Below are 54,252 nucleotides of genomic sequence, written 5' to 3'. Positions count from 1 at the left end.
CCGCCGCCGAACTTCACGCCCTGGCCGCCAAGGTGTGGCGCCAGGCCTTTCGCCAGGTCATGCGCGAGGCCCAGGCCCGCTTCGACCACGACCAAGCCCATGCCGACCCCGCACAGCGCACACAGCGCGTGCGTTTCGGCAGCTACTTCCATGCCGCTGACGACCATGAAACGACCCGCTGAGCTGTTGACAAGCCTTTGGATCGCTTGCCTGTTGGTGGCCTGTGGCCCCGGCACCGGCGGCACGGGCACGGGCCCGAACGTGGGTGCCACCCTGGCCGAAGGTACCTACACCGCCACGCTGGACCCGACCCTCGCGCCGATGCAGCCCTTGCCCTGTGGCGACCGGTGCGCGGGGCCCGTGGTCCTGTCGGTCAGCGACGTGCGCGTGGAGCTGAACCTGCCGTGCCAGCGCTTCGTGCACGAAGGCAGCTGGGAGTTCGATGCCGATGGGCGGGCCGAGTTGCCTGGCCGCTGGACCACGCTGGCGGTGTCGGGTGACAAGACCGTGCTGCAGGAGCAGAGCGTGTTGCTCACCGTCTTGGCCAACCTGCCCGACGGACAGGGGCTGCGGTTGGAGTTGAGCTTGCGCGGGCTGGATGGCGCGCCGCTGCTCGGACCTGTTTTGTTGACGCAACAGCCGCAGCAGGCCCCCGCAGTCTCCTGTCTATCTTTCAATTGATTCAATAGTGGTAGTAGTAGAAGGGGGCCGGTTGGTGTGGACAACCCGCTTTTTGCAAACGCGATCAAGGGCTTGGCCGAATCACAGCCATGTGGTGTGAGGCTCCACAACCCGAACCGGTGCCGACAACAACTTGGCCTTCGCCGCCGCCGCTGTGGACAACTACCAACTTGTGCCGGAACTTTCCACAGGCTTGTTCCAAGCATCGGCAGCTTCCTACAAGGCCGTCTGTGACAGCTACGTAGCATGTGCAACAAACCAAACAATGGGAGTTGCATGAAGTACACGACGACGAAGACAGCCCTTGGCGCCCTGTGCCTGGTGATTGGCTTCTCAGCCCAGGCGCAGCAAGGCCAGAGCCATGGCCTGTACCTGGAAGCCGGTCAGGCCCGGCACCATGGCGCCACCACCGACGCGCTGACCTTGGGCGTGCGCGTGCCGACCGATGTGCGCTTTTTCAGCGGCAGGCTGGCCTTGTCGGTGGATGGGTACGCGAGCCGCTGGCACGCTGATGCCCTTCCCGGCGCGCGCGACGCGTTCACCCAATTGGGCCTGGTGCCCATGCTGCGCTGGCGCTTCGGTGAAGGGCGATCGCCCTGGTTCGTCGAGGGCGGTGTCGGCGTGTCCTACCTCGTGGACGGCTACCGCACGCGCACCAAGGCGTTCGGCTCGCGCTGGAACTTCAGCGACCACCTGGGCCTGGGCTACAGCGTCGGGCGGCACGAGATCGGCGTGTACGTGAAGCACGTGTCCAACGGTGGCCTGGACAAGCCCAACCCGGGCGAGACCTTCTACCAGCTGCGCTACGGCTACGCGCTCTGACTGGCAGGGCCGCGAGGCCCTTGCCGTGCGCGGCTACAGGTCGATCACGGCCGCCAGCGGCGCGTGGTCGGACAGCTTGTTCCACGGCGCGCCCGGCAGCACGATGGGCGAGTGCGCGCCGGCATTGCGCACGTAGATGCGGTCCAGCGACAGCACCGGGAACTTGGCCGGAAAGGTCTTGGCCGAATGGCCCGTGGCGTGCACGAAGACCTCACGCAGACCGGCCAGCTCTTCCAGGATGTCGTGCGCGCGGCGGCGCCAGTCGTTGAAGTCGCCGGCCACCACCACGGGCGCGCCGGTGGGCACTTCCTTGTTGATCATCTCGGACAGCAGGCGCAGCTGCTCGCGCCGGTGCGATTCGCGCAGGCCCAGGTGCACGCAGAACACATGCAGCTGGTGCTTCTGGCCCGGGATCGCCAGCGCACAGTGCAGCAGGCCCCGCCGCTCGGGGCCGGGCAGCGAGACGTCGCGGTTCTCCTGGTGCACGATGGGGAACTTGGACAGCACGGCGTTGCCGTGGTGCCCGTGCGGATAGGCCGCGTTCTTGCCGTAGGCGAACTGCGGCCAGATCGAATCGGCCAGGAACTCGTAGTGCGGCGCCTCGGGGTAGTCGGCATGGCGGGCCGCGTGGCGCGCATGCGTTCCCAGCACTTCCTGCAGAAACACCACGTCGGCGTGCACATGGCGCACGGCCTCGCGCAGTTCGTGGAGCATGAAGCGCCGGTTGAAGGTGGTGAAACCCTTGTGGATGTTGACCGTCAGGACCTTGATCTTGGTGACGGTGCCGTCGGCGATGGTGTTCGGCATGCTGCTGGGATGACGCGGGTACGGATACCGGTTGTACCGCAGCCGGCCAGGCCGGCGCTGTAGGACGCCTGCCGGACACCGGGTCTGCGAGACCCGATAGAGCCGGCCGGCGCCCGCAGGTTCCTCAACCCCTGGGTTCGGGCTTGGACGGCATGCCGTGGTGGTGCGGCCCGTGGCGCGGGCCCATGGCCATGCGCTGGTCGAACACCCGCTGCTGCTCGGGTGTGAGCGCGCTGTACAGCCGCAGTGTGGCTTCGGCGCGGCGCTCCATCTCGGCCGAGCGCTTGGCGTGCATGGCGCGCATGTGTTCGATGCGCTGCGGCGTGGTCATCTTGCGGATGGCCTCGCGGTCGAGCCGTTCGGGGGGCGGGCCGGGCGGCAGCATGCTGGCCGTGAACTGGTTCCAGGCCGGCTCCTGCTCGGCCGTGAGCTTGAGCTCCTGCTTGAGGCGGGCCTCGCGGCGCTCCATGCGCTGGGCGGGATCGGTGCGGGCGTGTTCGCGGGCATGGCGCGCCGGCGTATCCACGGGTGGCGGCGAGGCCGGCGGGGTCTGCGCCATGGCGGCAGCGCCCAGTGCGGCCAGGCTACTGGCCAGCACCATGCGTTGGAGGGAGAAGAGAGAGCGGGTCATCAAGACTTCCTTTCTGTCGGAGAACCACAGCGGCGTGTTGCTCTGCTGTGCGGTCAGTGTCCGGCGCGCTTGTATCGGCCCGGTGCTGTTTGTCCGGCTGTTTGTAAAGTTCTCGCAAGGAAGTTTGCCGTGCCGTGCGGTGGCGGCGTGCAACGACAATACGCGGCTTTCCGTGCAACGAGAGCGAACAGTGTTCAAGAACGTGATGGTTTACAAGCTCGGTGGCGACTGGACGGCCACCTGGGAGCAGATCGAAGAGGCGCTCGGCACGCAGCGCTTCGAAGAGTGCGGTGCGACGCAGGAACGCTCGGCCGGCTGGGTGCCGCCGCGCGGCGAGGAGCACGGTCCGCTGGTCGAGTCCATCGGCGGCCAGTACCTGCTGCGCCTGATGGTCGAGAGCAAGGCCGTGCCGGCCTCGGTGGTCAAGCGCAAGGCCGACGAGCGCGCCCAGCAGATCGAGGCCACGACCGGCCGCAAACCCGGCAAGAAGGAAATCCGCGACCTGCGCGAGGAAGCCAAGCAGGCCTTGCTGCCCGTGGCCTTCACCAAGCGCGGCGCCACCTGGGTCTGGATCGACCTGCAGGCGCGCCGCTTCGTGGTGGATGCCGGCAGCCAGAACCGCGTCGACGAGATCCTCAGCCTGCTGGTCAAGGTGCTGGACGGCTTCTCGGTGCAGGAAGTGCACACCGCCACCTCGGCCACGGCCGCGATGTCCGAATGGCTCAGCAGCCAGGAGCCGCCGGCCGGCTTCTCGATCGACCGCGAGTGCGAACTCAAGGCCACCGACGCCTCCAAGGCCGCGATCCGCTACGCCCACCACCCGCTGGACATCGAGGAGATCCGCCAGCACATCGCCGAAGGCAAGCTGCCGACCAAGCTGGCCATGACCTGGGACGAGCGCGTCTCCTTCGTGCTGACCGAGAGCATGCAGCTGCGCAAGCTGCAGTTCCAGGACGGCGTCTTCGAGAAGACCTCGCAGGAGAAGGAAGACAGCTTCGACGCCGATGCCGCCATCTCCACGGGCGAGATCAGCCGCCTGCTGCCGGGCTTGCTGGAAGCGCTGGGCGGCGAGATCGAACTGGTGGCTGCGGTGGAGACGCCGCTGCCAGCCTCGGCCGCGCCGGCTGCGCAGCCGGACACCGAAGACGCGCCCTTCTAAATCATCGCCAGCGGCGGCTTGCGCGCTGGCCTGGGGTAGAGGCGGGCCAGTTCGGCCTGCACGTCGGCCTGGAGCACAAGGTCGGCCGCGGCGAGGTTCTCGCGCAGATGCGCCTCGCCCACCGCTTTGGGCAGCGCATTGACGCCGGGTTGTGCCAGGAGCCAGGCCAAGGCGAGTTGCGCCGTGCTGCAACCTTGCCGTTCGGCGAGTGCCTGCAGCGGCGCGTCGTATGCCAGCGCGCCCTGGTCCAGCGGGCTGTAGGCCATCAGCGCGACGCCGTGTTCGCGCAACCAGGGCAGCAGGCTGTGGGCCGGGCCGCGCTCGGTGATCGAGTAGTAGACCTGGTTGGCGGCGCAGGCATCGCCCCCATCGACGGACCACAGTTCCTGCATGTCGTCCACGTCGAAGTTGCTGACGCCCCAGCGCGCGATGCGGCCGGCCGCGACCAGCGCCTGCATGGCCTGGACCGTCTCGGCCAGCGGCACGCTGCCGCGCCAGTGCAGCAGGTACAGGTCGAGCCGGTCCACGCCCAGGCGGCGCAGGCTGCGTTCGCAGGCGGCCACCGTGCCCTGGCGGCTGGCGTTGTGCGGATAGACCTTGCTGACGAGGAACAGCTCCTCGCGCCGCAGGCCGCCGCGCTGGGCCTCGGCCAGGGCCTGGCCGATGGCTTCCTCCGAGCCGCCTTCGCCGTACATCTCTGCCGTGTCGACCAGGCGCCAACCCATCTCGAGTGCGCTGCGCAAGGCCTTCACTTCGGTGGCGCGGCGCGCCTTGGATTCACCGATGCGCCAGGTGCCCAGGCCCAGGGCGGGCAGGGCCGGGCCGGTGCCGGGCAGGGGAATGCTGTGCATGGGAACGCTCCTTTCGCCCGCATTGTGCGGGCGCCGGCTTCACTGGCCGAGGGCCCGGAGTTCGGCCGCCACGTGCTGCCAGGCCACATCGAAGCCGGGCTGCGGGCGTGCATCGGCGCTGGGCGGCAGCCGCAGCGCCATGCGCGTGCCGGCGCCCACGCTGTCGACCAGTGGCACGCCCACCTGGTGCTGGAGGGCCGCGGCCACACCCGCCAGGCCGGCGCCACCGACGATCACGGCCTGGGCGTCCCAGCGCTCGGCGGCTTCCTGGCAGGCGCGGGCCAACATGGCGCGCGCGCCTTCCGGGTCGGCCATCAGTTGCACGCCTGTGGGCGCCACGGTGTGGATGCCGACCAGCGCCTGGTGGCCGAGTGCCAGGGCCAGCCGCTCCAACATGGGCACCCAGCGTGCACCGCCGGTGACGATGGCGAAGCGACCGTGCTGCGCGGCCTCGGCGAAGGCGGCTTCGGCCAGGCCCGTGACGGGCACGGGGCTGGCCTCGCGCAGCGCGAACAGGCCGGGGTCGCCGAAGCAGCCGATCAGCACGGCATCGGGTGCGGCGCTGCCGGGCTCGGCCAGTGCGGCGGCCCAGGCGTCGAGCGCGGCGTGTGCGGCGACTGCGTAACTGGCCTCGCAGGCGATGTAGGACGCGCCCAGCCGTGCGGTGCTGCTGCGCACCTGCACGCCGGCACCGGCCTCGCGCTGCACATGCTGCTGCAGCAGCGCCGTGACGCTGGCCGAGGTGTTGGGGTTGATGACGAGCAGCTGGCGCATCGTGCTCAGGCAGCGGCCAGCACGGCCGCGAGGTCGATGGGTTCCTCCGCCGGCGGCGTGAACTCCAGCCGCGCTTCCAACAGGTCCAGGTGCTTGCGCATGCAGCGGCTGGCCTCGCGCGCATCGCGCAGGCGGATCGCGTCCAGCAGCACACCATGTTCGCGGCAACCGCAGGCCGTGGCCTCCTCGCGTTCCATCGCATGGTGGCTGCTGAAGGTCATCAGCACGAGGGAGGTGCGCGAGACCAGTTCGCGCAGCACGCGGCCCAGCGTCTGGTGGCCGGCCGCCTGCGCGATGTGCAGGTGGAAGTCGCCGGCCTGGCGGATCGCACGGCGCATGTCGCCGGCCTCGCGTGCGGTTTCCTCGGCGGCGATGCAGTCGGCCAGGCGCTGGATGTCGGCCGGCTGCGCGACCGCGATGAAGCGCTGCACCAGCGTGGGCTCGATGAGGCGGCGCACCTCGAACACCTCGCGCGCTTCCTGCTCGGTGGGCTGCGCCACCGAGGCACCGCGGTTGGGCGTGAGCGTGACGATCTGCTCGCTGGCCAGGCGCACCAGCACGGGCCGCACGCGTGTGCGCGAGACGCCGAAGGCGCTGGCGATCTTGTCCTCCACGAGCTTGGTGCCGGGCAGCAGCTTGTGGTCCAGGATGGCGGAAACCATGCGCTCGTAGATCTCGCTGTCGGAGACCGTGGGCGCGGCATCGGGGGCAGGCACGGCGCGCACCTTATGCCTTGCGCCGGCGCGCCAGCAGCAGGGCCAGGCCGATGGCCAGGCCCATCACGCCGAAGGACACCACCGTGGTCACCGTGCCCAGCGCGTAGATGGACGGCGTGGTGACGGTGGAGGTCAGGCCCTGCAGTTCCAGCGGCAGCGTGTTGACGTCGCCGATGGCCTGCGAGGTGCGCGCGATCTCGTCCCACGACAGCGTGAAGCCGAACATGCCGATGCCGACCACCGAAGGGGCCACCAGCGGCAGCACCACCTGGCTGAAGCTCTGCCAGGGCGTGGCGCCGAGGTCGCGCGCAGCCTCTTCGTAGCTGGGGTTGAAGCGGTTGAACACGGCGAACATGATGAGCAGGCCGAAGGGCAGCGTCCACGTGAGGTGCGCGCCCAGGGCCGAGGTGTACAGGCCCAACGCCGTGCCGTAGTTCTCCAGGGCGCTCTCCATGCCGAGCGCGCCCAGCAGCCACTTGATGCCGGTGTCCAGCAACCGGAACTCCAGGCCGATGCCCAGCGACACGATGATGGACGGCATGATGAGGCTGGCCACGACGATGTAGAACAGCGCGTTGCCACCCTTGAGCTTCTTGCGGAAGGCCAGGCCGGCCAGCACCGACAGCACCACGGTCAGCACCATCACGGCAGCGCCCACGCCCAGCGAGCGGCGCAGTGCGGCACCGATGTCGACCACGCCCAGACCCTCGGCCAGCTGGCGGAACCAGTGCAGCGAGAAGCCGCGCATCGGGAAGGTCAGGCCCCCCTCGGGGCCCTGGAAGCTCAGCACCACGATGACGAGCATGGGGCCGTACATGAAGGCCACGAACAGTGCGAAAACCGCGGCCAGCAGCCAGAAGCCGGCGGGGCGTGCGTCGGAAATCCTTGCCTGCATCAGAGTTCTTTCCGAATGTCGACCATGCGGGTCAATGCCCAGATGATCATGAGCACCACGGAGAGCAGGATCATCGCGTTGGCGGCTGCCAGCGGGAACTGCAGGTAGGAGGTCTGCACCTGGATGATCTTGCCGATGGAGGCGATCTGCTGGCCCCCCATGACGCCGATGGTCACGAAGTCGCCCATCACGATGGTGATCACGAAGATCGAGCCGATGATGATGCCGGTCTTGCACAGCGGCACGATCACGTTCCACAGCGTCTGCCAGGCGCTCGCGCCGCTGTCGCTGGCGGCCTCCAGCAGGCTGCGGTCGATGCGCATCATGCTGTTGAAGATGGGCACGATCATGAACATCGTGTAGAGGTGCACGAAGGCCAGCGTGACCGAGAAGTCGGAGAACAGCAGCCACTCCACGGGCGCGTCGACCAGGCCGATGCCTTGCAGGCTCTGGTTGACCAAGCCGTTGCGGCCCAGCAGCGGCACCCACGAGATCATGCGGATCACGTTGCTGGTCCAGAACGGGATGGTGCACAGCACGAACAGCGCGGTCTGCATGCCCGCGCTGCGCACGTGGAAGGCCAGAAAGTACGAGACCGCGAAGCCCAGCACCAGCGTGATGGCCCAGACCAGGAAGGAGAATTTGAGCGTGGAGAGGTAGGTCTTCAGCGTCACGCACAGGTCATCGGGACCGACGAAGCCGGCCGAGCAGCCCTCGAAGATCGACACATAGTTCTTGAACGTGAAGCCGGGCAGCAGCTCGTATTCGTTGAAGTCCCAGAAGCTGACCATCAGGATCAGCGCCAGGGGAATCAGGAAGAACAGCGCGAAGACCAGCGTGAACGGCGCAGCCTGCCACCAGGCCGCGATGCTGCGGCCCGGCGCCGCGGACGGGGCACCGTGGGAGGTGGTGGCAGGAGCGCTCATGGCTTGCTTACCGCGTCAGGCCGCCACAAATTGGTTCCACTTCTGGACCATGTAGTTGTTCTCGTCCATCAGCGCGTTCCAGCAGGCGATGCCGCCCATGCGCTGCTCGTACGAGCCACCGTCACGCACGGCACCGGCCTTGGCCAGCACGTCGCCGTTCGGGCTCTTGATGTCCTGCGCGGCGGGCTTGCCTTCCATCCAGTAGGCCCACTCGTAGGCTTCCATCTTGGCCTTGGCGGTGTCGAGCACGGCGCTGTAGTAGCCCTGGCGGTTCAGGTAGGCGCCGGCCCAGCCGTCGAGGAACCAGTTGATGAACTCGTAGGCGCCGTCGAGCTTGCGGCCCGACAGCGTGGATGGCAGGCCGAAGCCGGCGGCCCAGGCGCGGTAGCCCTCTTTCAACGGCTGGAAGTTGCAGGCGATGCCCTTGGTGCGCACGGCCGTGACGGCGGGGCTCCACATGGACTGGATCACCACCTCGCCGGACGACATCAGGTTGACCGACTCGTTGAAGTCTTTCCACAGCGCGCGGAACTGGCCGGCCTTCTTGGCCTCGATCAGGGTCTTGATCGTGAGGTCGATCTCGGCCTTGGTCATGTTGCCCTTGTCAGGGTACTTGTACAGGCCCTTGGCCTCGACCACCATGGCGGCATCCATGATGCCGATCGAGGGGATGTTCAGGATCGCGGCCTTGCCCTTGAACTCGGGGTTCAGCAGCTCGGCCCAGGACTCGATCGGGCGCTTGATCAGGTCGGGGCGGATGCCCAGCGTGTCGGCGTTGTAGACCGTGGGGATCAGGCTCATGAACTGCGTGGGGCTCTTGGCGAACACCTTGCTCTTCTCGCCTTCCAGGAAGATCACCTTCTTGGGTGCCGTGCCCTGGTCGCCCACGGCCTTGCCCGCTACCTGGCCGGTGGTGAACAGCGTGGTGATCTTGTCGGCGTTCTTGATCTTCTTGGTGTCGATGCCCTTGAGGTTGCCGGTGGGCACGATCTTCTTGAGCGAGAAGTACTCGGTGTCGATCAGGTCGAAGCTGTTGGGAGCGGTGACGGCGCGCTTGGTCACGTCGTCGGTGGTCACGGCCACGTACTGGATCGTGATGCCGGTGTCGGCCTTGAACTTCTCGGCGATGGCCTTGTCCTGGTTCACCGCCGTGCCCAGGTAGCGCAGCACGATGGGCTCCTGCGCGTGTACGAAGGGCGCGATGCCGGTGGCCAGGATGCCGGCCGTGCCCTTGAGCAGGGTGCGGCGCTGCAGTGCGCTAGTGTTGGTGGTGTCGGACATGGGGTGTCTCTCCAATCGGTGGCAGGGGGTGGAAGAAAGAGTCAGGCGGCGAGCGCGTGCGCGTGCGGCGCGGCCCAGGACAGGCGCACGTTCTCGCCCAGGGTGTAGGGCCGGTCGGTGAAAGCGGCCTCGGGCAGCATCAGCGACACGCCGGTGCGGCCGGCGCCATTGGCCGCGTCCAGGCCCAGCAGCACGTAGGTCCCCTGGTACTCGACGTCGGTGACGGTGGCGGCGATGCCCTCGCCTTCGGTGGCGATGCGCATGTGGTCGTTGCGCACGGCGATCTTGCCGGTGGGCGTGTCCAGCACGTTGTGCCCGCCCATGAAGCGCGCGATGAACTCGGTGGCGGGCCGGTTGTAGACCTCGTGCGGCGACCCGACCTGCTCGATCAGGCCGTGGTTCATGACGACCATGGTGTCGGCCAGCGCCATCGCCTCTTCCTGCGAGTGCGTGACGTGGATGAAGGTCAGGCCCAGCTCCTTCTGCCAGCGGCGCAGCTCGGCACGCATCTGGATGCGCAGGAAGGGGTCGAGCGCGGACAGCGGCTCATCGAGCAGCAGCACCTTGGGCTGGGTGATCAGTGCACGCGCCAGCGCCACGCGCTGCTGCTGGCCGCCCGAGAGTTCGCCGGGCTTGCGCTGCGCGAGGTGGCCCATGGCCACGCGCTCGAGCAGGTCCTGCGCCTTGGCCCGGCGCTCGGCCGTGGCCACGCCCTTCATCTTGAGGCTGAAGGCCACGTTGTCCAGCGCCGAGAGATGCGGGAACAGCGCGAAGCTCTGGAACATCATGGCCGTGCCGCGCGCGGCCGCGGGCAGGTCGGTGATGTTGCGGTCCTCCAGCAGCACGTCGCCGCTGCTGACGGTCTCATGGCCCGCGATCATGCGCAGCGTGGTGCTCTTGCCGCAGCCCGAGGGTCCCAGCAGGCAGCAGTAGCTGCCGCTTGCGATGCGCAGGTTGATGCTGTCCACGGCTGCTTGCCCTTGCGCATAGCGCTTGGTCAGGGCCACGAGTTCCACGGCCACGGGCCGGGGCACGCTGGGAGAGGGTTCGGCGGAGGGCATGCGGACCGTCGTACGCAAAGCCCATGCCATGTTTGTACGCAGGCTTTTCCCCGGAATGCGTACAAAAAGCACCAAGGAAGTGCGTACATCGGGGCGCGGGCGCCGGCCCCTGGTGCGCGCGGTGCCGCGCTGGTGCCACTTTCTTAGGGTTACAGAAGTTGCATGCGTCTTCAGCGCATTTGCGTGCAGATTCCCCTAGCATGGAGTTTTGATCGGAGAACGCCCAGTGGCCCTGCAATCCCCCTTTTTCGGCAAGCGTGAGAACGAGCCCCTGAACACCCGACCGAGCACGTTCAACAACAGTTCGGCGTTGCAGCCCTCGTCCTCTTCCCCCACTTCTTCCAGCAGCAACATGGCCACTTCCGCGACTTCTCCGTCGGTGCCCGGCAGCAGTGCGAGCGCACCGGTCAGCGCCGCCATGCAGGAGCCCGGCAGCAAGCTCATCGTCGGCCCCAACATCAAGCTCAAGGGCGTGGAGATCACCGACTGCGACACGCTGGTGGTCGAGGGCACGGTCGAGGCGACGATGGACTCGCGCATGATGCAGATCGCCGAGCAGGGCGCGTTCAAGGGCTCGGCCGAGGTCGACCTGGCCGAGATCCGCGGCGCCTTCGACGGCGACCTCGTGGTGCGCGAGAAGCTCGTGATCTACGCCACCGGCAAGGTGAGCGGCAAGATCCGCTATGGCAAGGTGGTGATCGAAGAGGGCGGCCAGATCTCGGGCGAGATCAGCTTCGGCGCGGGCGCCGCCAAGAGCAGCAAGCCGGCGCTGGCAGCGGCCTGATCGTTTCGGCTTTCTCCAATGCAAAACGCCGACCCTCGGGTCGGCGTTTTGCATGGCGCGTGGGGCGGATCAGGCCGGCAGCGCGGGATAGTCGGTGTAGCCCTCGGCACCGCCGCCATACATGGTGGCGCGGTCCGGCACCTGCAGCGGGGCGCGCTCGCGCAGGCGGCGCACCAGATCGGGGTTGGCGATGAACGGGCGGCCGAAGGCCACGAGGTCGGCACCGTCGGCCAGGGCCTCATCGGCCAGCGCACGGTCGTAGCCGTTGTTGACCATCCAGGCGCCCTTGCCGCCGGCGGCGCGGTAGGCGGCCTTGAGCCTGCGGTAGTCGAACGGCCGGTCCTCGATCTCGCGCGGGCCACCCGTGGCGCCTTCGATCACGTGGATGTAGGCCAGGCCCAGCGGCGCCAATTCGGCCAGCAGCGTGTCGAACAGCGGCTGCGGATCGGGGTCGGAGATGCCATTGGCCGGCGTGACGGGCGAGATGCGCAGGCCCACGCGGCCGGCACCGATCTCGGCCGCCACGGCCCGCACCACCTCGAGCGTGAAGCGGATCCGGTTGGCGATGCTGCCGCCGTAGTGGTCGGTGCGGTGGTTGGCGCCGAGCTTGAGGAACTGGTCAAGCAGGTAGCCGTTGGCGCCGTGGATCTCCACGCCGTCGAAGCCGCTGTCCAGCGCGGCGCGGGCGGCCTTGCGGAAGTCGTCGACGATGCCGGCGATCTCCTCGGCAGCGAGTGCGCGCGGCGTGGAGGTCTGGTCGAAGCCGCCCTTGCCGTCGCGGATCAGGTAGGTCTTGGTGGTGGCGGGAATGGCCGATGGCGCCACCGGCGCCTGGCCGCCGGCCTGCAGCTCGGTGTGCGAGACGCGGCCCACGTGCCACAGCTGGGTGACGATCTTGCCTCCGGCCGCATGCACGGCCGCCGTGACCTTGCGCCAGCCTTCCAGCTGCTCGGGTGCGTAGAGGCCCGGCACGTCGGCGTAGCCCTGGCCCTGCTGGCTGATGGCCGTGCCTTCGGTGACGATCAGGCCGGCGCTGGCGCGCTGGCGGTAGTACTCCACGGCCAGGGGGCCGGGAACGGCGCGCGGCGAACGGTTGCGCGTGAGCGGGGCCATGACGACGCGGTTGGCCAGTGCCAGGCTGCCCGCATGGGTGGGCTCGAACAAGGAAGACATGCACTCTCCGTTGGATTTATTTCTTGGCCGCCCCAGAGTGCCGGAGCGGACGAAGCGTGCATGTGCGGGCAAGACGCTCATCTGCAAGACAGCGGCCGCCTTGTTACATCGACTTACTTGGTCAGGCCTTCGGCCTTGAGCGCTTCCTGTACGGCAGGGCGCGCCGCCACGCGGGCCATGAAGGCGGCCACGTTGGCGTAGGCCGACAGGTCCACGCCTGTGGGCTTGGCCCAGTTGGTGACGGTGAACAGGTAGGCATCGGCCACGGTGAAATTCTCGCCTGTCAGGTAGTCCTTGCCGGCCAGCTGTTCGTCGACCCACTTGTAGCGCGACACCAGCTTCTCCCGCACGCCGGTCTTGTAGTCCTCGGGCGTTGCAGGGTTGAACAGCGGGCTGTAGCCCTTGTGCAGTTCGGTGCCGATGAAGGTCAGCAGCGACTGCAGGCGGTAGCGCGCCAGCGTGCCGTTGGCCGGGGCCAGGTTCTTGAGCGGGGCCTGGTCGGCGATGTATTGCACGATGGCCGGGCCTTCGGCGAGGCGCGTGCCGTCGTCCAGCTCCAGCAGCGGCACATAGCCCAGCGGGTTGATGGTGTAGTAGTCGGTGCCGTCGTCGAGCTTGTGCGTCTTGGTCGGGGCCTTCAGGGCCTCGAACGCGAGGCCAGCCTCGCGCAGCACGATGTGCGGGGAAAGCGAGCAGGCACCAGGGGAGTAATACAGCTTCATGGCGTGTTTCCGAAGGGGGTTGGGATCGTTGTGCCGCCAGCATCTGCGCACCCGCTCGGCGGCGCCCAAAAGGGCCGCGCGATTGTCCTACACCCCTCTGTGCCGGCGGCTGATGCCTGGGCAAAGCCCCTCTCCCTAAATTGCGTGCAAGCGCGGCGCCGCCGCAGTACCACAAGGAGAGTCGACATGTTGAAGTGGGCCATCATCTTTGCATTGATCGCATTGGTTGCCGGGGGCTTGGGTTTCGGTGGTGTGGCTGCGGGCGCGGCCGGCATTGCCAAGGTGCTGTTCGGCCTGTTCCTGATCCTGGCCGTGGTGTTCGTGGTGCTGGCCGCATTGGGCGTCGGCGCGGCGAAGAAGATCCTGGACTGAGCCGTGCAGTCTGTTCCCGAGGGCCTGGGTCCCCAGCACTACGCGCAGCTGCAGCAATGGCTGCAGAGCCCGCTGCAGCGCGTGCAGCGCATCCTGCAGGTGACGGCCGCCGACTGGTGGCCCGATGGCCAGGTGCCGCAGACGCGCAAGGCCGCCGGCCGCGTGGTCCGTGCGCACCGCGATCACGCGCACGCGCATGGCGTGCGTGGTCGCCGCCACGCCTGAGGGCTCGCCATGCTGTCCTCCATCGACGTCAAGCTCGTCTACGACGTGACCGAGCCCACGCACTTCTGCCTGCACCTGCAGGTGGCGGACCATGCCGACCAGCACCTGCGCGAAGAGCGTCTGCAGGTGCAGCCCGCGCTGCCGCTGCACGACTACCGCGATCCGGTGAAGGGCAACCGCTTCGTGCGCTTCGACGCGCCTAAGGGGCAGCTGCATGTGCATTACAAGGCGGAGGTCGAGGTGCACTACGAAGTGCCGGCGCCGGAGCTGGGCGAGGCACCCGTGAACCAGATTCCCGACGAGGTGCTGCACTTCCTCTCGCCCACGCGTTACTGCGAATCCGACCTGCTCGGCAATGCCGCGCAGCAGCTGTTCTGCAAGGTGCCGGCTGGCCTGGCGCGCGTGCAGGCCGTCAGCGACTGGATCCACGACAACATCGCCTACACACCGGGTTCCAGCGATGCGACGACCACGGCCCAGCAGATCTTCGTGCAGCGCCAGGGCGTGTGCCGCGACTTCGCGCACCTGGGCGTGACCTTCTGCCGCGCTCTGAACATCCCGGCGCGGCTGGTGGCGGGCTATGTGTTCTTCGACGAGCCGCCGCAGGACTTCCACGCCATCTTCGAGGCCTGGCTGGACGGCCGCTGGGTGCTGTTCGACCCGACCCGCATGGCCGCCGTGGAACGGCTGGTGCGCGTGGGCACGGGCCGCGACGCCAAGGACGTGGCCTTCGCCACGCTGTTCGGCAAGGCCCAACTGCTCAGCAAGGACATCGCGGTGCGCGAGAGCGGGGCACCGCCCGCCGCCACTTCGGGCCAGCCGCTGCTGCGCGCCGTCGCCTGATCAGCCGCCGCCCGCGCGCGCGGCCTGGCGGAACTCGCTCGGGCTCAAGCCCGTGTGCTCGCGGAACACGCGCGCGAAGTGCGACATGTTCGAGAAGCCCCAGCCCAGCGCGATGTCGGTGATCGAGCGGCCAGCCGCGGGCGCCTGCCGCAGCTCCTGGATGCAGGCCTGCAGCCGCTGCTGCTGGATGTAGCTGGCGAGGGTCTGGTCGCCTTGCGCGAAGGCGTTGTGCAGGTGGCGCTTGCTGCAGTTCAGCGCGGCCGCGATCTGCTCGATGGACAGCAGCGGGTCGCGCAGGTGGCGCGCCACGTGGTCGCAGATGCGGTCGCGCAGCGCTTGCTTGAGCGTGACCTCCGTGCCCTGGCCCGCGAGCTCCAGCAGCGAGAGCTGCACCAGCTGCATGATGAGTTCGCCGGCGCCGCGCGCGGCCGTCTCGCTCATCGCGGGCAGCTCCAGGTAGGTGGTGCGCATGGTCTCCAGCGCCAGGCGCGAGATGCCGTTGGCGCCGCCCACGTGGCGCGCCATGAGCGGGTCGAGCCGCACGCCGCGCTCGGCCATCTGCTGCTTGGGCAGCATCACGATCAGGTGCTCGGTGGGCGCGGGGTTGTCGATCGCGTAGTCGTGCGTGGTGTCGTAGATGATCCAGCCGCCGGCCTGCGCGCGCGCCTTGCGGCCCCGCTGCTCGACTTCGGCGCTGCCCTGCCAGGGTGCGACGATCTTGAGGTAGCCGGCGTCGTCGCGGCGCGCCATCTGCGGCGTGCGCAGCACGCGGTGGCGGCCGGCCTCCAGCCGCGTCAGCACCACGTCGCCCGCGCGCGAGGCAGACAGCCGGCCGTTGAAGTCGCTGTCGCCGTAGAGGTCGGAGTCCAGGCCGCCGAAGTGGCTCCAGATCCATTCGCGCCATTGCGGGGCCCGGTCGCGCGCGGCGACCGCGTCGGTGCTCAGCAGCAGGGACGGGGTCATCGGCTTCTCCGGGGTGGGGGACGGGCCGCGATCATAGGCCGCGCTGCGCGGCGCGCGGGTGCTGTGCCGGGTTAACCCGGGGGGCCGTGCACGCTGGTGCCAGCATTCCGTGCACGCTGCGCACAGCGCGCGCAGCGGCGTCTTCCTACGATCCGGGACACCGATTTCGAGGAGACAACACCATGAGCATCCACTCCCGCCGCCGCGTGCTGCAAGGCGCGGCCGCCGCGCTCGGCAGCGCGGCCTTCGCCCCCGCGCTGCAGGCCCAGAACGCCCCCGTGCGCATCGGCTACGCCATGGCGCGCACCGGCCCCTGGGCGCCCGGCGCCCAGGTCAGCCAGGAGCCCAACTACATCCTGTGGGCCGAGCAGGTGAACGCCGCGGGCGGGCTGGACGTGAAGGGCAGCAAGCGCCCGATCGAACTCGTGGGCGTGGACGACCGCAGCGACATCGAGACCTGCGTGCGCAGCTACCAGAAGCTCATGGGCAGCGACAAGGTCGACCTGGTCCTGCCGCCCTGGGGCAGCAACGCCAACTTCGCGATCGCGCCGCTCGCGCAGCGCTTCGGCTACCCGATGCTGGCGCCCACGGCGCTGTCGCGCAAGCTGATCGACATGAACCTGTCGTTCTTCTTCTCCATCCTGCAGCAGCCCGACCGCATGATGGGCGCGCTGGTCGACATGCTGGTGGCCAGCGGCGTGAAGACCATCGCCATCGTCTACATGGACGACCTGTTCGGGCTGGAGAACTTCGCGGCGCTCAACAACGCGCTCAAGAAGACCTCGATCCAGGTGCTGGAGCGCAAGAGCTACCCGCTGGGCGTGAAGGACCTCTCGCCCGTGCTGCGCGGCATCAAGGAGCAGAACCCCGACGCCTTCATCGGCATCACCTACCCGCCCGACACCATCCTCGCGAGCAAGCAGGCCAAGGAGGTGGGCTTCAACCCGAAGTTCTTCTACGCCTCGGTGGGCACGGCCTTCCAGCTCTACCGCAACGTGATCACGGCGCCGGGCGCCGAAGGCGTGCTGGGCATGGGCTCGTGGAACAGCAAGACCAGCGCGGGCGCCAAGGCCTACTTCGACGCGCACACCAGGCGCTTCGAGGGCAAGGAGCCGGACCGCTGGGCCAGCGGCCATTGCTGGGCGGCGCTGGAGATCCTGCAGGCGGCTGTGGCGAAGGCCGGGCTGGACCGCAAGGCCATCCGCGACTACGTGGCCACGACCGCGCACAAGACCATCATCGGCGACGTGAAGTTCACGGGCAGCGAGAACACCGCCACGCCGGGCAGCGTGGGCCAGTGGCAGAACGGTGAGTTCGAGGTGGTGTGGCCTGCGGCCATGGCCACGGCCAAGCTGAACCCGGCCAAGCCGGCGTGGAAGTGACGTGTCGTTGACCGGCTGGTTCGAACTGTTGGCCAGCGGCCTCATCACGGGCGGCATCTACGCGCTCGTGGGCCTGGGGCTGAACCTGCAGTACGGCCTCATGCGCATCCTGAACATCGCGCATGGCGAGTTCCTGATGCTGGGCGCCTATGCCACCTGGATGGTGCACACGCTGCTGGGTTGGTCGCCGCTGGCCGTGCTGCCGCTGGCCTTCGCAGGGCTCATGCTGGTCGGCCTGGTGGTGCATGCGCTGACCTTCCGCAAGCTGGCGGCGCAGGCGCCCAACGTGGACGTGTTCGAGGCACGCGGGCTCATGGTGGCCTTCGGCCTGATGTTCCTGGTGCAGAACTTCGCAAGCTGGGCCTGGGGCGGCGACCTGCGCGGCTACGACTATCTGACCACGCCCGTGGCCATCGGGGGTGCGCAGTTCGCGGCCAACAAGCTCGTGGTGTTCGGCCTGGCGCTGGTGTTCGCGCTGGCGCTGATGGCGCTGCTGCGCTTCACCATGCTGGGCAAGGGCGTGCGCGCGTTGATGCAGTCGCCCACGGGCGCGCAGCTGGTGGGCATCGACACCAGGCGGCTGCACCCGCTGATGTTCGGCGTGGGGCTGGGCCTGTCGGGCGTGGCGGGTTGCCTGCTGTCGATGGCCTACACGATCACGCCTTCGATGGGCGAGCCCTACACGGTGACGGCGCTGATCGTCATCACGCTGGGCGGCTTCGGCAGCATGGGCGGTGCGCTGGCGGGCGGGCTGCTGCTGGGCGTGATCGAGGCGCTGGGCATGCACTTCACCAACCCCTCGCTCAAGTCGCTGCTCTCGTACGGCGTGTTCATCGCCGTGCTGCTCTGGAAACCCAACGGACTGTTTGCCAAACGATGAAGCGCGACTGGATTCTTCTGGCGGGTCTCACGCTGGCCGCGGCACTGCTGCCCGGCATCGCGAGCGAGTTCCTGCTCTCGCTGGCACTGACCTGCCTCATGTACGTGGCGCTGGCTTCCAGCTGGAGCCTGTTCTGCGGCAGCACGCGCTACCTGTCACTGGCCACCGCGGCCTTCTTCGGCATCGGTGCGTACACGAGTGCGCTGGTGCTGGAGAGCCTGCCGTGGCTCGCGGCCGTGGGCCTGGGGGCGCTGGTGGCCGCGGCCATCGCGCTCGTGATGGGCCTGGCCGTGCTGCACCTGCGCGGCACCTACTTCGCGGTGCTGACCTTCGGCATGACCGAGTTGATCCGCCATGCCGTGACCTACTTCGAGAAGCAGGTCACGGGCACGGTGGGCCGCGTGCTCGTTGTGGTGCCTGAGGAGGCCACGGTCTACTGGACGGTGCTGGGCATCGCCGCCATCGCCGTGGCCACGGCCATCGTGGTGCGGCGGCGCCGCTTCGGGCTGGCGCTGGTGGGCATCGGCTTCGACGAGCAGCGCGCGCAGACCCTGGGCGTGAACACGCGCCTGGTGAAGACGCTGGGCTTCGCGCTGACCGCCGCCTTCGCGGGTGCCATCGGCGCGGCGATGGCGGTGCGCTGGACCTACATCGACCCGGTCACGGTGTTCAACCCCTTCATCGGTTTTCAGACCGTGCTGATCGCGCTGATCGGCGGCGCCGCCACGCTGTGGGGCCCGCTGGTCGCGGCCGTGGTGTTCAGCGTGCTGGCCGAGACGCTGCGGCTGCAGCTGCCGCAGGCCTACATGGTGGCGCTGGGGGTGCTGCTGATCCTGTCGGTCATGTACCTGCCCGATGGCCTCGCAAGCCTGCGCTGGGCGCAGGTGCGTGGCTGGTTCCAACGGGAGCGGCTGCATGGCTGAACGTCTGCTCGAGGCCCGCGCGGTCACGGTGCGCTTCGGCGGCCTCACGGCCGTGGACGCGGTGGACGCGGCATTCGATGCCGGTGAACTGGTCGGCATCATCGGCCCGAACGGCGCGGGCAAGACCACCTTCTTCAACGCGATCTCGGGTGTGCAGCCGCCCACCAGCGGTGCGCTGGTGCTGGGTGGGCACGACCTGGCAGGGCAGGGGCCGCACCGCTTTGCGGCCCGGGGCGTGGCGCGCACCTTCCAGACACCGCGCGTGTTCGGCGGTCTGCGCGTGCGCGAGAACGTGGACTTCGGGCTGCAGTTCGCGGGCCGGGGTCGCACGGCCGGTCCGGCACTGGCGGACGCACAGACCATCCTGGCGCTGATCGGCCTGTCTGCGCAGGCGGACTTGCCGGCATCTGCTGTCACACCGGCCCAACAGCGCTTGCTGGAGATCGGCATGGCCCTGGCCACACGGCCGCGCCTGCTGCTGCTCGACGAGGTGGCCGCCGGGCTGACCGAGGCCGAGGTCGAGGCCATGGCCCGGCTGATCGGCCGGCTGCGCGGCGAGCTGGGCCTGGCCGTGGTCTGGATCGAGCATGCCGTGACCACCCTGCTGCGCCACGTCGAGCGCGTGCTGGTGCTGCACCAGGGCCGCAAGATCGCGGATGGCACGCCGGCCGAGATCACGCGCAATGCGGAGGTCATCGAGGCCTATCTGGGCGACGAGGTGGCGGCATGACGGCGTATCTGAAGATCCAGGACCTGGGCGCAGGCTATGGTGGCTTCAACGTGATCCGCTCCGTCGACCTCGCCGTCGGCCCCGGCCTCACGGTGATCCTCGGCCCCAACGGTGCCGGCAAGACCACGCTTCTCAAGACCCTGGCCGGCCTGATCCCGCGCACGGGCACCGTGCTGCTGGATGACGCGCTGCTGCCGGTGCGCCAGAGCGGCGTGGCCGTGCGGCGCGGCATGGCGCTGGTGGCCGAGGGCCGCCAGCTGTTCCCGCAGATGACCGTCGCCGAGAACCTCGAACTGGGTGGCTGGCTCAGCACGAAGGCCCAACGCACCGAGCGCCTGCGCCAGGCCTTCGCCGACTTTCCGCGCCTGGCCGAACGCGCCCAGCAGCTGGCCGGCACCATGAGCGGCGGCGAGCAGCAGATGGTGGCCGTGGCGCGCGCCATGATGAGCGCGCCGCGGCTGCTGATGCTGGACGAGCCTTCGCTGGGCCTGGCGCCGCGCATGGTCGACGAGTTGCTGGCCATCGCCCGCCGCATCGCCGACGCCGGCACCACCGTGCTGCTGGTCGAGCAGAACGTGAAGAAGGCCCTGGCCGTGGCCGACCGCGCCCATGTGCTGGAGCGCGGCGCGCTCGTGGCCAGCGGCCCGGCGGCAGAGATCGCCCGATCCGACATCGTCCGCCATGCCTATCTGGGCGTGGCAACCACTTGAGAAAAGGAGCAACCCTCTTGTCCGACCTGTCCATGCTCATCAACGGCCAAGCCGTGGCCGCCGAGAACGGCGCCAGCTTCGAGCGCCGCAACCCGCTCGACGAGAGCCTGGCGACGCGCGCGCCGGCGGCCTCCCCGGCCGACGCCATCCGCGCCGTCGAGGCCGCGGCCGCGGCCTTCCCGGCCTGGAGCCAGACCGGCCCCAACGCGCGCCGCGCCTTGTTGCTCAAGGCCGCCGACGCGCTGGAGGCCAAGGCGCCCGAGTTCATCGCCACGCTGCCGCGCGAGACCGGCGCCACGGCCATGTGGACGGGCTTCAACGTGATGCTCGCGGCCGGCATGCTGCGGGAGGCGGCAGCGCTGACCACGCAGGTCGCAGGCGAGGTGATCCCGTCCGACGTGCCGGGCAGCCTGGCCCTGGCCGTGCGCCAGCCGGCCGGCGTGGTGCTGGGCATCGCGCCCTGGAACGCGCCCGTGATCCTGGGCGTGCGCGCCATCGCCACGCCGCTGGCCTGCGGCAACACGGTGGTGTTCAAGGGCTCGGAGCTGTGCCCGCACACGCACCAGCTGATCGCCCAGGCCTTCATCGACGCGGGCTTTCCGCCCGGCGTGGTGAACTACATCACCAACGCACCGGCCGATGCCGCGGCCGTGGTGGACGCCATGATCGCCCACCCGGCCGTGCGCCGCGTGAACTTCACGGGTTCCACGCGCGTGGGCAAGCTCATCGCCGTGCAATGTGCGCAGCACTTGAAGCCCGTGGTGCTGGAGCTGGGCGGCAAGGCCCCCTTCGTGGTGCTGGACGATGCCGACCTCGATGCGGCCGTGGACGGCGCGGCCTTCGGCAGCTTCGCCAACTCGGGCCAGATCTGCATGAGCACCGAGCGCATCGTGGTCGATGCGGCCATTGCCGACGCCTTCGTCGCCCGCTTCGCGGCCAAGGCGAGCGCGCTGCCGCTGGGCGACCCGCGCGGCCCGAACCCGGTGGTGCTGGGCAGCGTGGTCGGCATGAACACGGTCACGCACTGCAACGCCTTGATCGACGATGCGCTGGCCAAGGGCGCCAAGCTCTTGTGCGGCGGCAAGGCCGAGAACACGCTGATGCCGGCCACGCTGCTGGACCATGTGACGCCCGCCATGCGCCTGTACAACGAGGAGACCTTCGGCCCGGTGAAGGCCATCGTGCGCGTGAACGGCGTGGAGGAGGCGATCCGCGTGGCCAACGACAACGCCTACGGCCTGTCGTCCGCCGTGTTCGGCCGCGACACGGCGCGCGCCATCGCAGTGGCGCAGCGCATCGAGTCGGGCATCTGCCATGTGAATGGCCCCACCGTGCACGACGAGGCGCAAATGCCCTTCGGCGGTGTCAAGGGCAGCGGCTGGGGGCGCTTCGGCGGCAAGGCCGGCATCGCCGAGTTCACGGACCTGCGCTGGGTGACGGTGCAGACCGGGGAGCGGCACTACCCGTTCTGACTTCGCCTACACCGATCCCGGAAAACATGCCTTGCAGTCGCGGCGCATGCAGGCGATGCTCGGCGCCCGGAACATGGCGGAGAAGGGCGGGCGATGCCGGCTGGGTCCGACGGTGCAGGTGTGCTCATGGCCACGGTGGCGGTGCTCGTCGCCGTGCTGGGGCTCGGCTGCGCGCTGGCCCTGCTGTGGCTGTACCGGCGCCTGGGACTGCAGCGCGGGCAACTGCGCAAGGCGCTGAGCCAGCTCGCGCACTCCGAGCAACAGACGCGCGACGCCAACGAGCTGCTGCTGGCCAAGCAGGGCGTGGAGCAGGCCTTCGCGGAACTCTCCACCTACATGCAGGGCATCGACCAGCATGCGCTGGTCTCGGTGACGGATGCCGCCGGCCGTATCCTGCGGGTCAACGACAAGTTCGTGCAGACCAGCGGCCATGGCCGCGAGGAACTGGTGGGCCAGGACCACAGCATGCTCAATTCGGGCTACCACAACCACGCCTTTTTCGAGCGCATGTGGACCACGATCCAGCGCGGTGAGATCTGGCGCGATGTTGTGTGCAATCGTAATGAGGCGGATGGACTGTATTGGGTCGACATGGCCATCGTGCCGCAGAAGGACGCGGCGGGCCAGATGGCGCGCTACATCGCCGTTTGCGTGGACATCACTGAGCAGCGGCGCCAGGAGGACGCACTGCACTACCGCGCCACCCACGATGCGCTGACCGAGCTGCCCAACCGCACCCTGCTGCTGGAGCGCATGGCGCGGACCATCGCGCGGGCCCGCAGCCGCCAGCGGCCGGTGGCGGTGTACTTCGTCAACCTCAACCGCTTCAAGCAGATCAACGACGGCCTGGGCCGCGGCGCGGGGGACCAGGTGCTTTCCGAGATGGCGCGGCGCCTGCAGGACCAAGCACGCGGCGGCGACACGGTGGCGCGGTTGGCGGGGGACGAGTTCGTCGTGGTCAGCGAGGGGCTGTCGCGCAGCATGGTCGAGCCCTTCGGCGCGCGCCTGCAGACCGTGTTGCAGGCGCCGGTGCTGTTGTCCGGCGAGCCGCATGTGCTGGGCGGCAGCGTGGGGGTGGCGTTGTTCCCCGACCATGGGGACGACCCGGAAACGCTGGTCAAGCGGGCCGACCTGGCCATGGTGCAGTCCAAGAGCCGCAGCGATGGGGGGGTGTGCATCTTCTCCAGCGAGATGCAGGACGCCATCGACGTGCGTGTGCAGAAGGAGGCGCGCCTGCGCGAGGCCATCGTGCGGCGCGAGCTGGTGCTGCACTACCAGCCCCAGGTGGACTTCGAGACCGGCGCGCTCGTGAGCCTGGAAGCGCTGGTGCGCTGGGATTCGCCCGACTACGGCTTCCTGATGCCGGGCAAGTTCATCGGCCTGGCCGAGGAGTCGGGCCTGATCGGCGCGATCGACACCTACGTGGTGGACGCCGCCTGCCGCCAGATGCGGCAATGGCACCAGCAGGGCCATGGCTGGATCCGCACAGCCGTGAACCTGGCGGCCACGAAGTTCTCCGACCCGCAGTTCAAGACCGAACTGCACGAGGCCATGGCGCGCTACGGCATCCCGCCTGGCGTGCTGGAGCTGGAGGTGACCGAGAGCTTGGCCATGCGCGACCCGGATGCGGCGCTGGTGCTCATGCACGAGCTCAAGGAGCTCGGCATCCTGCTCTCGGTGGACGACTTCGGCACGGGCTATTCCAACCTGGGCTACCTCAAGCGCTTTCCGGCGGACCGGCTCAAGGTCGACCAGTCCTTCGTGCGCGGCCTGCTCAAGAGCCCGCAGGACAGGGCCATCGTCGCGGCCGTGGTGCGGCTCGCGCACAACCTGAACATGCGGGCCATCGCCGAGGGCGTGGAGAGCGAGGACGAGGCCATCCTGCTCTATGCGCTGGAAGTGGACGAGATCCAGGGTTACTGGATGGCGCGCCCGCAGCCGGCCGAGGCGGTGGAGAAGCTGTTCGACCAGCCGATGCTGCTGGACCCTGCGACCTTCCTGCAACGCGAGGCGCTGCCGGTGGTGCTGTTGGTGGAGGATGAGACGATCACGCGCGAGCTGCTGGAACACGTGCTGCAATCCTTCGGTGTGCGCGTGGCCAGCGCGGCGAGTGCCGAGCAGGCCATGGAAATGTTCCACCAGCACGACTACGCCATCGCCGTCGTGGACCACTGGCTGCCGGGCAGCAGCGGCATCGAGCTGCTGCGCGAGATCCGCAAGCGCATGCCGCACACCGCGCGTGTGCTGATGACCGCCAGCAACGATCCGCAGGTGCTGCGCGACGCCATCAACATCGGCGGCGTTGCGCACTTCCTGGCCAAGCCCATCGACCCCGCCGTGCTGCGCAACGTGGTGCACGACGCCTGCTGGAACACGGCGGCGCAACGCCGGCGCACGCCGCCACCGCCGGCGGGCTGATCCCCGCGTCAGAGGAACATGCCACCCGAGGCTTCCACGCGCTGGGCATTGATCCAGCCTGTGCCGGGGGCCAGCAGCGCGGCGATGACGGGACCGATGTCGTCGGGCTGGCCGACACGGCCGAGCGCGGTCTGCGCTGCGACGAAGGTGTTGAGCGCAGCGTTGTCGCGCACCGCGCCGCCGCCGAAGTCGGTGGCGATGGCGCCCGGTGCGACCACGTTGACGCGGATGCCGCGCGGGCCCAGTTCCTTGGCCAGGTAGCGTGTGAGCGTTTCCACGCCCCCCTTCATCGTCGCGTAGGCCGCGTACCCCGGCAGTGCGAAGCGGGCCAGGCCCGACGACACGTTGACGATGCGCCCGCCATCGGCGATCAGTGGCAGCAGCGCCTGGGTCAGGAAGAACACGCCCTTGAGGTGGATGTTGACCATCTGGTCGAACTGTTCTTCCGTGGTGTCGGTGAACGGGGTGTGCACGCCGGTGCCAGCGTTGTTGACGAGGAAGTCGAAGCGGTCACGGCCCCAGGCCTGGCTGAGCGCGGTGCGCAGTGCGGCCGCGAAGCCAGCGAAGTGGCGCACGTCGGCCACGTCCAACTGCAGCGCCACGGCGCGGCGGCCCAGCGCCTGGATCTCGGCCACGGCGGCGGCGGCCTCGGTGGCGTTGCGCTGGTAGGTCAGCACCACGTCCGTGCCCTGGCGGGCCAGGGCCAGCGCGGCGTTGCGGCCCAGGCCGCGGCTGGCGCCGGTGATGAGGGCGATGGGGGTGTCGATGCGGGAGGTGGTCATGGGGGACTCCAGTGGGGTTGCGATGGGCATGACTTTATTGATGTGCTGGTGGAAGAAAAAGACGCGCCAAGTGATAGATTTGTTCGTCCAAAACGAACAGTGAGCACGCCATGGTCCGCCCCGAACTGCTGCTGGTCTTCACGCGCGTGGCCGAGTTGTCCAGCTTTACCCAGGCGGCCGACAGCCTGGGCTTGCCCAAGGCCAGCGTGTCCAAGTCGGTCAAGCAGCTGGAGGAGGCCGTGGGCACGCAGCTGCTGCGCCGCAACACGCGGCGCGTGGTGCTCACGCACGATGGCCAGGCCTGCTACGAGCGCTGCAAGGACATGCTGGCCAGCTTCGACGACCTGCAGGCCATGTTCCGCCAGGGCGAGACGCTGCGCGGCCGGCTCCGCGTGGACATGTCGCTGGGCATGGCGCACCGCGTGGTGCTGCCGCGCCTGCCCGCGTTTCTGGCCCTGCACCCGGCGCTGGAGATCGAGTTGTCCAGCAGCGACCGGCGCGTGGACCTCGTGGCCGACGGCTTCGACTGCGTGGTGCGTACGGGGCCGCTGGACGCCTCCGACCTGGTGGCGCGCCCGCTCGGCATGCTGGTGCAGCACAACCTGGCCAGCCGCGCCTACCTGGCGGCGCACGGTGTGCCGCAGACGCTGGACGACCTGGCGCACCACCGGCTCGTGCACTACGCGACGCGGCTGGGTGTGCGCAGTGCCGGCTTCGAGGTGGAGGAGGACGGTGTGGTGCGGGGCATCCCCATGCAGGGCAGCGTGACCGTCAACAACTCCGAGGCCTATGGCGCGGCCTGCCTGGCCGGGCTGGGGCTGATCCAGGCGCCGACCATCGCGCTGCGGCCGCAGGTGGAGGCCGGCGAACTGGTCGAGGTGCTGCCGCAGTGGCGTGCGCCCGGCCTGCCGGTGACCGTGCTGTACGCGCACCGGCGCCAGCTGCCGGCGCGGCTGCGCGTGTTCATGGACTGGTTGGCCGAGGTGCTGGCGCCCTATCTGGCGCCGCCTGCTTCAGCGAACTGAGGCGGGCGCGGTCGCGGCTTCCAGCCGCGTGAGCCAGGCCATGGCGGCGCGAGCGTCGCGGCCGCACATCTCGTGCGAGGGCTGCAGGCCGGCGCAGACGGCCGGGCGCTCGGGCGAACCGAAGATGCGGCAGCGCAGGTCTGCATCGAGCTGGACGCAGGGCACGCCGGCCGGCTTGCCCGCGGGCATGCCCGGGATGGGCGAGCTGATCGAGGGCGCGGTGCAGCAGGCGCCGCAGCCGCTGCGGCAGGGGGGAGGGGCGTCCGGGTGCGGCATGCGGGGGATTGTCGGCCACGGGCGGCGCAGTTCAGGATCGCCCCATAAAATGTACAGATTCTTGAGAGTTGTACAGATGCAGATGTTGCCCCTGAGTGAATTCCGCGCCAACGCCTCGGCCATGCTCGACCTGGTCGAGCAGGGTGAGACCGTGCGCATCCTGCGCCATGGCAAGCCCGTGGCCGACCTGGTGCCGGTGCGCGAGAGCGCGGCTGAGCGCGTGCCGAGCTGGAAGCGCAAGATCGAGCCGCTGCAGATCGCGCGCCCCGACGGCAAGACGGGCGCACAGCTCATCATCGAAGAGCGCGAGCAGGCGCGCTACTGACATGCGCTTGCTGCTCGACACTTCCGCGCTGTACAAGCGCTACGCAGCGGAGGCCGGCACCGACGAGGTGGCGGCACTGGGCGAGGCGGCCCGCGAGATCTGCGTGGCGCCGCACTGCCTGACCGAAGTGGCCTCCGCCCTGAACCGGCAGCGCCACGATGGTCTGGTCAGTACGGATGCCTACGCCCGCATCATGGCCGACCTGCACCGCGACTTCGAGGACTTCTCGCTGGTGCCGCTGGACCCGCGCGTGCAGGCGCTGGCCATTTCCGCGATGGAGCGTGCGCAGCTGCGCGCCATGGACGCACTGCACATCGGCTCGGCGCAGCACGCCGCAGTCGACCTTTTCGTCACAGCCGACCGCCGCCAGGCCGTCGCTGCCGAGGCCGCCGGCCTCAAGACCCGATTGATCACCGCATGAGCACCCCCTACACCCACCCCCAGGAATTCGACGTCATCGTCGTCGGCGGCGGCCACGCCGGCACCGAGGCCGCGCTGGCCGCCGCCCGCATGGGCGGCAAGACGCTGCTGCTGACCCACAACATCGAGACATTGGGGCAGATGAGTTGCAACCCGTCCATCGGCGGCATCGGCAAGGGTCACCTGGTCAAGGAGGTCGACGCGCTGGGTGGCGCCATGGCGCTGGCCACCGACGAGGGCGGCATCCAGTTCCGCATCCTCAACTCGAGCAAGGGCCCGGCCGTGCGCGCCACGCGCGCCCAGGCCGATCGTGTGCTCTACAAGGCCGCGATCCGGCGCATGCTGGAGAACCAGCCCAACCTCTGGCTGTTCCAGCAGGCTGTGGACGACCTGATGGTGCAGGGCGACCGCGTCGTCGGTGCCGTGACCCAGGTCGGCATCGCCTTCCGCGGCCGCGCCGTGGTGCTGACGGCCGGCACCTTCCTGGACGGCAAGATCCATGTGGGCCTGAACAACTACGCGGCCGGCCGCGCGGGCGACCCGCCGGCGCAGTCGCTGAGCGCACGCCTCAAGGAGCTGAAGCTGCCGCAGGGCCGGCTCAAAACCGGCACGCCGCCACGCCTGGACGGGCGCAGCATCGATTTCTCCAAGTGCGCCGAGCAACCCGGCGACGGCATGCCGGGAGGCGAGCGCGACACCGTGCCCGTGTTCAGCTTCCTGGGCCGGGCCGACATGCACCCGCGCCAGATGCCGTGCTGGGTCACGCATACGAACGCGCGCACGCACGACATCATCCGTTCCGGCTTCGACCGCAGCCCCATGTTCACGGGCAAGATCGAAGGGGTGGGGCCGCGCTATTGCCCCAGCGTGGAAGACAAGATCAACCGCTTCGCCGACAAGGACAGCCACCAGATCTTCCTGGAGCCCGAAGGCCTGACGACGCACGAGTTCTATCCCAACGGCATTTCGACCAGCCTGCCGTTCGACATCCAGTACGAGCTAGTTCGCTCCATGCCAGGCCTGGAGAACGCCCACATCCTGCGGCCCGGCTACGCCATCGAGTACGACTATTTCGACCCGCGCGCGCTCAAGAGCAGCTTCGAGACGCGTGCCATCCAGGGCCTGTTCTTCGCCGGCCAGATCAACGGCACGACGGGATACGAGGAGGCGGCCGCCCAGGGCCTGTTCGCTGGCGCCAACGCCGCGCTGCAGTGCCTGGGGCGTGAGCCCTGGCTGCCGGCCCGCGACCAGGCCTACCTGGGCGTGCTGGTCGACGACCTGGTCACCCAGGGCGTCAGCGAGCCCTACCGCATGTTCACGAGCCGGGCCGAGTTCCGGCTGCAGCTGCGCGAAGACAATGCGGACATGCGCTTGACCGAGGTCGGCCGCCAGATGGGCCTGGTGGACGACGCACGCTGGGACGCCTTCAGCCGCAAGCGCGATGCTGTTTCACGTGAAACACAGCGGCTGAGGTCGCTCTGGGTCAATCCGCGCAACCTGTCGGCTGCCGAGGCCGAGCGCGTGCTGGGCAAGGCCATCGAGCACGAATACAACCTGGCTGACCTGCTGCGCCGCCCTGGTGTGGACTACGCTGGCCTGATGTCGCTGGATGGCGGCCGCTTTGTGCCCGAGCAGGCGCTGGGCGAGGACGAGGTCGAACAGATCGAAATCGCCGCCAAGTACGCCGGCTACATCGGCAAGCAGAAGGAAGAGGTCGAGCGCGCCGCGCATCTGGAGACGCTGCGCGTACCGGAGGACTTCGACTACATGGCCGTGCCGGCCCTGTCGATCGAAGTGCGGCAGAAGCTGGCGAAGCAGCGGCCCGAGACGCTGGGCCAGGCATCGCGCATCTCCGGCGTCACACCGGCCGCGATCTCGCTGCTGCTGGTGCACCTCAAGAAGCGCGGCCGCGCTGTCAGCGCGTGAAGGGCCGCTTGATCGATGCCGCCCAGGCCCTGGGTCTGGCGCTGTCGGATGCCGAGGCCGACGCCTTGTTGGCCTACCAGGGCCTGATCGCCAAGTGGAACAAGGTCTACAACCTGACGGCCGTGCGCGACCCGGAGCAGATGCTCACGCAGCACCTCGTCGATTGCCTGGCGGCCGTGCCGCCGTTGCGGCGGCTGTTGGCAGAGCAGGGCCGTGACGCTCCGGCGCTGCTCGATGTCGGCGCCGGCGCCGGGCTGCCCGGCGTGGTCTTCGCCATCCTGCATCCGCAGCTGCAGGTGCACTGCGTGGACACGGTGGCCAAGAAGGCTGCCTTCGTGCAGCAGGTGGCGGTGGAACTCAAGCTGTCCAACCTCCGCGGCCTGCACGCGCGCGTGGAAAGCCTGGGGCAGGGCTACGACATCGTGTCCAGCCGGGCTTTCGCCTCGCTGGTCGACTTCACCAACTGGTCGCGTGCAGCGCTCAAACCAGGTGCGGTGTGGCTGGCCATGAAGGGCAAGGAACCAGTGGAGGAAATCGCCGCGCTATCGCCCCAGGTAAAGGTGTTTCACGTGGAACATCTGCAGGTTCCCAGCCTGGGCGCCGAGCGCTGCATCGTCTGGATGCGTCCCGCTGCCGCTTAAACTCGCGGCCTGCTTCCCCCTAGGAGAACCCGTGTTCGGCATTGCTGACTACGGCGCATTTGTCGCCGCCATCGTCGTCTTTTTGATGATTCCCGGGCCGGGCAACCTGGCGCTGATCACTTCGGCCAGCAAGGGTGGCCTGCGTGGCGGCCTGGCCTGCGCCGCCGGCATCATCCTCGGGGACCAGATCCTGCTGTGGCTGGCGCTGGCCGGCGTGGCCGCCGTGCTGGCCGCTTATCCGGCCGCCTTCCATGCCGTGCAGTGGCTGGGCGCCGCGTACCTGGCCTGGATGGGCGTGCGCATGCTGCGTGCCAAGCCCGGCGACGCGCCCGTGCTGCAGATGCAGCCACGCCACTACCTGCGCCAGGCGCTCATGATCACCTTGCTGAACCCGAAGGCCATCGTCTTCTACATGGCCTTCTTCCCACTGTTCATCGATCCGGCCCGGCACCAGGGGGTGGTGACCTTCGGCGTGATGGCCGCCACCATCGCCGTGCTGGGCTTCACCTACAGTCTCATCGCCGTGCTGCTCACGCACCGCCTGGCAGAGCGCCTGCGCGCGAACCGCCGCATCTCCAGCGCCCTGGAGAAGATCGCCGGGCTGTTCCTGGTCGGCTTCGGCATCAAGCTGGCGGTGCAGTGATGGCGCGTGTTTTCTGCATTGCCAACCAGAAGGGTGGCGTGGGCAAGACGACCACCACCGTGAATCTGGCCGCCGGCCTGGTGCGTGCCGACCAGCGCGTGCTGCTGATCGACCTGGACCCGCAGGGCAACGCCACCATGGGCTCGGGCGTGGACAAGCGCGCGCTGGAACTGTCGGTCTACGACGTGCTGCTGGAGTCCGCCAGCATCGCCGAGGTCCGCGTAAAGTCCGAGAAGTGCGGCTACGACGTGCTGGGCGCCAGCCGCGAGTTGGCCGGCGCCGAGGTCGAGATGGTCAGCATCGAACGGCGCGAGCGCCGGCTCAAGCAGGCGCTCGAAGCGGTGCAAGGCGACTACGACTTCGTGCTGATCGACTGTCCGCCGTCCCTGTCCATGCTGACGCTGAACGGCTTGTGCGCCGCGCACGGCGTGGTTGTGCCCATGCAGTGCGAGTACTTCGCGCTGGAAGGGCTGACCGACCTCGTCAACACCATCAAGCAGGTCCACGCCAACCTCAACAAGGATCTGAAGATCATCGGCTTGCTGCGGGTGATGTTCGATCCGCGCATCACGCTGCAGCAGCAGGTCAGCGACCAGCTCAAGGGCCACTTTGGCGACAAGGTGTTCGATACCGTGATCCCGCGCAATGTGCGCCTGGCCGAAGCACCCAGCTACGGCCTGCCGGGCGTGGTGTTCGACCCGGCCGCGCGCGGCAGCCAAGCCTACCTGAGCTTCGCGCGCGAGATGGTGGCGCGCGCACGATGAGCGTCCAGGTGCTCACGCTGCCGGGCTGGCAAAGCTCTGGCACCGGCCACTGGCAGACCCTCTGGGAGCAGCGCTATGGCGACCGCCGTGTCGAGCAGCACGACTGGATGCGGCCGCTGCGTGGCGACTGGCTGGCGCGGCTGGACGAGGTGCTGCTGGGCCTGCCGGCCGACCGACCGGTGGTGCTGGCCGCCCACAGCCTGGGCTGCATCCAGGTCGCGGCCTGGGCCGACCACAGCCGGCTGACGGCGCGCGTGCGCGGTGCCTTGCTGGTGGCACCCGGCGATGTCGAGCGCGAAGACCTGCGCGTGCTGCTTCCGGGTTGGGCGCCGATTGTGCGCCGCCGCCTGCCGTTCCCCAGCTTGCTGCTGGGCAGCAGCGACGACCCCTTTTGCAGCCAGGAGCGTGCCCAGGTCATGGCGCAGGATTGGGGTGCGGCCTACCACGACATGGGCGCCGGTGGCCACCTGAACGCCGAGTCCGGCCTGGGTGACTGGCCTGTGGCGCGTGCGCTGCTCGAAGAACTCAAGAAAGATTGATTCCTATGGTCACCAAACGCCCCAAGGGCCTGGGCCGCGGGCTGGAAGCCCTGCTGGGCCCCACCGTTTCCGACACGCCCGCCGCCGAGGCGGGCACGGCTGCCGACGGCAAGCCCAGCACGCTGGGCCTGGATGCCATGGTGCCGGGCCAGTACCAGCCGCGCACGCGCATGGACGAGGGCGCGCTGTACGAGCTGGCCGAGAGCATCAAGGCCCAGGGCATCATGCAGCCCATCCTGGTGCGCCAGTTGGCCGCGGGCGAGCACGCCGGCAAGTACGAGATCATCGCGGGTGAGCGCCGCTTCCGCGCCGCGCGCCTGGCCGGTCTGGACCAGGTGCCGGTGCTCGTGCGCGACGTCCCGGACGAATCCGCCGCTGCGATGTCGCTGATCGAGAACATCCAGCGCGAAGACCTCAACCCGCTCGAAGAGGCCCAGGGCCTGCAGCGCCTGGTGCGCGAGTTCGGCATGACGCACGAGCAGGCGGCCCAGGCCGTCGGCCGCTCGCGCAGCGCCGCCAGCAACCTGCTGCGCCTGCTGCAGCTGGCCGAACCCGTGCAGACCATGTTGATGGCCGGCGACCTGGACATGGGCCACGCGCGCGCGCTGCTGTCGCTGGACCGGGCCACGCAGATCACGGCCGGCAACCAGATCTCGGCCAAGAAGCTGTCGGTGCGCGAGGCCGAAAGCCTGGCGAAGAAGTTGTCGGCCGAGTTCACGCTGACCTCGCCCAACAAGCCCAAGAAGGAAAAGTCGCGCGACCTGAAGCGGGTGGAGGAGGAGCTCTCCGACCTGTTCGCCGCCGACGTCGAGATCCGTATCAAGAAGCGCGTCAAGCGCGGTGGCCGTGTGCAGGAGGCGGGTGAACTGAGCATCCAGTTCGGCTCGCTCGAAGAATTGAACGGCCTGATCGAAAAGCTGTCGCCCACGGTTGCGCGCTGATGCCGCGCCTGCCCTGGCCACTGCCCGCCGTGCTGGCCTGGGCGCTGGCCTGGGGCCTGTTCCGTGCGCTGCAGGTGCTGGGCTGGACCCCATGGCCCGCGCTGCTGTTGGCCAGTGCTGCGGGCGTCCTGGCCAGCGTGCTGGGCAGCACGCCATGGCGTCGGGCGCTGATCGCGCTGGGCTTTCCGCTGGCCTTGCTGCTGAGCGGCGCGGCCCAGTGGCCGGCCTGGGCCTGGCTGCTGCCATTGGTGCTGCTGGCCCTGGTCTACCCGCTCAACGCCTGGCGCGACGCGCCGCTGTTCCCGACACCGGCCGATGCCTTGCAAGGCCTGGACATGCGCGCGCGGCTGCCGCGTGGCGCCCGGGTGCTGGATGCCGGCTGCGGCCTGGGCCACGGCTTGCAGGCGCTCAGCTGTGTATATCCACAGGTTGAACTGCACGGCGTGGAGTGGAGCTGGCCGCTGCGCCTGGCCTGCGCGCTGCGCTGCCCCTGGGCCCGCGTGCGCCAGGGCGACATGTGGCGCGCCGATTGGCGCCCCTATGCCATGGTCTACCTGTTCCAGCGGCCCGAGAGCATGGCGCGCGCGGTGGCCAAGGCCGAGGCCGAACTCGCACCGGGCGCCTGGTTGGTCAGCCTGGAGTTCGAGGCCGCGGCGCTGCGGCCCACGGCCCGCCTGGAGGGCGCGGACGGTCGGCCGGTCTGGCTGTACCAGGCCCCCTTCATCCGCGCATGAAAAAACCGCCCGAAGGCGGTTTCCTGTGGGCGCAGGGAAGGCTTACTGGCCGACCTTCAGCACGCCGCCGCGGCCCAGGCCGCCCTTGACTTCCTGCGCCTTGTAGTTGCGCAGCGAGATCACCATGGAATTCCAGGAGTCGATGAAGGCGGCCACCGTGGCCTTGCCCTCGGGCGTGCGCGAGAAGCCGCCCAGGCCGGCCGCAGCGCCGCCGCCGAAGGCGCCCAGGGCGGCACCGAAGTTGGTGGCCGTGGCATTGCCTTCGGAGATGCCGATCTGCACGCCCGAACGGATGTCGAACAGCGTCATGGTCACGACCGACGCCTTGCTCTCCATGCTGCCGGCCAGGGCGCCGAAGCCGCCAGGCAGGAAGGCACCCAGGCCGGCCGCCACTTTGCCGGTGGAGTCGTTGTCGATGATGATGGCCGGCTCGAGGAAGTAGTCGGCCGCCACGCGCTGGCCCTTCTCCTGCTTGGAGCCCGCACGGAACTCGCCCGAGTTGCGCTGCTTGTCGGTGATGGCCGACAGCTTGCTCTCGGTACGGTTGTTGCCAATGGAGGTGATCACGAAGCAGTTGGACTGCTGCACGGCCAGGCGCAGCAGCGGCTCGATCGAGGTGACCTTGGTGGCCGCGCCGAAGCTGGCGTACCACTCCTTGCCGCGGCCGTCGTCTACCGCCAACGTGCCCAGCGGCGCATCGCAACGCTCCAGGTTGGGGTTGGCACCCGCGCTGGTGCCGCCGGCGGCGCCGCCGGTCACGGCCGTCGGGGCGGAGCCGGTCGTGATCTTGCCGCCGCCGGGCGTTTCACAGCCGGCCAGGGCTAGCACGGAGGCGGCCAGCACGGCGGGACGCAGGAAGGAGGAGGTGTTCATGGCTTGGCTTTCTGCAAAGGGATGGAGAAGGAAAGAAATGCGGGGCGCTCAATAGCGCGACGACCAACCGGTCGGTTGCCAGACCCAGTAGTAGGTGTAGCGGGTCTGCCAGGACTCCAGTTCGACCTGGCGCTTCAGGTCCAACCAGGCCTTGTACTCGTCCTGGTTCTTCTTCCTGGCAGCAGAGGCCTCGGCCAGCAGCTTGCCGGCTTCCTTGTCGCCGCGGCCGGCGGCCATCGACAACCACCGCTCGGCCTCGGCCGGATCGGAGCCCATTTCCTGCAGGCCCGACAGGTAGAAGCGGCCCAGCGCGAGCTGGGCTTGCGCATGGCCGCGTTCGCCAGCGCTGCGCATCCATTGCAGCGCCTGGTAGCTGTTCTGCGGCACGCCATCGCCGCGGAAATAGCGCAGGCCCAGGTCGTAGGCGGCACGCGGGTCCTTCTCGGCGAGCGCGGTCAGCGCGGCGATGCGGCGCGTCTGCTCGGGGTTGTCGTCGCGCGTGGCGTCGAAGGTGGCGCTGTTGCGCGGGCGGTCGGAGCAGCCCTTGTCGTCGCAGATGCGGACCATGGCCGGCTGGTCCGCCGGGACAGCCGGCGGCGCCTGCACGCAAGCGGCCAGCGCAAGTGCTGCAAGAGGCAGAAGCGGTCGGATCATGGAATCCCCATCAGAAAAAGCGCAACTTTATGTCTGGATCTGCAAGAAATCCATGCATGTCAAGTCGGAGGGTAACCAATTCTGACGAAATCTCCGAGGCCGCCGGGCGCCTACAGCGCAAAGATCTTGCCGGGGTTCATGATGTTCTGCGGGTCCAGCGCGCGCTTGATGGTGCGCATCATGTCCACTGCGCCGGCGCCGGTCTCATCGACCAGGAAGTCCATCTTGTGCAGGCCCACGCCATGCTCGCCCGTGCAGGTGCCCTCCAGCCGCAGCGCGCGCGCCACCAGGTCGTGGTTGAGCTGCTCGGCCTTCACGCGCTCCTCGGGCCGGTTCGGGTCCAGCAGGTAGCCGAAATGGAAGTTGCCGTCGCCCACGTGGCCGACCAGGAAGTAGGGGATGCCGCTGGCGTCGGCCTCGGCCACGGAATCGAGCAGGCAGTCCGCCAAGCGCGAGATCGGCACGCAGGTGTCGGTGGAGATCACCTTGCAGCCCGGGCGCGACTGCACGGCCGCGAAGTAGGCGTTGTGCCGCGCCGTCCACAGCCGCGTGCGCTCTTCCGGCGTGCTGGCCCATTCGAAGGCGTTGCCGCCGAATTCGGAGGCGATCTCCTGCACCGTCTCGGCCTGCTCCTTCACGCTGGCCGGCGAGCCGTGGAACTCCATGAGCAGCATGGGTTCCTCGCGCAAGGAGAGCTTGGCGTAGGCATTCACCATGCGCACGGTGTTCGCGTCGATGAGTTCCACGCGCGCGATCGGCACGCCCAGTTGCACCGTCTGGATCACGCTGCGCACAGCCGCCTCGATGCTAGGGAACGAGCAGATCGCGGCCGACACTGCCTCGGGCAGCGGGTAGATCTTGAGCGTGATCTCGGTGATCACGCCCAGCGTGCCCTCGCTGCCCACCATGAGCCGCGTGAGGTCGTAGCCGGCCGATGACTTCTTGGCCCGCGTGCCGGTGCGGATGGCCTCGCCCTGGGCCGTGACCACCTCCAGCGCCAGCACGTTCTCGCGCATGGTGCCGTAGCGCACGGCGTTGGTGCCGCTCGCGCGCGTGGCGGCCATGCCGCCGATGGAGGCATCGGCGCCGGGGTCGATCGGAAAGAACAGGCCCGTGCTCTTGATCTCGTCGTTGAGCTGCTTGCGCGTGACGCCGGGCTGCACCGTGACGGTCAGGTCTTCGGCGTTGATGGCCAGCACCTTGTTCATGCGCGAGACGTCGATGCTGATGCCACCCTGCACGGCCAGCAGGTGGCCTTCCAGCGAGGAGCCGACGCCGAACGGGATCACGGGCACCGCGTGCGCAGCGGCCAGGCGCACCGCCTGCGCCACATCGTCCGTGCTCTCGGCGAACACCACGGCGGCCGGCGGCGGCACCGTGAACGAGGACTCGTCGCGCCCATGCTGCTCGCGCACCACGAGCGCCGTGGAACAGCGCTCGCCGAAACGGGCCTTGAGCGCCTCGATCAGCACCGCGGGCACCTCGCGCGGGTGGAATTCGGGGGTCAGCTGGGCGGTGCTGGTGGGGGCGTTCATGGGTGTGTCTCCGAGAGGGAGCGCCATTCTAGGAGTGGCCTGAACACCCCGTTCACCAAATACGGATGGCGCCGGCCAGCCCCGGGCGGCATGCTTGTGTCCGTTCGAAACCCGAAGAGACACGCTTGTCCCCATGACCAACATCACACCACCCGATGCCGCGGGCGGCGTCCAGGCGCGCCACCAGGCCGCATTGAAGAACGGCCGCTTCCTGATCCAGCGCTGCAACGGCTGCCACCAGCACGTCTACTACCCGCGCGAGGTCTGCCCGCACTGCGGCAGCGGTGCGCTCGAGCTGGTCGCGCCGGCCGGCACCGGCACCGTCTATTCCGTGACCACGGTGCGCCGCAAGCCCGAGGCCGGCGGCGACCTCAACGTGGCGCTGGTCGACCTAGACGAGGGCGTGCGCCTGATGAGCCGCGTCGAAGGCCTGCCGGCCAGCGATGTGCGCATCGGCCAGCGCGTGAAGGCGCGCGTGCTGCAGCGCGAGGGCGCGGACGCGCTCGTGGTGTTCGATGCGGTGCAGGGGTGAAGCGATGAGCGATTGGAAACAACTGCGCGGCCGTGCCGCGATTGCCGGCGTGGCCACATTCGGCTGCGGCGAAGCCCCGGGCTACACCGACATGGAGCTGCTGGCCATCTCGGCCCGCCAGGCCGTGGCCGATGCCGGCCTCAAGATGAGCGACATCGACGGCCTGTGCACGGCCAGCGCCGGCGCCACCATGTGGGCCATGCCCGTCATCGAGCACCTGGGCATCCGGCCCACGTACATCGACTCCACGATGATCGGCGGCTCCAGCTTCATCGCCCACCTGCTGCCGGCCATGCACGCGCTGGAATCGGGCCAGTGCAATGCCGTGCTGGTCTGCTACGGCAGCACGCAGCGCACCGCCACCTTCGGCCGCAGGGAAGTGGTGGCCAGCCGCAAGTTCCTCGACCCGCAGCCCTACGAGACGCCCTACGAGCCCATGATGCCGCTGTCGGCCTATGCGCTCGCCGCCGCACGCCACATGCACCAGTACGGCACCACGCGGCGCCAGCTGGCCGAGGTGGCCGTGGCCGCGCGCCAGTGGGCGCAGAAGAACCCCGAGGCCTTCATGCGCGACCCACTCACGATCGAGGACGTGCTCCAGGCCCGCATGGTCAGCGACCCGCTGTCGGTGCGCGACTCCTGCCTGGTCACCGATGGCGGCGGCGCCTATGTGCTGGTGCGCGCCGACCGCGCGAAGGACCTGCCGAACAAGCCCGTCTACGTGCTGGGCAACGGAACGGCCTGCTGGAACCGCCAGATCTCGTCCATGCACGACGTGACCGTGACGGCCGCCAAGGACTCTGGCGCCGCTGCGTTCGCGATGGCGGGCCTGGCACCCAAGGACATCGACGTGCTCGCGCTGTACGACGCCTTCACGATCAACGTGCTGCTGTTCCTGGAAGACCTGGGCTTCTGCAAGAAGGGCGAGGGCGGCCCCTTCGTCGAGAACGGTGCCATCGCGCCGGGCGGGCGCCTGGCCGTCAACACCAACGGCGGTGGCCTCTCGTGCGTGCACCCCGGCATGTACGGCATCTTCGCGCTGATCGAAGGCGTGCGGCAACTGCGTGGCAACTGCGGCGAACGCCAGATCCCTGGCGCCAAGACGGCGCTGGCGCACGGCAACGGCGGCACGCTGTCCAGCCAGGCCACCGCCATCCTCGGCCTGGCCGAAACCCTGTGAGAACCCTGCCATGAGCACCACCCAAGACAAGTACCAGGACATCCGCGACGCCGTGCGCGCCCTGTGCGCCGAGTACCCCGACGAGTACTTCCGCAAGGTCGACGAGAAGCGCGCCTACCCCGAAGAATTCGTCGATGCGCTGACCAAGGCCGGCTGGATGGCCGCGCTGATCCCGCAGGAGTACGGTGGCTCCGGCCTGGGCCTGACCGAGGCCTCGGTGATCATGGAAGAGGTCAACCGCGCTGGCGGCAACTCCGGCGCCTGCCACGGCCAGATGTACAACATGAACACGCTGCTGCGCCATGGCTCCAAGGCGCAGAAGGAGTTCTACCTGCCCAAGATCGCCACGGGCGAATGGCGGCTGCAGTCCATGGGCGTGACCGAGCCCACCACGGGCACGGACACCACCAAGATCAAGACCACGGCGGTGAAGAAGGGCGACCGCTACGTCGTCAACGGCCAGAAGGTCTGGATCAGCCGCATCCAGCACTCCGACTTCATGATCCTCTTGGCGCGCACCACGCCGCTGGCCGATGTGAAGAAGAAGAGCGAAGGCCTGTCCATCTTCATGGTCGACCTGCGCCAGGCCGAGAAGAGCGGCATGACCGTGCGGCCCATCCTCAACATGGTCAACCACGAGACCAACGAGCTGTTCTTTGAGAACCTGGAGATCCCGGCCGAGAACCTGATCGGCGAGGAAGGGCAGGGCTTCAAGTACATCCTGGACGGCCTGAACGCCGAGCGCACGCTGATCGCCGCCGAATGCATCGGCGACGGCTACTGGTTCATCGACCGCGTCTCCAAGTACGTGAAGGACCGCATCGTGTTCGGCCGCCCCATCGGCCAGAACCAGGGCGTGCAGTTCCCCATCGCAGAAAGCTACATCGAGGTCGAGGCCGCCAGTCTCATGCGCTGGAAGGCCTGCGAGCTGTTCGACGCGCACCAGCCCTGTGGCGCGCAGGCCAACATGGCCAAGTACCTGGCGGCCAAGGCCAGCTGGGAGGCGGCCAACGCCTGCATCCAGTTCCACGGCGGCTTCGGCTTCGCCTGCGAATACGACGTGGAACGCAAGTTCCGCGAGACGCGGCTGTACCAGGTCGCGCCGATCTCCACCAACCTGATCCTGAGCTACGTGGCCGAGCACATCCTCGGCCTGCCGCGCTCGTTCTGAGGAGTTGGACATGAGCGAGCATCCCAGCAAGGAACTGGCCGCCTTCGCCGCCGGCCTGCGTTTTGAGGACATCCCCGCGCCCGTGCTGCGCCGCACCGAGGACCTGTTCCTCGACTGGTTCGGCTCGGTGCTGGCCGGCAAGGGCTCGCGCGCGGTCGAGTCCATCGCCAGCCTGGCGCGTGCCATGGGCCCGGCCGATGGCGCGAGCGAGGTGCTGATCTCGCGCACGCGCAGCAGCCCGCTGTTCGCCGCCATGGTCAACGCCGCGGCCTCGCACGTCGCCGAGCAGGACGACGTGCACAACGGCTCGGTGTTCCACCCCGCGGCCGTGGTGTTCCCGCCCGCGCTGGCCGTGGCCCAGGCCATCGGCGCCTCGGGCAAGGATCTGCTCTTGGCTTCCGTGGTCGGCTACGAGGTCGGCATCCGCGTCGGCGAGTTCCTGGGCCGTTCGCACTACCGCATCTTCCACACCACGGCCACGGCCGGCACGGTGGCGGCCGCGGCCGCCGTGGGCCGCCTGCTGGGCCTGGACGCGGCCAGGATGCTGCACGCCTTCGGCTCGGCAGGCACCCAGGCCGCCGGCCTGTGGGAGTTCCTGCGCGACGCGGCCGACAGCAAGCAGCTGCACACGGCCAAGGCCGCCAGCGACGGCCTGCTGGCCGCCTACCTGGCGCAGGACGGTTTCACGGGCGCGCAGCGTATCCTGGAAGGCCAGCAGGGCATGGGCGCGGGCATGTCGACCGACGCCGACCCCGCCAAGCTGACCGATGGCCTGGGCACACGCTGGACGCTGGCCGAAACCTCGTTCAAGTACCACGCCTCGTGCCGCCACACGCACCCGGCCGCCGATGCGCTGCAGCAGGTGGTGCGCGCGCATGGCTTGAAGCTCGCCGACATCGCCCAGGTCACGACCCACGTGCACCAGGGCGCCATCGACGTGCTGGGCCCGGTGACGGACCCCAGCACGGTGCACCAGAGCAAGTTCTCCATGGGCACGGTGCTGGGCCTGATCGGCGCGTTCGACCGCGCCGGCCTGGCCGAATTCGACGCGCATTTCCGCAGCCCCGACGTGGTCGCGCTGCGCGACAAAGTCACCATGGTGCTCGACCCCGAGGTCGACGGCGCCTACCCTCAGCGCTGGATCGGCAAGGTCACGGTGGTCACCACCGACGGCCGCACGCTGCATGGCCGCGTGGACGAACCCAAGGGTGACCCGGGCAACACGCTGAGCCGCGCCGAGATCGAAACCAAGGCATTGCAACTGGCCGCCTACGCGGGCGGCGCCAGTGCCGACGAGATGCGCGGCGCAGCCGAACGCGTCTGGCGCATGGCTGAGTGGCCGCGCGTCACCAACCTGCTGTAACCACTATTTCCAAGACGAAGGAGCACACAACATGAGCGAACAAACATTGATGGCCGGCAAGGTCGTGGTCGTGACGGGCGCCGGCGGCGGCATCGGCCGCGACATCGCGCTGGCGCTGGCCAGGTCCGGCGCGCGCGTGGTGGTCAACGACATCGGCGCGTCCGTCAGCGGCGAAGGCAACGATGCCGGCCCTGCACAGAAAGTCGTCGACGAGATCAAGGCGCTGGGCGGCGAGGCCGTGGCCAACACCGACAGCGTGTCCGACTCGCGCAGCGGCGCGCGCATCGTGACCTCGGCCCTGGACAGCTTCGGCCGCATCGACGGCGTGGTGAACAACGCCGGCATCCTGCGCGACCGTTTCTTCCACAAGATGAGCGACGACGAATTCGACGCCGTCATCAAGGTCCACCTGTACGGCAGCTACTACGTGAGCCGCGCGGCCGCCACGCACTTCAAGGAGCAGAACTCCGGCGTGTTCGTGCACATGACCAGCACCTCGGGCCTGATCGGCAACTTCGGCCAGGCCAACTACTCGGCCGCCAAGCTGGGCATCGCCGCGCTCTCCAAGTCCATCGCGCTGGACATGCAGAAGTTCAACGTGCGGAGCAACTGCATCGCGCCGTTCGCCTGGAGCCGCATGATCGGCTCCATCCCGACCGAGACCGACGCCGAGAAGGCCCGCGTGGAACGCATCAAGCAGATGACGCCCGCCAAGATCGCCCCGCTGGCCGTCGCGCTGTGCAGCGACTCCTCGCAGGACACCAACGGTCAGATCTTCGCCGTGCGCAACAACGAGATCTTCCTGATCAGCCAGCCACGCCCGGTGCGCTCGGTGCACCGCTCCGAAGGCTGGACGCCCGAGTCCGTGCTGAGCCACGCGCTGCCGGCCATGAAGGCCAGCTACTTTGGCCTGGACCGTTCGGGCGACGTGTTCACCTGGGATCCGGTCTGAGCCTGAACGGCCGCCAGGCCGTCCCAGGCAAGCGGCTACGCCGCCAGCCTGAACACCCCCAGCGCGTTCGACAGCCCGGCCGCCTCCTTCTGCAGGCTGCCCGCCGCCGCGGCGGCCTGCTGCACCATGACCGCGTTCTGCTGGGTGCCGCCCTGCATCAGCGCGATCGCCTGGTTGATCTGTTCGATCTCGGCCGTCTGCACGCGGCTGGCCAGGGTGATCTCGCCCATGATGCTGGTCACGCGCTGCACACTGGCGACGATGTCCTTCATCGTGGCGCCCGCATCGGCGACGAGCAGGTTGCCGCTGTCCACGTTCTGCACCGCATCGCCGATCAGGCGCTTGATCTCCTTGGCCGCGTCTGCGGAGCGCTGCGCCAGCGCGCGCACCTCGGAGGCCACCACCGCGAAACCGCGCCCCTGCGCGCCCGCGCGCGCCGCTTCGACGGCGGCGTTCAGCGCCAGGATGTTGGTCTGGAAGGCGATGCCATCGATCACGCCGATGATGTCCACCACCTTGCTGGACGAGGCCTTGATCGACGCCATCACGCTGACCACGCTGGTCACCACGCTGCCGCCCTTTTCGGCGATCTGGCAGGCCGATGCGGCGAACTGGTTGGCCTGGTCGGCGCTGTCGGCGTTCTGCTTGACGGTCAAGGTCAGCTTGCCAACCGAATCCACCGTCTCACCAAGCGAGCTGGCCTGCAGCTCGGTGCGGCTGGACAGGTCGCCGTTGCCGGAGGCGATCTCCTGCGAGGCGCGCCTGACCGATTCGCCGACGTTGCGGATCTTCTGCAGCACCTGGTCGGTGTTGCCGGCGAAGCGGTTGAACGCGGCCGCGATCTCGTCGAGTTCGTCGCGCCCGCGTTCCGGCAGGCGCAGCGTGAAGTCGCCATCGCCGGCCGCCGTGATCACGCTGCGCAAGCGACGCAGGCGGTGCAATGCTTTGGTGATCCACCAGAACAGCAGCGCGGCGGCAACCGCGGCGCAGACCAGCGCGGCGATGGCCGAGGTCGTGATCATGGACTGCAGTGCGGCCGTGGCTTCGTGGCGGTCCAGCGCGATGGCCAGCCGCCAGCGCGTGCCGGGCACGGTCTGCACATAGAGCAGCGTGTCGCGTCCGCCCAGCTCGAGGCGGCGGCCTCGCTGGGCGGGTGCCAGGGCTTCGTTCGACAGCGCCGTGCTGATGGCGCTGGCCGGCTTGAGTGCCAGCGCTGCGTCCGGGTGCGCGATCACGGTCCCGTCGGCGTCCAAGAGAAAGGCGTAGCTCGACGGCGTGGGCCGGATCGCCAGCACGCTGCTGGTCACCGTTTCCAGCAGCACGTCGGCACCGGCCACCGCGCCCACGCGGCCAGGCGCGCCTTGCGCCGCAGCGAAGGTGATCAGCATCTTGCCCGTGCTGGCGCCGATGTAGGGCTTGGTGGTGACGGGCCCGGTCGACTCGGCGGCCAGCCGGTACCACGTGCGCTGCGTCGCGTCGTAGTCGGGTGGCAGGGTGCGCTGCTGCGAGAAGATGGCGCGCTTGTCGGCATAGCCGATGTAGGTCAGGTTGAACTCGCCGGCGCGCTCGGCCGCCAGGATGGCCGGCAGCGGATCGGCCGCGGCGGCGGCCTGTACCAGCGAGGCCACCACCGCCTGCTTGGAGTGCAGCCACACACCGATGGTCTGGCCGTGTGTGGTGGCCAGATCGTTCATCTGCCCGTCCAGCTGCTCCAGCGTGTGGTTGCGGGTCGTGGCCAGGTTGACGGCGGCCACGACGCTCGTCGCAATGGCCACGATCAGCACACAGGCAGCGATCAGTCGCGTTCGCAGGGAGGAGCGCATAGGGCCTCTTCTTGTATATCTTGGTGCGTTCTATTCTGCCTACAAATGTGTCGAATCCGTGCGCAAACCGTGGCCGCGGCGTGCTGCGGCGATGGCATGGCCTTGGCCGCTGCGGCGGTCACAGCGGCCGCCTGCCTTACTTGAGGCTCTCCACCTTCCCGATCGGCTCCAGGTCCACGCCGTTGTAGCGCACCGGCTGCATGGCCGCCACGGCGTGCAGGTCCTCGGCGCTGTTGGCGATCGTCACGCCCGGCAGCAGCAGCTCGACCTTGGGATTCTTGAGGTTGCTGGCGATGCTGCGGATGTTCTCGCGCGTGAGCTTGTCGCCGCATTCGCGCAGCACATGGGCCATGAGCTGCGCCGCCACGTAGCCCGTCACGCCCGAGCTGTTGAGCGGGTCCACGCCGGGGGCGTAGGTCTTGAGCAGCTCCTTGTAGGCCTTCATCTCGGGGTCGTTGTCCCAGGCCTTGGAACCGGGGTCCTTGTAGTAGGCCAGCGTGATCGCGCCCTTGGCCTTGTCGGCACCGGCCGGCTCCATCGCCATCTTGACCGAGGCGCCCGCGATGTTCACGTAGCGCTCGGGCGTCCAGCCGATCTCGGCGGCCTTGCGCAGGGCCTGGGCCGTGGTGCGCGCGGTGGAGGCCAGCACCAGCACGTCGGCGCCCGAGGCCTTGAGCTGCACGATCTGCGAGTCCACCGTGGGGTCGGTCACCTCGAAGGTGGCCTGGGCCACCAGGCTGGCGTTCTTGCCGGCCAGGCCTTCCTGCAGGCCCTTCAGGATCTCCCGGCCCAGGTCATCGTTCTGCATCAGGATCGCGACCTTGGCGCCAGGCTTGTGGGCCGCAATGTGGCTGGCGAACACCTTGCCCTCGCCGCGGTAGCTGCCCAGCATGGGCGTGGTCCAGGGGTACTGCCTGGCGTTGTCGAACTGGCTCGCGCCGCTCTGCAGGAACAGCTGCGGCACCTTCTTGGCGTTCATGTAGCGCTGGATCGCCATGTTGCTGGCCGTGCCCAGGCTGCTGAACCAGGCCAGGATCTGGTCCTGCTCGACCAGGCGGCGCGCCACCTCCACGGTCTTGGGGGGAGAGTACTGGTCGTCGTACATGAGCAGCTTGACCTTGCGGCCATGGATGCCGCCCTGCGCGTTGAGCCGCGCGAAATAGGCCTCGGCCACCTTGCCGATGATGGAATAGCCCGACACCGGGCCCGACAGCGGCATCGGGATGCCGAGCAGGATCTCGGTGTCGCTGGCGCCGGGATCGTACTGCTTCTGGGCGAAGGCGAGGGGGGCGAGCAGGCTGCCGGCCAGGGCGGTGGCGGACAGCGCCAGCGTGCGGCGGGTGATGCGCATGGAGTCTCCAGTTGGAATGGTTTTGGCGCGCCCTGCGGCGCGGGCGAACGCGGACTATGGCCGGCCGCTGGCCCCGGCACCATGGCCGAAGCGATCACGCGCATTGGCGCAATCGATCCTCAGTCGCCTGCGCGTTGGCCTGCCACCCGGCGCACCAGGTCCCAGGCCACCTGGGCGACCGGCGCCAGCGCGCGGTGCCTGCGCCGCACCAGCACGACGCGGCGTTCCATGCGTGGCACCAGCGGTCGCATGACCAGGCCCGGCAGCCCGCCCGGCGGCAGCGCCAGCGTGGGCACGACCGAAATGCCCAGCCCCGCGTCCAGCATGCGGAAGATGGTCGTGGGGTGGCCGACCTCCTGCGCCACGGGCGCCTGCACGCCGTGCGCGCGCAGCGCCTCGTCGATGAGCCGGCGGCTGCCCGAGGCGTGGTCCAGCAGCACCAGCGGCTCGCCGGCCAGCGCGGTCCAGCGCACGCTGCGGCGCCGCGCCAGCGCGTGGTCGGCCGGGCAGACCAGGCAGAAGGGCTCGGTCAGGATGGTCTCGGCATGCAGGTCGGCGCTTTGCGCGGGGTCGATCACCACGCCGAAGTCCACCTCGCCAGCGAGCACGCTGGCCAGCGCGTCGTGCTGGATGCGGTCCAGCAGAACGAGCTCCAGGCCCGGGTGCTCCAGCCGGCAGCGCGCGATGCAGTTGGGCAGCAGGTTGGCCGACAGCGTGGGACTGCTGGCCACGCGCACGCGGCCCTGGCGCTGCGTGGCCAGGCCGCGCACGTCCAACAGCATGGTGTCGAGCTCGTCCAGCACGCGGTCCAGCCGCGCGGCCAGGCTGCGGCCGGCCTCGGTCAGCACGACTTCGCGCGTGGTGCGGTCCAGCAGCTTCAGGCCCAGCTGCTGCTCCAGTTCCGTCACGCAGCGGCTCACGGCCGGCTGGGTCAGGCCGATCTGGTCACCGGCGCGCGTGAAGCTGGCCTGCGCCGCCACGGCCTGGAACACACGCAACTGGCGCAGGCTCACATTCATGCGGCCAAATCATAGATCCATCAGATCAATCCATTTCTCTTGGGTCGCGCAACGCGGTCCAATCGCCGCATTCCTCTTCTTCCGCGACCCGACCATGGCCCGCTCCCGCCTGCTGCCCGACAACTTCACGCTCTACCTCGTCTCCACGGTCGTCCTGGCCAGCCTGCTGCCGGCCTCCGGGCGCCTGGCCCAGGTGCTGGAGGTGGCCACCACCGTGGCCGTGAGCTTGCTGTTCTTCCTGCACGGTGCCAAGCTGTCGCGCCAGGCCATCCTGGCCGGCATCGGCCACTGGCGGTTGCACCTGGTGGTGGTGGCCAGCACCTTCGTGCTGTTCCCGCTGCTGGGCTGGGCGCTCAAGCCGCTGCTGCAGCCGCTGGTGACGCGCGACCTGTACACCGGCATCCTGTACCTGTGCGCGCTGCCGGCCACGGTGCAGTCGGCCATCGCCTTCGTGTCGATGGCGCGCGGCAACATCCCGGCGGCGGTCTGCAGCGCTTCGGCCTCCACGCTGCTGGGGGTGGCTTTCACGCCGCTGGTGGTGGGCCTGCTGTTGTCGCAGAACGCTGCCATGGGCGACCCGCTCGACGCGATGGGCCGCATCGGCATGCAGTTGCTGCTGCCCTTCATCGCCGGGCATCTGCTGCGGCCCTGGCTGGCGGGCTTCCTGCAGCGCCGCGCCTCGGTCATGAAGGTGGTGGACCAGGGCTCCATCCTGCTGGTGGTCTACGCGGCCTTCAGCCATGCCGTGATCGACGGCCTGTGGTCGCAGGTGCCACTCACCGCGCTGGCCGGCCTGCTGGTGGTCTGCGCCGTGCTGCTGGGCCTGGTGCTCGTGATCACCACCTGGAGCGCACGCCGCATGGGCTTTTCGAAGGAAGACGAGATCACCATCGTCTTCTGCGGCTCCAAGAAGAGCCTGATCAGCGGCGTGCCCATGGCCAATGTGCTGTTCGCGGCCAACGTGGCCGGCGCCATCGTGCTGCCGCTGATGCTGTTCCACCAGATGCAGCTGATGGTGTGTGGGGTGCTGGCGCAGCGCTATGCCAGGCGAGCGCAGGCCGAAGTGGCTGCGGCGGTGGCGGCTACAGCAGCCGGTCCGCGAAGCTGAAATTCGCCAGGTGCCGCACCAGCTCCGCCGCCAACCTCGGCAGCGGCTGACCGGCACGGTTGACGATCTTGGTCTCGCGCTGGGCCCAGGCATCCGTCAACGGCACCAGGGCCAGCTTCATGGTGCGCGCATGGCGCGCGGCCGACGAGCGCGGCAGGATGCCGATGCCGACGCCGGCCTCGACCAGCAGGCAGATCGACTCGAAGCTCGACACCTGGATGCGGAACTCCAGGTTGCGGCCGATCTGGCGCGCCAGCGGCGGCAGGAAATTGGCCAGCGCGCTGCCTTCGGCCAGCGAGATGTGCGGCTCGTCCAGCGTCTGCACGAAGTCCATGCGCGGCAGCGCCGCCATCGGGTGCCGCGCCGGCACCACCACCACCAGCTCGTCGGCCACGAAGTCGCGCACCTCCAGCCCCTGTGTGTCCACGTTGCCGGCCACCAGGCCGATGTCGGCGTGGGCCTCGTGGATCGCCATCACGATCTCCTGGCTGAGCCGCTCGTGCAGGTCGATGCTGACATCCTTGTGCTGGGCCAGGAAGCTGGCCAGCGCCGAGGGCAGGGCGCTGGTGATCGAGGTGGTGTTGGCCAGCACCCGCACATGGCCCTTGGCACCCTGGGCGTAGTCGCGCAGGTCGATCTTGAGGTGGTCCACCTGCTGCAGCACCTTGCGCGCATGGTGCAGCAGCGCTTCGCCGGCCGGGTTCAGCTCCACGCCCTGGGGCTTGCGGTAGAACAGCTTGGCGCCGATGTTGTCTTCCAGCTGCTTGATGCGCGTGCTGGCCGCGGCCAGCGAGATGCAGGCGCGCTCGGCGCCGCGCCGCAGGTTGGATTCCTCGGCGACGAAGACGAACAGGCGGAGGTCGAACAGGTCGAAGTGCATGGCGTGGGGCCGCGAGCGTACCGCACCGGCGCGAACACCCCCTTTGCCAAAAACTGATGGCCGGCGGGCCGGCGCGGTGCCATCCTCGCCGCTCCGGCACCTGCCCACAACAAGCCCTTCAGGAGACACGACCATGCCGCAACCCTTCCACCGCCCCGTCCGCCGGGGCCTGCTGGCCGGCCTGCTGGGCGCCGCCGCGCTCGCCACCGCACCGGCCTGGGCCCAGCAGCAGCCCGTGCGCCTGGTCGTCGGCTACGCAGCCGGCGGGCCGGTGGACACCGCCGCGCGCCAGTTCGCCCAGGTGTTCGGCCGCGAGCTGGGCCGCACGGTGATCGTGGAGAACAAGGCCGGCGTGGCCGGCGCGCTGGGCGGCGAGACCGTGGCGCGCGCCACGCCCGACGGCAGCGTGCTGTACTTCGGCGCCAGCCCCACGCTGACGATCACTCCGCACGTGATCAAGAGCATGCCGTTCGACACGGTGAAGGACCTCACGCCGCTGTCCCCCGTGCTGAGCTACGCCAACGCGCTGGTCATCAACAAGGACCTGCCGATCCAGAACCTCAAGGAGCTGATCGCGTATGCCAAGGCCAACCCCGGCAAGGTGTCCTACGGCTCGGCCGGCATGGGCGCCTCGAACCATCTCTCCGGCGAGTTGTTCGCCAAGCAGAGCGGCATCGCGCTGACGCACGTGCCCTACAAGGGCAACGCGCCCGCCATGACCGACGTGATCGGCGGCCAGCTGACCATGATGTTCGACATCGTCAGCACGGCACGCAACTACATCCAGACCAACCGCGTGCGCCCCCTGGTCGTGACCTCGCGCGAGCGCAACGCCTCGCTGCCCGACGTGCCCACCATGCGCGAGGCCGGCCTGCCCGGCTACGAGGTGATCGGCTGGTACGGCGTCTACGGCCCGGCCCACATGAAGACCGAGCAGGTGGCGCTGGTCAACACCGCCGTCAACCGCACGCTGGGCGACGAAGGCCTGCGCAAGCTCTGGGCCGAGCAGGGCTACGACATGTGGAGCGGCGCGCCCGCGGTGCTGGCCGAGCAGCAGCGAAAGGACCTGGAGATGTGGCGCGGCGTGACCAAGGACATCAAGTTCGAGTGAGGGCCGCCATGTCCAAGCACTTCATCTCCTGCGTCGCCGCACTGGCCTTCGCGGCACCCGCGTTCGCGCAGGACGCCTGGCCGACCAAGCCCGTCACCATCATCGTGCCGGCCGCGCCCGGCGGCACCACCGACATCGTCACGCGGCTGCTGGCCGATGGCCTCTCGCGCGCCTGGGGCCAGAGCGTGGTGGTCGACAACAAGGCCGGCGCGGCCGGCATCATCGGCACGCAGCAGCTGGTGCGCTCCGCGCCCGACGGCTACACGCTGATCATGGGCAACATCGGCCCCAACGCAATCAACTACAGCCTGTACAAGAAGCTGCCGTACAAGGCGAGCGACTTCGCGCCCGTGACGCTGGCCGTCTCAGTGCCCAACGTGCTCGTGGTCAACGCCGAATCCGGCATCACCAGCGCCAAGGACCTCATCGCCAGGCTCAAGGCCGAGCCCGCCAGGCACGCCTTCGGTTCTTCGGGCAAGGGCCAGTCGCCGCACCTGTCGGGCGAGATGTTCCTGCAGCGCACCGGCACGAAAGCCGAGCACGTGGCCTACAAGGGCGCAGGCCCGGCCGTGGCCGCGCTGCTGGCCAACCAGTACACCTTCATGGTGGACAACCTGCCCAGCTCGATCGCGCAGATCCAGGGCGGCAAGTTCCGCGCGCTGGCATTGACCGGCGCCACGCGCAGCCCGCAGCTGCCCGACGTGCCCACGATGGCCGAGGCCGGCGTGCCCGACATGGTGGTCACGGCCTGGTTCGGCCTTGTGGCGCCGGCCGGCACGCCGCCGGCCATCGTGAACAAGATCCAGCAGAGCGCCCGCCAGGTGCTGCTGGCGCCCGAGAACGCCGAGCGCCTGCGCGCCATGGGCGCCGAACCGGGGGGCAATACGCCTGCGGAGTTCGCGCGCTTCATCGACGCCGAACGCGCGCGCTGGCACAAGACCGTCGAGGCCGCCGGGCTCTCGATGGACGAATGACTTTCAACCGACCCTTGATGGACCCGACATGATCCGCGACCCAGAAATCACCCAGGCCTTCCTCGACAGCGTGCGCAGCTTCGTCAACGAGCGCCTGATCCCGGCCGAAAACACCGTGGCCGAGACCGACCAGATCCCCGAGGACATCGTGCAGGAGATGAAGGCCATGGGCCTGTTCGGCCTGACCGTGCCCGAGGAGTACGGCGGCCTGGGCGTGACCATGGAGGAAGAGTCGCTGATCATGTTCGAGATGGGCCGTGCCTCGCCGGCCTTCCGCTCGCTGTTCGGCACCACCGTGGGCATCGGCTCGCAGGGCATCCTGATCGACGGCACGCAGGCGCAGAAGGACCACTACCTGCCCAAGCTGGCGAGTGGCGAGCTGACCGCCAGCTTCGCGCTGACCGAGCCCGAGGCCGGCTCGGACGCGGGCTCGCTGCGCACCTCGGCCCGCCGCGGAACCGACGAGAAGGGCGACCACTACATCGTCAACGGCAGCAAGCGCTTCATCACCAACGCCCCGACGGCCGGCATCTTCACGCTGATGGCGCGCACCGACCCGAACAACAAGGGTTCGGGTGGCGTCTCGGCCTTCATCGTCGACGCCAAGACGCCCGGCATCACGGTCGGCAAGCCCGACAAGAAGATGGGCCAGCGCGGCGCGCACACGGCTGACGTGAACTTCGACAACGTGCGCGTGCCGGCCGAGAACATCATCGGCGGCAAGGAGGGCATGGGTTTCAAGACCGCGATGAAGGTGCTCGAGAAGGGCCGCATCCACATCGCCGCGATCTGCGTGGGCGCGGCCGAGCGCATGCTGGAGGACGCGCTCAAGTACGCCATGGAGCGCCGCCAGTTCGGCCAGCCCATCGCCGAGTTCCAGCTCGTGCAGGCCATGCTGGCCGACAGCAAGATGGAAGCCTATGCCGCGCGTTGCATGGTCATCGACGCCGCGCGCCGCCGCGACAACGGCGAGAACGTCTCGACCGAGGCCTCGTGCTGCAAGCTGTTCGCCTCCGAGATCTGCGGCAAGGTGGCCGACCGCGCGGTGCAGATCTTCGGCGGCTCGGGCTACGTGGCCGACCACGGCATCGAGCGCTTCTACCGCGACGTGCGCCTGTTCCGCCTGTACGAGGGCACGAGCCAGATCCAGCAGCTCGTGATCGCGCGCAACATGATCAAAGCCGCGAGCTGATTTCAGCCGCGCGCCGACAACAACAACGGAGACAAGACATGACCACACAGCCGCTGCGCGCGCTGTTCGCGGAGCGGCTGCGCCTGCCGCTGATCGCCGCCCCGATGTTCCGCGTGTCGGGGCTGGATCTCACGCTCGCGGCCTGCCGCGCCGGTGTGGTCGGCTCCTTCCCCACGGTCAATTGCCGCAGCGTGGCCGAGCTGGACGACTGGCTCACGCGGCTGGAGGCCGAACTCGGTCCGCAGGACGCACCGTTCTGCCCCAACCTCATCATGCGGCGCGAGAACCTGCGCGAGGAGCTGGCCTGTTTGCTGCGCCACCGCGTGGAACTCGTCATCACGAGCGTGGGCGCGCCCGATTCCGCTGTAGCGCCGCTGCACGACATCGGCTGCAAGGTGCTGGCCGACGTGGCCTCGGTGCGCCATGCCGAGAAAGCGATTGCGGCCGGCGTGGACGGCCTCGTGCTGCTGACGGCCGGCGCGGGCGGGCAGACCGGCTGGGCCAACGGCCTGGCCTTCGTGCGCGCCGTGCGGGCCTTCTACGACGGCCCCATCGTGCTGGCCGGCGGCGTCTCCGACGGCGCGGCGCTGCTGGCCGCGCAGGTGGCGGGGTGCGACCTGGGCTACATGGGCACCAAGTTCATCGCCACCGACGAGAGCATGGCCGAGGACGGTTACAAGCAGATGCTGGTGGACAGCCGCCTGGACGACGTGCTGCTCTCGCGCGCGTTCACGGGGCTGGAGACCAACACGCTGATCCCGTCCATCGTGGCCGCGGGCCTGGACCCCAAGGCCCTGCCCACCGACATGACCGCCGAGCGCGCGAACGCGCTGTACGGCAGCGGCGGCGAAACCAGCATCCGGCGCTGGCGCGACATCTGGAGCGCGGGGCACAGCGTTTCGGGCGTGGACCGGCGCGGCAGCGTGGCCGCACTCGTGGAACAGACGGCGGCCGAATACAAGGCGGCTGCGCAGGCCGCCATGGCCTGGCTGCCCGGAGCGGCGCGATGAACGCTGCGCACCAACATCCCACCTACTGCGGCCTCGTGCTGCGCGCGCTCGCGCGCTTTCCGGAGCGCGTGGCCTTCCAGACCGCCGAGCGCCAGGTGCGCTACGCCGAGGCCGCAGACTTCATCGGCCGCACCCAGGCCGTGCTGCAGGCCGCCGGTCTGCAACGCGGCCAGCGCGTGGCGCTGCTCAGCGCCAACCGCTGGGACAGCTGGTGCGCCGGCGTCGCGGCCCAGGCCCTGGGCGCGGTCGTGACTTCGCTGCACCCGCTGGGCGCACTCGACGCCCACCTCTACCAGCTGGCCGATGCCGAGGTCAGCCTGCTCATCGTCGACGCCCAGGGCTTCGGCGAGCGGGGCGGCGAACTGGCCGCGCGCTGCCCGGGCCTGCAGGTGCTCACGCTGGGCCCGGCCGGCTATGGCCAGGACCTGCTCCAGCTGGCCGAAGCCCATGGCACGGCCAACGCGATGGACCTCTCGCAGGCCGGCGGCATCGCCACGCTGAACTACACGGGCGGTACCACGGGCCAGCCCAAGGGCGTGGTCAAGACCTCGGCCGCCAACGCGCTGATGTCACTGACCGTGATGGCCGAGTTCGAGCTGCCGCGCCGGCCCAGCTTCCTGGCCGTGGCGCCGATCAGCCACGTGACCGGCACCAACGTGCTGCCCGTGCTGTGCAAGGGCGGCACCGTGCACCTGCTCGACCGATTCGACCCCGAGCGCATGCTGGCCACCATCGCGCGCGAACGCATCAACTTCGCGCTCATGGTGCCGACCATGGTCTACGTGCTGCTGGACCATCCGGGCCTGGCGAAGCACGACCTGTCTTCGCTGGAACTCGTGCTGTACGGCGCCTCGCCGATGTCGCCCGCGCGCCTGGGCGAAGCCTTGGAGCGCATCGGCCCGGTGTTCTCGCAGCTGTACGGCCAGTCCGAGTGCTACCCGATCGCCGCACTGCCCAAGGCCGACCACGACCCCGCGCGCCCACACCTGCTGGCCGCCTGCGGCTTCGCCAGCGCGGCCTGCGAGGTCGCGCTGCTCGACGACCAGCTGCAGCCCGTGGCGCAAGGCGAGGCCGGCGAGATCTGCGTGCGCGGTGGCATGGTCATGCGCGAGTACTGGCGCCAGCCCGAGCGCACGGCCGAGGCCCTGGCCGGCGGCTGGCTGCACACGGGCGACGTGGCGCGCCGCGACGCCGAGGGCCGGTTGTACATCGTGGACCGCAAGAAGGACATGGTGGTCTCGGGCGGCTTCAACGTCTATCCGCGCGAGGTCGAGGACGTGCTGAGCAGCCACCCGGCCGTGGCGCAGGCCGCCGTGATTGGCGTGCCCGATGCCAAGTGGGGCGAGGCGGTCAAGGCCGTGGTCGTGCTGCGGCCGGGCCAACAGGTCGAGGCGGAGGCACTGATGGCGTTGGTGCGCGAGCGCAAGGGTGCGCTGCACGCGCCCAAGCAGGTCCAGTTCGCGGACGCGCTGCCGCAGACGGCGCTGGGCAAGATCGACAAGAAGGCGCTGCGCGCGCAGGAATGGGCCGGCAGCGGCCGCAACGTGGCCTGAGCCACGCACACAACAACCGGAGACAACATGCCTGACATTTCTTCGGCACGCCGCACGCTGTGCGCCGCGCTGGCCTGCAGCTGGACCGTCGCTAGCGCGCAGACCGCCGACCCCGCGCCCGACTTCCCGAGCAAGCCTGTGCGCATCATCGTGAACTCGGGCCCCGGCGTGTCCACCGACATCCTCGCGCGCCAGATCGGCGCGCGCCTGGCCGAGCAGTGGAAGCAGCCCGTGGTCGTGGAGAACAAGCCCGGTGCCAGCGGCACGCTGGGAGCTGACTTCGTGGCCAAGAGCCCGGCCGACGGCCACACCTTGCTGATCGGCGTGACCAACCTGGTGCAGACGCAGTTCCTGATGCGTTCGCTGCCCTACGACTTCTCGCGCGACCTGCAGCCCGTGGCGCTGCTCGCGCGCGGCCCCAACGCACTCGTGGTCGCCGCCAATGCGCCCGTCAACACCTTGGCCGAGTACATCGCGCGCGTGAAGTCGCAGCCCGGCAAGCACGCCTACGGCACCTACGGCAACGGCACCACGGCCCACATCTGGGGCGAGACCTTCCGCCGCCAGGCGGGCCTGGACACCGTGCACGCGCCGTTCAAGAGTTCGGCCCAGATGCTGACCGATGTCACGGGCGGCCAGATCGGCGCGGCCTGGCCCGACCTGGCCTCGGCCATGGGCCTGATCCAGGGCGGCAAGCTCAAGGTGCTGGCCGTGACGGGCAGCCAGCGCCACCCCAGCCTGCCGCAGGTGCCGA

58 protein-coding genes (2 of these 58 only partly in view) are annotated in these 54,252 nt (G+C 69.1%); 37 read left to right on the top strand and 21 right to left on the bottom strand.

Features of this window, described 5'->3' with window-relative positions:
* From ASF45_RS14770 to ASF45_RS14760, 3 genes are all read left to right on the top strand, one after another.
* Positions 1–182, top strand: partial view of a DUF6502 family protein gene (locus tag ASF45_RS14770; protein ID WP_063887680.1) — the final stretch only. It extends 637 nt beyond the left edge of the window; 182 of the gene's 819 nt are visible here — the last part of the coding sequence; the start codon falls outside the window, past its left edge; the stop codon is at positions 180–182.
* Positions 151–681, top strand: a complete 531-nt coding sequence (locus ASF45_RS14765) for a hypothetical protein (RefSeq protein ID WP_235580923.1) — start codon at positions 151–153, stop codon at positions 679–681. The genes ASF45_RS14770 and ASF45_RS14765 overlap by 32 nt, the downstream gene beginning before the upstream one ends.
* A gap of 276 nt (positions 682–957) precedes the next feature.
* Positions 958–1,503 carry an acyloxyacyl hydrolase gene (locus ASF45_RS14760; RefSeq protein ID WP_056663675.1) on the top strand — a complete coding sequence of 182 codons (546 nt, stop codon included), beginning with the start codon at positions 958–960 and terminating at the stop codon, positions 1,501–1,503.
* Between the two features lie 33 nt (positions 1,504–1,536).
* Here the strand turns inward: ASF45_RS14760 and ASF45_RS14755 are convergent, their stop codons facing one another.
* Both ASF45_RS14755 and ASF45_RS14750 read right to left on the bottom strand, forming a co-directional pair.
* Positions 1,537–2,310 carry an endonuclease/exonuclease/phosphatase family protein gene (locus ASF45_RS14755; RefSeq protein WP_056663670.1) on the bottom strand — a complete coding sequence of 258 codons (774 nt, stop codon included), beginning with the start codon at positions 2,308–2,310 and terminating at the stop codon, positions 1,537–1,539.
* A 124-nt stretch (positions 2,311–2,434) separates the two neighbouring features.
* Positions 2,435–2,941 carry a Spy/CpxP family protein refolding chaperone gene (locus tag ASF45_RS14750; protein ID WP_063887679.1) on the bottom strand — a complete coding sequence of 169 codons (507 nt, stop codon included), beginning with the start codon at positions 2,939–2,941 and terminating at the stop codon, positions 2,435–2,437.
* A gap of 190 nt (positions 2,942–3,131) precedes the next feature.
* Here ASF45_RS14750 and ASF45_RS14745 point away from each other — a divergent pair, with 190 nt between their 5' ends.
* The gene (locus ASF45_RS14745; protein ID WP_056663663.1) at positions 3,132–4,100 is read left to right on the top strand and encodes a recombination-associated protein RdgC; all 969 of its coding nucleotides are present in this window, start codon (positions 3,132–3,134) and stop codon (positions 4,098–4,100) included.
* On the opposite strand, the gene ASF45_RS14740 is transcribed toward ASF45_RS14745, so the two are convergent.
* Genes ASF45_RS14740 through ASF45_RS14710 form a run of 7 tightly spaced genes read right to left on the bottom strand, consistent with a single transcriptional unit; the run spans position 4,097 to position 10,604 of the window.
* Positions 4,097–4,951, bottom strand: coding sequence for an aldo/keto reductase (locus tag ASF45_RS14740; RefSeq protein ID WP_056663662.1), 855 nt, complete (start codon positions 4,949–4,951; stop codon positions 4,097–4,099). The two genes, ASF45_RS14745 and ASF45_RS14740, sit on opposite strands and share 4 nt — an antisense overlap.
* Before the next feature lie 39 nt (positions 4,952–4,990).
* Positions 4,991–5,725 (bottom strand): aspartate/glutamate racemase family protein, encoded by a 735-nt coding sequence (locus tag ASF45_RS14735; RefSeq protein WP_056663658.1) that lies wholly within the window; start codon positions 5,723–5,725, stop codon positions 4,991–4,993.
* 5 nt (positions 5,726–5,730) lie between these two features.
* On the bottom strand, positions 5,731–6,441 hold the full coding sequence (locus ASF45_RS14730; RefSeq protein ID WP_255357796.1) for a GntR family transcriptional regulator: 711 nt from the start codon (positions 6,439–6,441) through the stop codon (positions 5,731–5,733).
* 10 nt (positions 6,442–6,451) lie between these two features.
* The gene (locus tag ASF45_RS14725; RefSeq protein ID WP_056663653.1) at positions 6,452–7,336 is read right to left on the bottom strand and encodes an ABC transporter permease; all 885 of its coding nucleotides are present in this window, start codon (positions 7,334–7,336) and stop codon (positions 6,452–6,454) included.
* Entirely contained in the window at positions 7,336–8,262 is a 927-nt protein-coding gene (locus ASF45_RS14720; RefSeq protein WP_056663649.1) for an ABC transporter permease, read from the bottom strand. Before ASF45_RS14720 ends, ASF45_RS14725 begins: the two co-directional genes overlap by 1 nt.
* 15 nt (positions 8,263–8,277) lie before the next feature.
* A complete protein-coding gene (locus ASF45_RS14715; protein WP_056663647.1) occupies positions 8,278–9,543 on the bottom strand; it encodes a PotD/PotF family extracellular solute-binding protein in 1,266 nt (421 codons plus the stop codon).
* 41 nt (positions 9,544–9,584) lie between these two features.
* Positions 9,585–10,604 carry an ABC transporter ATP-binding protein gene (locus tag ASF45_RS14710; RefSeq protein ID WP_056663644.1) on the bottom strand — a complete coding sequence of 340 codons (1,020 nt, stop codon included), beginning with the start codon at positions 10,602–10,604 and terminating at the stop codon, positions 9,585–9,587.
* Between the two features lie 226 nt (positions 10,605–10,830).
* Between ASF45_RS14710 and ASF45_RS14705 the strand changes: the two genes are divergently transcribed.
* Complete coding sequence (locus ASF45_RS14705) at positions 10,831–11,388, top strand: polymer-forming cytoskeletal protein (protein ID WP_056663640.1); 558 nt, start codon at positions 10,831–10,833, stop codon at positions 11,386–11,388.
* A 69-nt stretch (positions 11,389–11,457) separates the two neighbouring features.
* Here the strand turns inward: ASF45_RS14705 and ASF45_RS14700 are convergent, their stop codons facing one another.
* A complete protein-coding gene (locus ASF45_RS14700; RefSeq protein ID WP_056663637.1) occupies positions 11,458–12,561 on the bottom strand; it encodes an alkene reductase in 1,104 nt (367 codons plus the stop codon).
* Positions 12,562–12,674: 113 nt separating this feature from the next.
* A complete protein-coding gene (gene gstA / locus ASF45_RS14695; protein ID WP_056663634.1) occupies positions 12,675–13,283 on the bottom strand; it encodes a glutathione transferase GstA in 609 nt (202 codons plus the stop codon).
* Positions 13,284–13,469: 186 nt separating this feature from the next.
* Between gstA and ASF45_RS14690 the strand changes: the two genes are divergently transcribed.
* From ASF45_RS14690 to ASF45_RS14680, 3 genes are read left to right on the top strand one after another with little or no spacing between them, the layout of a single operon-like run.
* Positions 13,470–13,655: a DUF1328 family protein gene (locus tag ASF45_RS14690; RefSeq protein ID WP_056663631.1), complete on the top strand. Its 186-nt coding sequence runs from the start codon at positions 13,470–13,472 to the stop codon at positions 13,653–13,655.
* Positions 13,656–13,658: 3 nt separating this feature from the next.
* Positions 13,659–13,880 (top strand): hypothetical protein, encoded by a 222-nt coding sequence (locus ASF45_RS14685; RefSeq protein WP_056663626.1) that lies wholly within the window; start codon positions 13,659–13,661, stop codon positions 13,878–13,880.
* A 9-nt stretch (positions 13,881–13,889) separates the two neighbouring features.
* Complete coding sequence (locus tag ASF45_RS14680; RefSeq protein WP_056663623.1) at positions 13,890–14,723, top strand: transglutaminase family protein; 834 nt, start codon at positions 13,890–13,892, stop codon at positions 14,721–14,723.
* Here ASF45_RS14680 and ASF45_RS14675 read toward each other — a convergent pair whose 3' ends face one another.
* Positions 14,724–15,686, bottom strand: coding sequence for a helix-turn-helix domain-containing protein (locus ASF45_RS14675; protein WP_056663617.1), 963 nt, complete (start codon positions 15,684–15,686; stop codon positions 14,724–14,726). It lies immediately after the preceding gene.
* A gap of 182 nt (positions 15,687–15,868) precedes the next feature.
* Between ASF45_RS14675 and ASF45_RS14670 the strand changes: the two genes are divergently transcribed.
* The 7 genes from ASF45_RS14670 (at position 15,869) to ASF45_RS14640 (ending at position 24,201) form a co-directional block, all read left to right on the top strand.
* Positions 15,869–17,068 carry an amino acid ABC transporter substrate-binding protein gene (locus ASF45_RS14670; RefSeq protein ID WP_056663614.1) on the top strand — a complete coding sequence of 400 codons (1,200 nt, stop codon included), beginning with the start codon at positions 15,869–15,871 and terminating at the stop codon, positions 17,066–17,068.
* 1 nt (position 17,069) lies between these two features.
* A complete protein-coding gene (locus ASF45_RS14665; protein ID WP_056663611.1) occupies positions 17,070–17,948 on the top strand; it encodes a branched-chain amino acid ABC transporter permease in 879 nt (292 codons plus the stop codon).
* Entirely contained in the window at positions 17,945–18,871 is a 927-nt protein-coding gene (locus tag ASF45_RS14660) for a branched-chain amino acid ABC transporter permease (protein WP_056663608.1), read from the top strand. Before ASF45_RS14665 ends, ASF45_RS14660 begins: the two co-directional genes overlap by 4 nt.
* Positions 18,864–19,601 carry an ABC transporter ATP-binding protein gene (locus ASF45_RS14655; protein WP_056663605.1) on the top strand — a complete coding sequence of 246 codons (738 nt, stop codon included), beginning with the start codon at positions 18,864–18,866 and terminating at the stop codon, positions 19,599–19,601. The genes ASF45_RS14660 and ASF45_RS14655 overlap by 8 nt, the downstream gene beginning before the upstream one ends.
* Positions 19,598–20,311, top strand: a complete 714-nt coding sequence (locus tag ASF45_RS14650; RefSeq protein WP_056663604.1) for an ABC transporter ATP-binding protein — start codon at positions 19,598–19,600, stop codon at positions 20,309–20,311. Before ASF45_RS14655 ends, ASF45_RS14650 begins: the two co-directional genes overlap by 4 nt.
* 17 nt (positions 20,312–20,328) lie before the next feature.
* On the top strand, positions 20,329–21,783 hold the full coding sequence (locus ASF45_RS14645; RefSeq protein WP_056663597.1) for an aldehyde dehydrogenase: 1,455 nt from the start codon (positions 20,329–20,331) through the stop codon (positions 21,781–21,783).
* Between the two features lie 93 nt (positions 21,784–21,876).
* The gene (locus ASF45_RS14640) at positions 21,877–24,201 is read left to right on the top strand and encodes an EAL domain-containing protein (RefSeq protein ID WP_082551026.1); all 2,325 of its coding nucleotides are present in this window, start codon (positions 21,877–21,879) and stop codon (positions 24,199–24,201) included.
* Positions 24,202–24,209: 8 nt separating this feature from the next.
* On the opposite strand, the gene ASF45_RS14635 is transcribed toward ASF45_RS14640, so the two are convergent.
* The gene (locus tag ASF45_RS14635) at positions 24,210–24,983 is read right to left on the bottom strand and encodes an SDR family NAD(P)-dependent oxidoreductase (RefSeq protein ID WP_056663591.1); all 774 of its coding nucleotides are present in this window, start codon (positions 24,981–24,983) and stop codon (positions 24,210–24,212) included.
* A 110-nt stretch (positions 24,984–25,093) separates the two neighbouring features.
* On the opposite strand from ASF45_RS14635, the gene ASF45_RS14630 reads away from it, so the two are divergent.
* Positions 25,094–26,008 carry a LysR family transcriptional regulator gene (locus ASF45_RS14630; RefSeq protein WP_056663589.1) on the top strand — a complete coding sequence of 305 codons (915 nt, stop codon included), beginning with the start codon at positions 25,094–25,096 and terminating at the stop codon, positions 26,006–26,008.
* Here ASF45_RS14630 and ASF45_RS14625 read toward each other — a convergent pair.
* Complete coding sequence (locus ASF45_RS14625; RefSeq protein ID WP_056663587.1) at positions 25,997–26,284, bottom strand: YkgJ family cysteine cluster protein; 288 nt, start codon at positions 26,282–26,284, stop codon at positions 25,997–25,999. The genes ASF45_RS14630 and ASF45_RS14625 overlap by 12 nt on opposite strands.
* 76 nt (positions 26,285–26,360) lie before the next feature.
* On the opposite strand from ASF45_RS14625, the gene ASF45_RS14620 reads away from it, so the two are divergent.
* Genes ASF45_RS14620 through ASF45_RS14580 form a run of 9 tightly spaced genes read left to right on the top strand, consistent with a single transcriptional unit; the run spans position 26,361 to position 33,217 of the window.
* On the top strand, positions 26,361–26,609 hold the full coding sequence (locus ASF45_RS14620; RefSeq protein ID WP_063887678.1) for a type II toxin-antitoxin system Phd/YefM family antitoxin: 249 nt from the start codon (positions 26,361–26,363) through the stop codon (positions 26,607–26,609).
* A 1-nt stretch (position 26,610) separates the two neighbouring features.
* The gene (locus ASF45_RS14615; protein ID WP_056663581.1) at positions 26,611–27,030 is read left to right on the top strand and encodes a type II toxin-antitoxin system VapC family toxin; all 420 of its coding nucleotides are present in this window, start codon (positions 26,611–26,613) and stop codon (positions 27,028–27,030) included.
* Positions 27,027–28,955: a tRNA uridine-5-carboxymethylaminomethyl(34) synthesis enzyme MnmG gene (mnmG, locus tag ASF45_RS14610; protein WP_056663578.1), complete on the top strand. Its 1,929-nt coding sequence runs from the start codon at positions 27,027–27,029 to the stop codon at positions 28,953–28,955. The genes ASF45_RS14615 and mnmG overlap by 4 nt, the downstream gene beginning before the upstream one ends.
* A gap of 8 nt (positions 28,956–28,963) precedes the next feature.
* Positions 28,964–29,596: a 16S rRNA (guanine(527)-N(7))-methyltransferase RsmG gene (gene rsmG / locus ASF45_RS14605; RefSeq protein WP_056663725.1), complete on the top strand. Its 633-nt coding sequence runs from the start codon at positions 28,964–28,966 to the stop codon at positions 29,594–29,596.
* 31 nt (positions 29,597–29,627) lie between these two features.
* Positions 29,628–30,239: a LysE family transporter gene (locus tag ASF45_RS14600; protein WP_056663577.1), complete on the top strand. Its 612-nt coding sequence runs from the start codon at positions 29,628–29,630 to the stop codon at positions 30,237–30,239.
* A complete protein-coding gene (locus ASF45_RS14595) occupies positions 30,239–31,003 on the top strand; it encodes a ParA family protein (RefSeq protein ID WP_056663573.1) in 765 nt (254 codons plus the stop codon). The genes ASF45_RS14600 and ASF45_RS14595 overlap by 1 nt, the downstream gene beginning before the upstream one ends.
* Positions 31,000–31,542, top strand: coding sequence for an alpha/beta hydrolase (locus ASF45_RS14590; RefSeq protein ID WP_056663569.1), 543 nt, complete (start codon positions 31,000–31,002; stop codon positions 31,540–31,542). Before ASF45_RS14595 ends, ASF45_RS14590 begins: the two co-directional genes overlap by 4 nt.
* Positions 31,543–31,547: 5 nt before the next feature.
* Entirely contained in the window at positions 31,548–32,483 is a 936-nt protein-coding gene (locus tag ASF45_RS14585; RefSeq protein ID WP_056663566.1) for a ParB/RepB/Spo0J family partition protein, read from the top strand.
* The gene (locus tag ASF45_RS14580) at positions 32,483–33,217 is read left to right on the top strand and encodes a trans-aconitate 2-methyltransferase (protein WP_056663565.1); all 735 of its coding nucleotides are present in this window, start codon (positions 32,483–32,485) and stop codon (positions 33,215–33,217) included. Before ASF45_RS14585 ends, ASF45_RS14580 begins: the two co-directional genes overlap by 1 nt.
* A gap of 42 nt (positions 33,218–33,259) precedes the next feature.
* Here ASF45_RS14580 and ASF45_RS14575 read toward each other — a convergent pair whose 3' ends face one another.
* The 3 genes from ASF45_RS14575 to ASF45_RS14565 form a co-directional block, all read right to left on the bottom strand.
* Entirely contained in the window at positions 33,260–34,090 is an 831-nt protein-coding gene (locus ASF45_RS14575; protein ID WP_056663564.1) for a hypothetical protein, read from the bottom strand.
* 48 nt (positions 34,091–34,138) lie between these two features.
* Entirely contained in the window at positions 34,139–34,744 is a 606-nt protein-coding gene (locus ASF45_RS14570) for a tetratricopeptide repeat protein (protein WP_056663563.1), read from the bottom strand.
* A 110-nt stretch (positions 34,745–34,854) separates the two neighbouring features.
* A complete protein-coding gene (locus ASF45_RS14565; protein WP_056663560.1) occupies positions 34,855–36,279 on the bottom strand; it encodes an FAD-binding oxidoreductase in 1,425 nt (474 codons plus the stop codon).
* 133 nt (positions 36,280–36,412) lie between these two features.
* Between ASF45_RS14565 and ASF45_RS14560 the strand changes: the two genes are divergently transcribed.
* Genes ASF45_RS14560 through ASF45_RS14540 form a run of 5 tightly spaced genes read left to right on the top strand, consistent with a single transcriptional unit; the run spans position 36,413 to position 41,477 of the window.
* Entirely contained in the window at positions 36,413–36,811 is a 399-nt protein-coding gene (locus ASF45_RS14560; protein ID WP_056663556.1) for a Zn-ribbon domain-containing OB-fold protein, read from the top strand.
* 4 nt (positions 36,812–36,815) lie between these two features.
* Positions 36,816–37,991 (top strand): thiolase, encoded by a 1,176-nt coding sequence (locus tag ASF45_RS14555; RefSeq protein WP_156473008.1) that lies wholly within the window; start codon positions 36,816–36,818, stop codon positions 37,989–37,991.
* A gap of 10 nt (positions 37,992–38,001) precedes the next feature.
* The gene (locus tag ASF45_RS14550; RefSeq protein ID WP_056663551.1) at positions 38,002–39,162 is read left to right on the top strand and encodes an acyl-CoA dehydrogenase family protein; all 1,161 of its coding nucleotides are present in this window, start codon (positions 38,002–38,004) and stop codon (positions 39,160–39,162) included.
* Positions 39,163–39,172: 10 nt separating this feature from the next.
* Positions 39,173–40,525: an MmgE/PrpD family protein gene (locus tag ASF45_RS14545; RefSeq protein WP_056663547.1), complete on the top strand. Its 1,353-nt coding sequence runs from the start codon at positions 39,173–39,175 to the stop codon at positions 40,523–40,525.
* A 31-nt stretch (positions 40,526–40,556) separates the two neighbouring features.
* A complete protein-coding gene (locus tag ASF45_RS14540; RefSeq protein WP_056663543.1) occupies positions 40,557–41,477 on the top strand; it encodes an SDR family NAD(P)-dependent oxidoreductase in 921 nt (306 codons plus the stop codon).
* A gap of 35 nt (positions 41,478–41,512) precedes the next feature.
* Here the strand turns inward: ASF45_RS14540 and ASF45_RS36935 are convergent, their stop codons facing one another.
* The 3 genes from ASF45_RS36935 to ASF45_RS14525 form a co-directional block, all read right to left on the bottom strand.
* Positions 41,513–43,300, bottom strand: a complete 1,788-nt coding sequence (locus ASF45_RS36935) for a methyl-accepting chemotaxis protein (RefSeq protein WP_056663540.1) — start codon at positions 43,298–43,300, stop codon at positions 41,513–41,515.
* A 136-nt stretch (positions 43,301–43,436) separates the two neighbouring features.
* Positions 43,437–44,651: an ABC transporter substrate-binding protein gene (locus tag ASF45_RS14530; RefSeq protein ID WP_056663538.1), complete on the bottom strand. Its 1,215-nt coding sequence runs from the start codon at positions 44,649–44,651 to the stop codon at positions 43,437–43,439.
* A 119-nt stretch (positions 44,652–44,770) separates the two neighbouring features.
* Complete coding sequence (locus tag ASF45_RS14525; RefSeq protein WP_056663535.1) at positions 44,771–45,670, bottom strand: LysR family transcriptional regulator; 900 nt, start codon at positions 45,668–45,670, stop codon at positions 44,771–44,773.
* A 94-nt stretch (positions 45,671–45,764) separates the two neighbouring features.
* Here ASF45_RS14525 and ASF45_RS14520 point away from each other — a divergent pair, with 94 nt between their 5' ends.
* Positions 45,765–46,778: a bile acid:sodium symporter family protein gene (locus tag ASF45_RS14520; RefSeq protein WP_056663532.1), complete on the top strand. Its 1,014-nt coding sequence runs from the start codon at positions 45,765–45,767 to the stop codon at positions 46,776–46,778.
* Here the strand turns inward: ASF45_RS14520 and ASF45_RS14515 are convergent.
* Complete coding sequence (locus tag ASF45_RS14515) at positions 46,753–47,658, bottom strand: LysR substrate-binding domain-containing protein (protein WP_056663529.1); 906 nt, start codon at positions 47,656–47,658, stop codon at positions 46,753–46,755. The two genes, ASF45_RS14520 and ASF45_RS14515, sit on opposite strands and share 26 nt — an antisense overlap.
* A gap of 133 nt (positions 47,659–47,791) precedes the next feature.
* On the opposite strand from ASF45_RS14515, the gene ASF45_RS14510 reads away from it, so the two are divergent.
* The 6 genes in view from ASF45_RS14510 to ASF45_RS14485 are tightly spaced (at most 38 nt apart) and all read left to right on the top strand, a layout consistent with a single transcriptional unit that may run on beyond the window.
* Entirely contained in the window at positions 47,792–48,769 is a 978-nt protein-coding gene (locus ASF45_RS14510; protein WP_056663526.1) for a tripartite tricarboxylate transporter substrate binding protein, read from the top strand.
* 8 nt (positions 48,770–48,777) lie between these two features.
* Positions 48,778–49,743, top strand: coding sequence for a tripartite tricarboxylate transporter substrate binding protein (locus tag ASF45_RS14505; protein ID WP_056663523.1), 966 nt, complete (start codon positions 48,778–48,780; stop codon positions 49,741–49,743).
* A gap of 28 nt (positions 49,744–49,771) precedes the next feature.
* On the top strand, positions 49,772–50,935 hold the full coding sequence (locus ASF45_RS14500) for an acyl-CoA dehydrogenase family protein (RefSeq protein ID WP_056663521.1): 1,164 nt from the start codon (positions 49,772–49,774) through the stop codon (positions 50,933–50,935).
* 38 nt (positions 50,936–50,973) lie between these two features.
* Entirely contained in the window at positions 50,974–51,945 is a 972-nt protein-coding gene (locus tag ASF45_RS14495; RefSeq protein WP_056663518.1) for a nitronate monooxygenase family protein, read from the top strand.
* Positions 51,942–53,498, top strand: coding sequence for an AMP-binding protein (locus ASF45_RS14490; RefSeq protein ID WP_056663515.1), 1,557 nt, complete (start codon positions 51,942–51,944; stop codon positions 53,496–53,498). The genes ASF45_RS14495 and ASF45_RS14490 overlap by 4 nt, the downstream gene beginning before the upstream one ends.
* Positions 53,499–53,525: 27 nt before the next feature.
* A protein-coding gene (locus tag ASF45_RS14485; RefSeq protein WP_056663512.1) for a tripartite tricarboxylate transporter substrate binding protein crosses the window boundary here: on the top strand, positions 53,526–54,252 show its 5' portion. 263 nt of this gene lie beyond the right edge of the window; the window shows 727 of its 990 coding nt (coding positions 1–727); it begins with the start codon at positions 53,526–53,528; its stop codon lies beyond the right edge, outside the window.

Origin of the sequence: Pseudorhodoferax sp. Leaf265 (assembly GCF_001422365.1) — a bacterium.
In the GTDB taxonomy this organism is placed as follows: domain Bacteria; phylum Pseudomonadota; class Gammaproteobacteria; order Burkholderiales; family Burkholderiaceae_C; genus Pseudorhodoferax.
This window is presented reverse-complemented; position numbering and strand designations above follow the sequence as displayed.

Bases quoted from the DNA above. Each gene is read 5' to 3' on its own strand.
- ASF45_RS14765 (WP_235580923.1), top strand. From the start codon at position 151: ATGCCGCTGACGACCATGAAACGACCCGCTGAGCTGTTGACAAGCCTT.
- ASF45_RS14760 (WP_056663675.1), top strand. From the start codon at position 958: ATGAAGTACACGACGACGAAGACAGCCCTTGGCGCCCTGTGCCTGGTG.
- ASF45_RS14755 (WP_056663670.1), bottom strand. From the start codon at position 2,310: ATGCCGAACACCATCGCCGACGGCACCGTCACCAAGATCAAGGTCCTG.
- ASF45_RS14750 (WP_063887679.1), bottom strand. From the start codon at position 2,941: ATGACCCGCTCTCTCTTCTCCCTCCAACGCATGGTGCTGGCCAGTAGC.
- ASF45_RS14740 (WP_056663662.1), bottom strand. From the start codon at position 4,951: ATGCACAGCATTCCCCTGCCCGGCACCGGCCCGGCCCTGCCCGCCCTG.
- ASF45_RS14735 (WP_056663658.1), bottom strand. From the start codon at position 5,725: ATGCGCCAGCTGCTCGTCATCAACCCCAACACCTCGGCCAGCGTCACG.
- ASF45_RS14725 (WP_056663653.1), bottom strand. From the start codon at position 7,336: ATGCAGGCAAGGATTTCCGACGCACGCCCCGCCGGCTTCTGGCTGCTG.
- ASF45_RS14720 (WP_056663649.1), bottom strand. From the start codon at position 8,262: ATGAGCGCTCCTGCCACCACCTCCCACGGTGCCCCGTCCGCGGCGCCG.
- ASF45_RS14715 (WP_056663647.1), bottom strand. From the start codon at position 9,543: ATGTCCGACACCACCAACACTAGCGCACTGCAGCGCCGCACCCTGCTC.
- ASF45_RS14710 (WP_056663644.1), bottom strand. From the start codon at position 10,604: ATGCCCTCCGCCGAACCCTCTCCCAGCGTGCCCCGGCCCGTGGCCGTG.
- ASF45_RS14700 (WP_056663637.1), bottom strand. From the start codon at position 12,561: ATGTCTTCCTTGTTCGAGCCCACCCATGCGGGCAGCCTGGCACTGGCC.
- gstA (WP_056663634.1), bottom strand. From the start codon at position 13,283: ATGAAGCTGTATTACTCCCCTGGTGCCTGCTCGCTTTCCCCGCACATC.
- ASF45_RS14690 (WP_056663631.1), top strand. From the start codon at position 13,470: ATGTTGAAGTGGGCCATCATCTTTGCATTGATCGCATTGGTTGCCGGG.
- ASF45_RS14680 (WP_056663623.1), top strand. From the start codon at position 13,890: ATGCTGTCCTCCATCGACGTCAAGCTCGTCTACGACGTGACCGAGCCC.
- ASF45_RS14675 (WP_056663617.1), bottom strand. From the start codon at position 15,686: ATGACCCCGTCCCTGCTGCTGAGCACCGACGCGGTCGCCGCGCGCGAC.
- ASF45_RS14670 (WP_056663614.1), top strand. From the start codon at position 15,869: ATGAGCATCCACTCCCGCCGCCGCGTGCTGCAAGGCGCGGCCGCCGCG.
- ASF45_RS14660 (WP_056663608.1), top strand. From the start codon at position 17,945: ATGAAGCGCGACTGGATTCTTCTGGCGGGTCTCACGCTGGCCGCGGCA.
- ASF45_RS14655 (WP_056663605.1), top strand. From the start codon at position 18,864: ATGGCTGAACGTCTGCTCGAGGCCCGCGCGGTCACGGTGCGCTTCGGC.
- ASF45_RS14650 (WP_056663604.1), top strand. From the start codon at position 19,598: ATGACGGCGTATCTGAAGATCCAGGACCTGGGCGCAGGCTATGGTGGC.
- ASF45_RS14640 (WP_082551026.1), top strand. From the start codon at position 21,877: ATGCCGGCTGGGTCCGACGGTGCAGGTGTGCTCATGGCCACGGTGGCG.
- ASF45_RS14635 (WP_056663591.1), bottom strand. From the start codon at position 24,983: ATGACCACCTCCCGCATCGACACCCCCATCGCCCTCATCACCGGCGCC.
- ASF45_RS14630 (WP_056663589.1), top strand. From the start codon at position 25,094: ATGGTCCGCCCCGAACTGCTGCTGGTCTTCACGCGCGTGGCCGAGTTG.
- ASF45_RS14625 (WP_056663587.1), bottom strand. From the start codon at position 26,284: ATGCCGCACCCGGACGCCCCTCCCCCCTGCCGCAGCGGCTGCGGCGCC.
- ASF45_RS14620 (WP_063887678.1), top strand. From the start codon at position 26,361: ATGCAGATGTTGCCCCTGAGTGAATTCCGCGCCAACGCCTCGGCCATG.
- ASF45_RS14615 (WP_056663581.1), top strand. From the start codon at position 26,611: ATGCGCTTGCTGCTCGACACTTCCGCGCTGTACAAGCGCTACGCAGCG.
- mnmG (WP_056663578.1), top strand. From the start codon at position 27,027: ATGAGCACCCCCTACACCCACCCCCAGGAATTCGACGTCATCGTCGTC.
- ASF45_RS14595 (WP_056663573.1), top strand. From the start codon at position 30,239: ATGGCGCGTGTTTTCTGCATTGCCAACCAGAAGGGTGGCGTGGGCAAG.
- ASF45_RS14590 (WP_056663569.1), top strand. From the start codon at position 31,000: ATGAGCGTCCAGGTGCTCACGCTGCCGGGCTGGCAAAGCTCTGGCACC.
- ASF45_RS14585 (WP_056663566.1), top strand. From the start codon at position 31,548: ATGGTCACCAAACGCCCCAAGGGCCTGGGCCGCGGGCTGGAAGCCCTG.
- ASF45_RS14580 (WP_056663565.1), top strand. From the start codon at position 32,483: ATGCCGCGCCTGCCCTGGCCACTGCCCGCCGTGCTGGCCTGGGCGCTG.
- ASF45_RS14575 (WP_056663564.1), bottom strand. From the start codon at position 34,090: ATGAACACCTCCTCCTTCCTGCGTCCCGCCGTGCTGGCCGCCTCCGTG.
- ASF45_RS14570 (WP_056663563.1), bottom strand. From the start codon at position 34,744: ATGATCCGACCGCTTCTGCCTCTTGCAGCACTTGCGCTGGCCGCTTGC.
- ASF45_RS14565 (WP_056663560.1), bottom strand. From the start codon at position 36,279: ATGAACGCCCCCACCAGCACCGCCCAGCTGACCCCCGAATTCCACCCG.
- ASF45_RS14560 (WP_056663556.1), top strand. From the start codon at position 36,413: ATGACCAACATCACACCACCCGATGCCGCGGGCGGCGTCCAGGCGCGC.
- ASF45_RS14555 (WP_156473008.1), top strand. From the start codon at position 36,816: ATGAGCGATTGGAAACAACTGCGCGGCCGTGCCGCGATTGCCGGCGTG.
- ASF45_RS14550 (WP_056663551.1), top strand. From the start codon at position 38,002: ATGAGCACCACCCAAGACAAGTACCAGGACATCCGCGACGCCGTGCGC.
- ASF45_RS14545 (WP_056663547.1), top strand. From the start codon at position 39,173: ATGAGCGAGCATCCCAGCAAGGAACTGGCCGCCTTCGCCGCCGGCCTG.
- ASF45_RS14540 (WP_056663543.1), top strand. From the start codon at position 40,557: ATGAGCGAACAAACATTGATGGCCGGCAAGGTCGTGGTCGTGACGGGC.
- ASF45_RS36935 (WP_056663540.1), bottom strand. From the start codon at position 43,300: ATGCGCTCCTCCCTGCGAACGCGACTGATCGCTGCCTGTGTGCTGATC.
- ASF45_RS14530 (WP_056663538.1), bottom strand. From the start codon at position 44,651: ATGCGCATCACCCGCCGCACGCTGGCGCTGTCCGCCACCGCCCTGGCC.
- ASF45_RS14525 (WP_056663535.1), bottom strand. From the start codon at position 45,670: ATGAATGTGAGCCTGCGCCAGTTGCGTGTGTTCCAGGCCGTGGCGGCG.
- ASF45_RS14520 (WP_056663532.1), top strand. From the start codon at position 45,765: ATGGCCCGCTCCCGCCTGCTGCCCGACAACTTCACGCTCTACCTCGTC.
- ASF45_RS14515 (WP_056663529.1), bottom strand. From the start codon at position 47,658: ATGCACTTCGACCTGTTCGACCTCCGCCTGTTCGTCTTCGTCGCCGAG.
- ASF45_RS14510 (WP_056663526.1), top strand. From the start codon at position 47,792: ATGCCGCAACCCTTCCACCGCCCCGTCCGCCGGGGCCTGCTGGCCGGC.
- ASF45_RS14505 (WP_056663523.1), top strand. From the start codon at position 48,778: ATGTCCAAGCACTTCATCTCCTGCGTCGCCGCACTGGCCTTCGCGGCA.
- ASF45_RS14500 (WP_056663521.1), top strand. From the start codon at position 49,772: ATGATCCGCGACCCAGAAATCACCCAGGCCTTCCTCGACAGCGTGCGC.
- ASF45_RS14495 (WP_056663518.1), top strand. From the start codon at position 50,974: ATGACCACACAGCCGCTGCGCGCGCTGTTCGCGGAGCGGCTGCGCCTG.
- ASF45_RS14490 (WP_056663515.1), top strand. From the start codon at position 51,942: ATGAACGCTGCGCACCAACATCCCACCTACTGCGGCCTCGTGCTGCGC.